This is a genomic window from Lacrimispora sp. BS-2 (assembly GCF_040207125.1).
Taxonomy (GTDB): Bacteria; Bacillota; Clostridia; order Lachnospirales; family Lachnospiraceae; genus Lacrimispora.
Window position 1 is genome coordinate 861,258 of the sequence record NZ_CP157940.1, and the last position, 57,671, is coordinate 918,928.

55 protein-coding genes (2 of these 55 cut by a window edge) are annotated in these 57,671 nt (G+C 46.3%); 49 read left to right on the forward strand and 6 right to left on the reverse strand.

Annotated elements, in window-relative coordinates:
- On the forward strand, window positions 1-221 hold the 3' portion of the coding sequence (locus ABFV83_RS04140) for a desulfoferrodoxin family protein (RefSeq protein WP_349947679.1). Its footprint begins 154 nt before the window's first position; only the last 221 of its 375 coding nucleotides appear in the window; its start codon lies off the left edge, out of view; the stop codon is at window positions 219-221.
- A gap of 129 nt (window positions 222-350) precedes the next feature.
- Window positions 351-1,508 carry a DUF4317 domain-containing protein gene (locus ABFV83_RS04145; RefSeq protein WP_349947680.1) on the forward strand — a complete coding sequence of 386 codons (1,158 nt, stop codon included), beginning with the start codon at window positions 351-353 and terminating at the stop codon, window positions 1,506-1,508.
- A 3-nt stretch (window positions 1,509-1,511) separates the two neighbouring features.
- On the opposite strand, the gene ABFV83_RS04150 is transcribed toward ABFV83_RS04145, so the two are convergent.
- The gene (locus tag ABFV83_RS04150) at window positions 1,512-2,672 is read right to left on the reverse strand and encodes an acyltransferase (protein WP_349947681.1); all 1,161 of its coding nucleotides are present in this window, start codon (window positions 2,670-2,672) and stop codon (window positions 1,512-1,514) included.
- A 174-nt stretch (window positions 2,673-2,846) separates the two neighbouring features.
- Here ABFV83_RS04150 and ABFV83_RS04155 point away from each other — a divergent pair, with 174 nt between their 5' ends.
- The 15 genes from ABFV83_RS04155 (at window position 2,847) to ABFV83_RS04225 (ending at window position 17,455) form a co-directional block, all read left to right on the forward strand.
- Window positions 2,847-4,631: a restriction endonuclease FokI C-terminal domain-containing protein gene (locus tag ABFV83_RS04155; RefSeq protein WP_349947682.1), complete on the forward strand. Its 1,785-nt coding sequence runs from the start codon at window positions 2,847-2,849 to the stop codon at window positions 4,629-4,631.
- 20 nt (window positions 4,632-4,651) lie between these two features.
- A complete protein-coding gene (locus ABFV83_RS04160) occupies window positions 4,652-5,320 on the forward strand; it encodes a Crp/Fnr family transcriptional regulator (protein ID WP_349947683.1) in 669 nt (222 codons plus the stop codon).
- A 111-nt stretch (window positions 5,321-5,431) separates the two neighbouring features.
- Entirely contained in the window at window positions 5,432-7,069 is a 1,638-nt protein-coding gene (locus ABFV83_RS04165) for a SulP family inorganic anion transporter (RefSeq protein WP_349947684.1), read from the forward strand.
- A 656-nt stretch (window positions 7,070-7,725) separates the two neighbouring features.
- Window positions 7,726-7,890, forward strand: a complete 165-nt coding sequence (locus ABFV83_RS04170) for a YezD family protein (protein WP_349947685.1) — start codon at window positions 7,726-7,728, stop codon at window positions 7,888-7,890.
- A gap of 88 nt (window positions 7,891-7,978) precedes the next feature.
- Window positions 7,979-8,851, forward strand: a complete 873-nt coding sequence (locus ABFV83_RS04175) for a radical SAM protein (protein WP_349947686.1) — start codon at window positions 7,979-7,981, stop codon at window positions 8,849-8,851.
- Window positions 8,852-8,874: 23 nt separating this feature from the next.
- Entirely contained in the window at window positions 8,875-9,234 is a 360-nt protein-coding gene (locus ABFV83_RS04180) for a NifB/NifX family molybdenum-iron cluster-binding protein (protein ID WP_349947687.1), read from the forward strand.
- Window positions 9,235-9,332: 98 nt separating this feature from the next.
- Complete coding sequence (gene nifH, locus ABFV83_RS04185; RefSeq protein ID WP_054738531.1) at window positions 9,333-10,181, forward strand: nitrogenase iron protein; 849 nt, start codon at window positions 9,333-9,335, stop codon at window positions 10,179-10,181.
- Between the two features lie 33 nt (window positions 10,182-10,214).
- Entirely contained in the window at window positions 10,215-11,204 is a 990-nt protein-coding gene (locus ABFV83_RS04190) for a cysteine synthase family protein (RefSeq protein WP_349947688.1), read from the forward strand.
- 20 nt (window positions 11,205-11,224) lie between these two features.
- Window positions 11,225-12,688 carry a nitrogenase component 1 gene (locus ABFV83_RS04195; protein ID WP_349947689.1) on the forward strand — a complete coding sequence of 488 codons (1,464 nt, stop codon included), beginning with the start codon at window positions 11,225-11,227 and terminating at the stop codon, window positions 12,686-12,688.
- Window positions 12,688-13,986 carry a nitrogenase component 1 gene (locus ABFV83_RS04200; RefSeq protein WP_349947690.1) on the forward strand — a complete coding sequence of 433 codons (1,299 nt, stop codon included), beginning with the start codon at window positions 12,688-12,690 and terminating at the stop codon, window positions 13,984-13,986. Before ABFV83_RS04195 ends, ABFV83_RS04200 begins: the two co-directional genes overlap by 1 nt.
- Before the next feature lie 25 nt (window positions 13,987-14,011).
- Window positions 14,012-14,422, forward strand: coding sequence for a NifB/NifX family molybdenum-iron cluster-binding protein (locus ABFV83_RS04205; RefSeq protein ID WP_349947691.1), 411 nt, complete (start codon window positions 14,012-14,014; stop codon window positions 14,420-14,422).
- A 23-nt stretch (window positions 14,423-14,445) separates the two neighbouring features.
- Window positions 14,446-15,273: a transporter substrate-binding domain-containing protein gene (locus ABFV83_RS04210; protein ID WP_349947692.1), complete on the forward strand. Its 828-nt coding sequence runs from the start codon at window positions 14,446-14,448 to the stop codon at window positions 15,271-15,273.
- Between the two features lie 4 nt (window positions 15,274-15,277).
- On the forward strand, window positions 15,278-15,976 hold the full coding sequence (locus tag ABFV83_RS04215; RefSeq protein ID WP_349947693.1) for an amino acid ABC transporter permease: 699 nt from the start codon (window positions 15,278-15,280) through the stop codon (window positions 15,974-15,976).
- A 20-nt stretch (window positions 15,977-15,996) separates the two neighbouring features.
- The gene (locus ABFV83_RS04220) at window positions 15,997-16,707 is read left to right on the forward strand and encodes an amino acid ABC transporter permease (RefSeq protein ID WP_349947694.1); all 711 of its coding nucleotides are present in this window, start codon (window positions 15,997-15,999) and stop codon (window positions 16,705-16,707) included.
- Window positions 16,700-17,455, forward strand: a complete 756-nt coding sequence (locus ABFV83_RS04225; RefSeq protein WP_349947695.1) for an amino acid ABC transporter ATP-binding protein — start codon at window positions 16,700-16,702, stop codon at window positions 17,453-17,455. The genes ABFV83_RS04220 and ABFV83_RS04225 overlap by 8 nt, the downstream gene beginning before the upstream one ends.
- Window positions 17,456-17,666: 211 nt before the next feature.
- Here ABFV83_RS04225 and pdaA read toward each other — a convergent pair whose 3' ends face one another.
- Window positions 17,667-18,443, reverse strand: a complete 777-nt coding sequence (gene pdaA, locus ABFV83_RS04230; protein WP_349948857.1) for a delta-lactam-biosynthetic de-N-acetylase — start codon at window positions 18,441-18,443, stop codon at window positions 17,667-17,669.
- 140 nt (window positions 18,444-18,583) lie between these two features.
- The gene (arcC, locus tag ABFV83_RS04235; RefSeq protein WP_349947696.1) at window positions 18,584-19,522 is read right to left on the reverse strand and encodes a carbamate kinase; all 939 of its coding nucleotides are present in this window, start codon (window positions 19,520-19,522) and stop codon (window positions 18,584-18,586) included.
- Between the two features lie 364 nt (window positions 19,523-19,886).
- On the opposite strand from arcC, the gene ABFV83_RS04240 reads away from it, so the two are divergent.
- Window positions 19,887-20,630 (forward strand): type II CAAX endopeptidase family protein, encoded by a 744-nt coding sequence (locus ABFV83_RS04240; RefSeq protein WP_349947697.1) that lies wholly within the window; start codon window positions 19,887-19,889, stop codon window positions 20,628-20,630.
- Window positions 20,627-21,646 carry a glycosyltransferase family 2 protein gene (locus ABFV83_RS04245; protein ID WP_349947698.1) on the forward strand — a complete coding sequence of 340 codons (1,020 nt, stop codon included), beginning with the start codon at window positions 20,627-20,629 and terminating at the stop codon, window positions 21,644-21,646. Before ABFV83_RS04240 ends, ABFV83_RS04245 begins: the two co-directional genes overlap by 4 nt.
- Before the next feature lie 64 nt (window positions 21,647-21,710).
- On the opposite strand, the gene ABFV83_RS04250 is transcribed toward ABFV83_RS04245, so the two are convergent.
- The gene (locus ABFV83_RS04250) at window positions 21,711-22,367 is read right to left on the reverse strand and encodes a phosphatase PAP2 family protein (RefSeq protein WP_349947699.1); all 657 of its coding nucleotides are present in this window, start codon (window positions 22,365-22,367) and stop codon (window positions 21,711-21,713) included.
- A 251-nt stretch (window positions 22,368-22,618) separates the two neighbouring features.
- On the opposite strand from ABFV83_RS04250, the gene ABFV83_RS04255 reads away from it, so the two are divergent.
- The 3 genes from ABFV83_RS04255 (at window position 22,619) to ABFV83_RS04265 (ending at window position 25,242) form a co-directional block, all read left to right on the forward strand.
- Window positions 22,619-23,098 (forward strand): small multi-drug export protein, encoded by a 480-nt coding sequence (locus ABFV83_RS04255; protein ID WP_349947700.1) that lies wholly within the window; start codon window positions 22,619-22,621, stop codon window positions 23,096-23,098.
- A 24-nt stretch (window positions 23,099-23,122) separates the two neighbouring features.
- Window positions 23,123-23,809: an NUDIX hydrolase gene (locus tag ABFV83_RS04260; RefSeq protein ID WP_349947701.1), complete on the forward strand. Its 687-nt coding sequence runs from the start codon at window positions 23,123-23,125 to the stop codon at window positions 23,807-23,809.
- 149 nt (window positions 23,810-23,958) lie between these two features.
- Window positions 23,959-25,242, forward strand: a complete 1,284-nt coding sequence (locus tag ABFV83_RS04265) for a serine hydrolase (protein WP_349947702.1) — start codon at window positions 23,959-23,961, stop codon at window positions 25,240-25,242.
- Window positions 25,243-25,288: 46 nt separating this feature from the next.
- Here ABFV83_RS04265 and ABFV83_RS04270 read toward each other — a convergent pair whose 3' ends face one another.
- A complete protein-coding gene (locus ABFV83_RS04270; protein ID WP_349947703.1) occupies window positions 25,289-25,564 on the reverse strand; it encodes a helix-turn-helix transcriptional regulator in 276 nt (91 codons plus the stop codon).
- A gap of 93 nt (window positions 25,565-25,657) precedes the next feature.
- On the opposite strand from ABFV83_RS04270, the gene ABFV83_RS04275 reads away from it, so the two are divergent.
- The 10 genes from ABFV83_RS04275 to ABFV83_RS04320 all read left to right on the forward strand — a co-directional run bounded on the left by ABFV83_RS04275 (window position 25,658) and on the right by ABFV83_RS04320 (window position 35,495).
- Window positions 25,658-25,876 (forward strand): hypothetical protein, encoded by a 219-nt coding sequence (locus ABFV83_RS04275; protein ID WP_349947704.1) that lies wholly within the window; start codon window positions 25,658-25,660, stop codon window positions 25,874-25,876.
- 78 nt (window positions 25,877-25,954) lie between these two features.
- Window positions 25,955-26,806 carry a metallophosphoesterase gene (locus tag ABFV83_RS04280; protein ID WP_349947705.1) on the forward strand — a complete coding sequence of 284 codons (852 nt, stop codon included), beginning with the start codon at window positions 25,955-25,957 and terminating at the stop codon, window positions 26,804-26,806.
- Between the two features lie 92 nt (window positions 26,807-26,898).
- A complete protein-coding gene (locus ABFV83_RS04285; protein ID WP_349947706.1) occupies window positions 26,899-27,816 on the forward strand; it encodes a segregation/condensation protein A in 918 nt (305 codons plus the stop codon).
- Window positions 27,809-28,456 carry an SMC-Scp complex subunit ScpB gene (gene scpB / locus ABFV83_RS04290; protein WP_349947707.1) on the forward strand — a complete coding sequence of 216 codons (648 nt, stop codon included), beginning with the start codon at window positions 27,809-27,811 and terminating at the stop codon, window positions 28,454-28,456. The genes ABFV83_RS04285 and scpB overlap by 8 nt, the downstream gene beginning before the upstream one ends.
- Window positions 28,457-28,467: 11 nt before the next feature.
- Window positions 28,468-28,905, forward strand: coding sequence for a dUTP diphosphatase (locus ABFV83_RS04295; RefSeq protein ID WP_349947708.1), 438 nt, complete (start codon window positions 28,468-28,470; stop codon window positions 28,903-28,905).
- A gap of 37 nt (window positions 28,906-28,942) precedes the next feature.
- Window positions 28,943-29,722, forward strand: a complete 780-nt coding sequence (locus ABFV83_RS04300) for a tetratricopeptide repeat protein (RefSeq protein WP_349947709.1) — start codon at window positions 28,943-28,945, stop codon at window positions 29,720-29,722.
- Window positions 29,723-29,735: 13 nt separating this feature from the next.
- The gene (hflX, locus tag ABFV83_RS04305) at window positions 29,736-31,007 is read left to right on the forward strand and encodes a GTPase HflX (RefSeq protein WP_349947710.1); all 1,272 of its coding nucleotides are present in this window, start codon (window positions 29,736-29,738) and stop codon (window positions 31,005-31,007) included.
- A 214-nt stretch (window positions 31,008-31,221) separates the two neighbouring features.
- Window positions 31,222-33,588: a ribonucleoside triphosphate reductase gene (locus ABFV83_RS04310; protein WP_349947711.1), complete on the forward strand. Its 2,367-nt coding sequence runs from the start codon at window positions 31,222-31,224 to the stop codon at window positions 33,586-33,588.
- 180 nt (window positions 33,589-33,768) lie between these two features.
- The gene (locus ABFV83_RS04315; protein WP_349947712.1) at window positions 33,769-35,136 is read left to right on the forward strand and encodes a sodium-dependent transporter; all 1,368 of its coding nucleotides are present in this window, start codon (window positions 33,769-33,771) and stop codon (window positions 35,134-35,136) included.
- Between the two features lie 206 nt (window positions 35,137-35,342).
- Window positions 35,343-35,495, forward strand: coding sequence for a hypothetical protein (locus ABFV83_RS04320; protein WP_349947713.1), 153 nt, complete (start codon window positions 35,343-35,345; stop codon window positions 35,493-35,495).
- 62 nt (window positions 35,496-35,557) lie between these two features.
- Here the strand turns inward: ABFV83_RS04320 and ABFV83_RS04325 are convergent, their stop codons facing one another.
- Window positions 35,558-35,998 carry an Rrf2 family transcriptional regulator gene (locus ABFV83_RS04325; protein WP_349947714.1) on the reverse strand — a complete coding sequence of 147 codons (441 nt, stop codon included), beginning with the start codon at window positions 35,996-35,998 and terminating at the stop codon, window positions 35,558-35,560.
- Window positions 35,999-36,458: 460 nt separating this feature from the next.
- On the opposite strand from ABFV83_RS04325, the gene ABFV83_RS04330 reads away from it, so the two are divergent.
- From ABFV83_RS04330 to ABFV83_RS04410, 17 genes are all read left to right on the forward strand, one after another.
- Entirely contained in the window at window positions 36,459-38,369 is a 1,911-nt protein-coding gene (locus ABFV83_RS04330) for an NAD(+) synthase (protein WP_349947715.1), read from the forward strand.
- A gap of 14 nt (window positions 38,370-38,383) precedes the next feature.
- The gene (locus tag ABFV83_RS04335; protein ID WP_349947716.1) at window positions 38,384-39,163 is read left to right on the forward strand and encodes an RNA methyltransferase; all 780 of its coding nucleotides are present in this window, start codon (window positions 38,384-38,386) and stop codon (window positions 39,161-39,163) included.
- Window positions 39,164-39,379: 216 nt separating this feature from the next.
- Window positions 39,380-39,820, forward strand: a complete 441-nt coding sequence (locus ABFV83_RS04340; protein ID WP_349947717.1) for an NfeD family protein — start codon at window positions 39,380-39,382, stop codon at window positions 39,818-39,820.
- A 1-nt stretch (window position 39,821) separates the two neighbouring features.
- A complete protein-coding gene (locus ABFV83_RS04345) occupies window positions 39,822-40,760 on the forward strand; it encodes an SPFH domain-containing protein (protein ID WP_349947718.1) in 939 nt (312 codons plus the stop codon).
- 197 nt (window positions 40,761-40,957) lie between these two features.
- Window positions 40,958-42,103, forward strand: coding sequence for a patatin-like phospholipase family protein (locus ABFV83_RS04350; RefSeq protein ID WP_349947719.1), 1,146 nt, complete (start codon window positions 40,958-40,960; stop codon window positions 42,101-42,103).
- A gap of 89 nt (window positions 42,104-42,192) precedes the next feature.
- On the forward strand, window positions 42,193-43,128 hold the full coding sequence (argF, locus tag ABFV83_RS04355) for an ornithine carbamoyltransferase (RefSeq protein WP_349947720.1): 936 nt from the start codon (window positions 42,193-42,195) through the stop codon (window positions 43,126-43,128).
- Window positions 43,129-43,131: 3 nt separating this feature from the next.
- A complete protein-coding gene (locus ABFV83_RS04360) occupies window positions 43,132-43,440 on the forward strand; it encodes a DUF6637 family protein (RefSeq protein WP_349947721.1) in 309 nt (102 codons plus the stop codon).
- 5 nt (window positions 43,441-43,445) lie between these two features.
- Window positions 43,446-44,423, forward strand: a complete 978-nt coding sequence (locus ABFV83_RS04365) for a biotin--[acetyl-CoA-carboxylase] ligase (protein ID WP_349947722.1) — start codon at window positions 43,446-43,448, stop codon at window positions 44,421-44,423.
- The gene (gene mutY, locus ABFV83_RS04370; protein WP_349947723.1) at window positions 44,423-45,520 is read left to right on the forward strand and encodes an A/G-specific adenine glycosylase; all 1,098 of its coding nucleotides are present in this window, start codon (window positions 44,423-44,425) and stop codon (window positions 45,518-45,520) included. The genes ABFV83_RS04365 and mutY overlap by 1 nt, the downstream gene beginning before the upstream one ends.
- A gap of 4 nt (window positions 45,521-45,524) precedes the next feature.
- Complete coding sequence (locus tag ABFV83_RS04375; RefSeq protein WP_349947724.1) at window positions 45,525-46,478, forward strand: YegS/Rv2252/BmrU family lipid kinase; 954 nt, start codon at window positions 45,525-45,527, stop codon at window positions 46,476-46,478.
- Between the two features lie 104 nt (window positions 46,479-46,582).
- Window positions 46,583-47,725: an RNA polymerase sigma factor RpoD gene (rpoD, locus tag ABFV83_RS04380; RefSeq protein WP_349947725.1), complete on the forward strand. Its 1,143-nt coding sequence runs from the start codon at window positions 46,583-46,585 to the stop codon at window positions 47,723-47,725.
- Window positions 47,726-47,900: 175 nt separating this feature from the next.
- Window positions 47,901-48,536: an epoxyqueuosine reductase QueH gene (locus ABFV83_RS04385; protein WP_349947726.1), complete on the forward strand. Its 636-nt coding sequence runs from the start codon at window positions 47,901-47,903 to the stop codon at window positions 48,534-48,536.
- A gap of 120 nt (window positions 48,537-48,656) precedes the next feature.
- On the forward strand, window positions 48,657-48,923 hold the full coding sequence (locus ABFV83_RS04390; protein ID WP_025233660.1) for an HPr family phosphocarrier protein: 267 nt from the start codon (window positions 48,657-48,659) through the stop codon (window positions 48,921-48,923).
- 445 nt (window positions 48,924-49,368) lie between these two features.
- A complete protein-coding gene (gene gltB, locus ABFV83_RS04395; RefSeq protein WP_349947727.1) occupies window positions 49,369-53,928 on the forward strand; it encodes a glutamate synthase large subunit in 4,560 nt (1,519 codons plus the stop codon).
- Between the two features lie 12 nt (window positions 53,929-53,940).
- On the forward strand, window positions 53,941-55,428 hold the full coding sequence (locus ABFV83_RS04400; protein WP_349947728.1) for a glutamate synthase subunit beta: 1,488 nt from the start codon (window positions 53,941-53,943) through the stop codon (window positions 55,426-55,428).
- A 444-nt stretch (window positions 55,429-55,872) separates the two neighbouring features.
- Entirely contained in the window at window positions 55,873-56,181 is a 309-nt protein-coding gene (locus tag ABFV83_RS04405) for a hypothetical protein (protein ID WP_349947729.1), read from the forward strand.
- Window positions 56,182-56,250: 69 nt separating this feature from the next.
- Window positions 56,251-57,671 carry the 5' portion of a hypothetical protein gene (locus tag ABFV83_RS04410; protein WP_349947730.1) on the forward strand. Its footprint extends 100 nt past the window's final position, so only the first 1,421 of its 1,521 coding nucleotides appear in the window; it begins with the start codon at window positions 56,251-56,253; its stop codon lies off the right edge, out of view.

A 57,671-nucleotide genomic window follows, 5' to 3' on the forward strand; every position in this document is an offset into this window, starting at 1 on the left:
ACGGACACCATGTAAAAGTTACTGTTGGTTCCGTGGAACACCCAATGCTTCCTGAACATTTCATCGGTTGGATCGCATTAGAGACCAAGCAGGGCAATCAGAGAAAGATATTGAATCCGGGAGATAAACCGGTGGCTGAATTCATGCTTTGCGACGGAGATAAGATAGTTGCTGCATACGAATACTGTAATCTTCACGGATTATGGAAAGCTGATAAATAAGAAAATTAAAAAGCTCACGGGCCTGGTGGTCTGTGAGCTTTTTTTAGTATTACCAATTCTTGACTTCTGGCCTGATTTGCACTAGTATTAAATTTGCAGTTTTACTTTAGAATAGGAGAAGACCGTAGAATGAACAAGAAAGAAGCCAATGAAATAAAGAAACTTTTCACTCCGGCCAACTGTGCCATCAGCCGTATCTGCGGCTGCTATGTGGACGCGGAAAAGAACAAGAGAACGGAGCTTAAGGAAGCATTTTTATCCCTCCCAGAGGAAGAAGCATTTAAATATTTCACCATCTTTAGAAGCGGCCTGTCAGGGACCATCGGCAAGAACATGGTCAATATGGAATTTCCCTTACATACGGAAGCAGAAGGCGGAACCCAGAATTTTCTGCTGAAGCTCCGGGACAGCCAATTAAAGGATGATGCCCTGATTGAGGAATTCTATGACAGGTTGATTGCCAGCTACGATTACGGCGAGAATTATTACATCATCCTCATTCATTGTGCCTATGATATTCCCGCAAGGAGCTCCGATGGCCTGGAAATGGAAGATGCCTCTGATTTTGTATATGAATTCATTCAGTGCTCCATTTGCCCGGTGAAGCTGTCAAAGGCAGGGCTTTGCTACAATTCCGAGGCCAACGTCATCGAAAACCGCAACAGGGACTGGATCGTGGAGGCTCCTGATACCGGCTTTTTATTTCCGGCCTTCACAGACCGGAATACGGATATCCACAGCCTTTTATACTATGCCAAAAACCCGGAGCAGATGCCGGAACGCCTGATTGATGAACTGCTTGGCTGCGTGATACCTATGTCCGCCAAGAGCCAGAAGGAGACGTTCCAGGCCATTGTAGAGGAAACCCTGGGAGATAACTGCGATTTTGAAACGGTTAAGAGCCTTCACGAAAATTTAAATGAGATTCTTGAAGAAACAAAGGATGAGCCGGCTCCCTTTACCCTGGACAAGTACCAGATGAAAAGACTGTTGGAGAACAATGGAGCCAGCCAGGAGAAGCTGGAGGAATTTGAGCAGCGTTATAGCGAAGACGAAGAAAAGTCTGTGCCTCCCTTTATCGCGTCCAATGTGATCAATACCAAAAGCTTTGAGATTAAAACAACGGACGTGAGTATAAAGGTAGCCCCTGATAAGACCCATCTGGTAGAAAACCGGATGATCGACGGCAGGCCATGTATTGTCATCGGTATCAGCGAGCATGTGGAGATCAACGGAATCACGGTAAGGCCCATAGCAGCAGAAAGGACAATGGAGCCGGAGGAGTAAAACTCACCGGCTCCTTAATGGATGGACCAGGCCTTTAAAAAGTGTCTGGACGCAAAGGACTATGGTCTGGTCAAAGAGAAAGGCTGCAGCGGAAGAAAGGACCAGAACCAGGATAAAGGAAAGCAGGGTGCTGCCTGCCATGCCAAAGGAAAGCCAGTTGATCCCTGACCGCTCTCTGACAAAATAAAGCACGGCCCAGTGAACCAGCAGGATGGAATAGCTGTGCCGGATCAGGAAGTTCATCACCATCCCTGGCCTTGGAAGCCGGTTTTCCAGGGAACGAAGCATAAGAAAAACTGAGGCTCCCAGAAGGATCATGGCAGGAGCGCCTTCTGCCAATAGAATGGCCTTGTAATCAGGCCGCAGGGCGGTACAGAGGATGGTGAACAGAAAGGATACCATGCCAAGTCCCAACCAGGCCTTCCTGTATTTCATGGAAATGGGCTTGGAAAAGTAATAGCCAAGCAAAAACACTCCTTCCCATGGACTGATCATAAGTTCAAAGTTTAAGGGCAGGCCAATAACAGGCAGGTAAACGGCCAGACAGCGGAAAAGGAGGATTAGGACCGCCAGTCCGTGAAGCATGGAGCCGGTCAGATGCCTTAAAAGAATGCTGAAAAACGGAGCCAGGATATAGAGGGACAAAATGACATAGATCACCCACAAATGAGGCGCCCAGTCAATGGGGCCTGCCGCCATATCCTTTAAGGCTTTCAAGATTCCGTTCATGAGGCCGGAATTAAAATACCGGCAGGAGAGCAGGATATAAATGCAGTAGTAACAAAAAAAAGGAAGGGCCACCTGAAGGAACCGCTTATAATAAAAGGCAGGCAGGCTCTCCTTTTGCTCTCTCAGGATCAAAGCACCGCTGTTCATGATAAACAGGGTATTGCAGACCAGGAGAATAGAGGAAAGGGACTGAACCCCCACCCAGGTTTTGCTCCCGGCCGTAAGCCCGGCTGTGGAGAAATCAAGGCAGTGGACTAAAATAACGAAAAGGGCGGCAATAAGACGGACATAATCAAGGTAGAGGATCCTGCTTTTTCCGGAATCATTTCCTAAAAACAGATGTTTTAAATAATCTCTGTCCTTAAGCTGCCGCCTGATATGAATGCCGCAGGAAATTGCAATAAAAGCAAGTATTGTCATCTGTAACTTTCCCATAATTTCTGTTCCTTTCCGGTCCTTTTCATCTTATAAAGATAACAAGCTTTCACCATTATATCACAGGAATCCGTTCATCACAAACCAAACCCTTTGGCCATTCTCAGGAAAATTACGTGGTCAATCCCTGGCGGCTATGGTATACTTAAGAAAACGCCCTGCGGGGATACTTTTATGCCCAAAGAACATGGGCTGGAAAAAGAAAAATGCAGAGAGGAAATGACAGTGGCAGATCGGACATTTGGCTGGGTACAGGAGGCCTATACCCTGGAAAATCTAAAAAATGTTGTATCCGCGTTTGTGCCGGATTCAGAGATCAACAGGATCCTGCGTATGGATAAGATACCCAGGCTCATATCGGAAAAAGACGGAAAAGACGAGTTTATACGGGAATTAAGCAGCAGGGAAATTTCCATCCCCTATACCCATTTAAAGGGAAAAGGGACGCCTGCAGGCTATACAAGGAGCAATGCCCCTTGTTCCGGGATCATTCAGGCCGTCCTGCCGGGACAGCGAAAGGAATACCAAAGCGACTGGCCGGCAGATTCCTTTTTGAGATGGGCAGTGAGCATTGGCTTTCTTCATTACAGCCGGAACGAGGATGTCTGTTCCCTGTCCCCCCTGGGACAGCAGTATGCCAATGCGCCTGCAGGCAGTGAGGAGGAGGCTTTCGCGTTAAGGACCGCCCTTCTTTCCTACCCGCCCGTGTGCAGAGTTCTGTCCCTGTTGGGAGAAGAAGGGCATCTGACAAAGTTTGAGATGGGAGCAAGGCTTGGCTTTATCGGAGAGGCAGGCTTTACCTCCATTCCCCAGTACATGATCCTCCAGGGGCTGGCGGAAGCAGAAACCAGAGAAGAGAGGACAAAGCTTCTCCAGGATACGGAAGGCACCAGCGATAAATATGTCCGGACTATTTGCAGCTGGCTTTTACAGATGGGCTGGATCAACAAGGCGGCAAAGGAGGTAACTGCTGCCATCGGAGGGAAGTCCTGTACCGGAACCATCCCCCAGTCTTACCAGTTGACATTAAAGGGAAGGACCGTATTAAAGCATGTGACAGGCGTTTCAAAATTCCCCAGAATTCCCAAGCGGGTGATGTGGGATATGCTGGCTACCAAGGTGGCTGACCGGGAATATCTGCGCAACCGCAGGACCCATATCATAAAATATCTGGAAGGAGCCTACCGCTCCCCATTGCAGGTAAAGGAATATTTAAAAGGCATGGGCATGGAAGAGGAGGAAGAGACGATTCTCGATGACATCCGAAGCCTTGAAAATATTGGGCTTCAAGTGAAAAAGACCGGAAACACCTATCGGATCATGGAGGAAATAACCGGTCTTGAGCTGCCTTATGAAAACCATGGACCGGTGCCGGTAAAATCAGAAGTGTCCCTGTGCAAGGATTATTTAAGATCCCATTTAATCCATGTGGACCATCGGTATCTCATCCTTTTGGATCTGGGATTTGACGGCAGTTCAGACAGGGATTATGAGATACAGACAGCCCAGCTTTTGACAGCTGAACTGGACTTTAAGGGAGCCAGGCTTGGGGATACCAGAAAGCCGGATGTGTGCGTATATTATGGAGAAGATGGGCTGATCATTGATAACAAGGCTTATGGAAAAGGGTATTCCCTTCCGATCAAACAGGCCGATGAGATGTACCGCTACATAGAGGAAAATAAGGAACGGAATGAGAAGCTTAATCCAAACAAGTGGTGGGAGATCTTTGATAAAGGTGTGATACGCTATCACTTTGCTTTTGTTTCCGGTGCGTTTACCGGCGGATTTAGGGAAAGGCTTGAGAATATCCGGATGCGTTCCGGGATCTGCGGAGCCGCAGTCAATTCCCTGAATCTTCTTTTGATGGCAGAAGAGCTGAAGTCAGGAAGGCTGGACTACAGTGAGTGCTTTAAGTTTTTTGACTGCAATGATGAGATTGGGTTTCAACGTTCTTAGGCACATGGAGGTTTGATGTTATGGTGTTGGGAGAGTATCTTCCTTTTTGGAATAAGCTGACAGAGAGACAGAGAATGCTCTTAAAAGAAAAAGCCAGGGAAGCCAGGTTTGAAAAAGGTATGCTGGTCCACGGCGGGGCTGACGGCTGCAGCGGGCTTTTGCTTGTGACCGAAGGACAGCTTAGGGTTTTTATGATATCGGATGAGGGACGGGAGCTGACGCTTTATCGTCTGCTTGAGCGGGATATCTGCCTTTTTTCCGGTCCTTGTATGGTTAAAAACATTCAATTTGATGTTACGGTGGAAGCGGAGCAGGATTCCGTGGTCTCAGTGATTCCGCCGGAGGTCTACAAGACGCTGATGGAGCAGTCGGCAGTTGTCTCAAACTTTACCAATGAGCTGATGGCTTCCCGTTTTACCGATGTCATGTGGCTCATGGACCAGGTCTTAAATAAGAAAATGGATGGCCGCCTGGCCGCTTTTCTTCTGGAAGAGGGGAGGCTTACGGGTTCCGGGGAGCTTTCCATTACCCACGAGCAGATCGCCCATCATCTGGGAACGGCAAGAGAAGTGGTGACCCGCCTCTTACGGCTGTTCCAGGCGGACCTCCTGGTTAAACTCACCAGGGGAAGTGTGGAGCTTCTTGATGAGAAGGGCTTAGAACTTCTGGCAGAGGACAGTCTGAGATAGGAATCCTTGTACTATTTGAAAAACATGGGAAATTCACTTGCATTCTTTTCTTTTCACAGTTATATTATAAAAAGTTTGTGAAAAATTTATAATGTAAAAGGATCGGGAAAAATGAAGGATATGATACCCCAGTTTTTTTTATCAATGAAGCACTATACAAGAGAGCAGTTTATAAAGGATATTATTTCCGGAATTATCGTGGCAATCATTGCCCTGCCTCTCTCTATCGCTCTTGCCCTGGCTTCCGGCGTAACCCCGGAGCAGGGACTTTATACGGCCATTGTCGCAGGCTTTGTGATCTCTTTTTTAGGCGGCAGTAAGGTGCAGATTGCAGGGCCTACGGCTGCATTTGCTTCTATTGTTGCTGGTATTGTCATAAAAAACGGGCTTGACGGTCTGGCCGCGGCAACCGTAATGGCCGGAATTATTCTGGTTATCATGGGATTTTTACGGTTGGGAAGTCTGATACGTTTTATTCCCTATACCATTACAACCGGGTTTACCGCCGGCATTGCGGTGACTATTTTTATCGGCCAGATAAAGGATTTCCTGGGGCTTACCTTTGAAAAGGCTCCGGTGGAGACCATGGAAAAGCTGGAGCAGGTGGTACACTCCATCGGAACCCTTAATCCCATGGCATTGGCAATAGGAATGATCGCCCTTTCCGTACTTATCATCTGGCCAAGATATTTTAAGAAGGTCCCCCCATCCTTAGTTGCAGTTGTTCTCACTGCGGTTCTGGTAAAGGTGCTGGATCTTCCGGTTCATACCATTGGTGATCTGTATACCATTTCCCCCAGTCTTCCGGCTCTGCATGTTCCCAGGCTGTCCCTTGACATGATGGGGAAGGTCATGCCTGATGCAGTGACCATTGCGGTGTTGGCTGCCATTGAATCATTGCTGTCCTGCGTTGTGGCAGACGGAATGATAGGAAGCAGGCATAATTCCAACATGGAACTGATTGCTCAGGGACTGGGTAATACCTTTTCTGCATTGTTTGGAGGAATCCCGGCTACAGGCGCCATTGCGCGGACGGCCGCCAACGTGAAAAACGGAGGAAGAACTCCTGTGGCGGGAATGGTTCATGCAGTTCTTCTGCTGTTGATCCTTGTATTTCTCATGCCATATGCAGCCCTTATCCCTATGCCGGCCATTGCAGCGATTCTGTTTATGGTTGCATATAATATGAGCGAGTGGAGAGAATTTGTTTCAATTGTAAAAACTTCCCCTAAAAGTGACTGGTCCGTGCTTTTGGTCGCTTTTATCCTGACCGTGGTATTTGATCTGGTGGTGGCTATCGGCGTTGGCCTGATATTTGCTTCTTTGCTGTTCATGAAGCGGATGGCGGATGTGGCCGAGGTAAACGGCTGGAAGTATCTGGAGGATAAAGAGGAGAATGAAGGAGACCGCATTGACTTAAAGCCTGTTCCAGGGCATGTGGCCGTATTTGAAATCAATGGTCCAATGTTTTTTGGAGCCGCAGATAAGATATCCAAGGTGGTACTGGAAGACGGAAAGAGAGTGCTGATACTCCGTATGCGGAGCGTTCCGGCCATGGATACAACTGCCTTAAAAAGCTTAAAGAAGCTTTACAGCAGTTTAAAAAGAAAGAACATCACACTGATGTTATCCCATGTGAACGAACAGCCTATGTCAATGATGGAACGGGCGGGATTTGTAGATGATATGGGACGGGAGAATATTGCAGGCTGCATTGATGAGGCTTTGATGCGTGCCTCCGCGCTATAAAAATACCGGCAAGCCGGAAAACAGGCCGTAAGGGTCAGAGAAAAGGAATGCTCTGATTTCTTACGGCCTGTTTATGTTCTGTCAGCCGCTTTATTCCCTTCTTAGGACCGGTCAATCCCCAACTCTTTTCCATGGGCGGGGGCCTGGGAAGGGGGAACAATGGAGATAAAAAGGGACAAGTCGTTAAAAAAATATCATAAAAATATGAAAAAGATGTTGACATCTCAAAAAGATAATATTATAATCAATACATATTAAACCTATAAAGATAATAGGGTATTGAAGAAAGGATGTCATTCATATGATAAACACAATGTTTTCTGCAGGGATTGACCATTTTGCAAGCTTTGAACAGATGGATAGCTGTTGTTGTAAAACTGTGTGCATGTATATGAATACAGCTTATTTTTGTATGTATTAGAATACCTGGATCCGTGACAGCTGGAGTTTTACAGGTACTGTAATAGTACCTGTTTTTTTTATAAGCGGAAATTAATGATAAAGTCCATGGTTATGCCATTGGATCAATCCATAAATGCAGGAGATTCAGGGAATACGAAAAGAATGAAAATACATATAAAAAGAACCACCTGAGAAAAAGAAACCGGGCCGGGGAAAGAGATAGGGTCCTGGCGGAGATTCATAAGTGAGAGAAGGTGATTCCCATATCCTATTCAAATGCTTCTGATCCTGAAAAAGAATACATTGAGCTGATCCATGAAATGGCCAGCCATGTAAAGTATGGTTCCATTACCATAACGATTCAGGATGGAAAAATCGTACAGATCGAAAAAATAGAAAAAATCAGATTAAAGAGCTGACTGGACAACCGGAGGTTCTGATAAGCAGGAATGCGTATCAGGGAAGGTTGTCTTTTTTTGTATCCTAATTTAAGAAAGAGAGAGTGAAATGGCAAATACATATCAAAATCTGCAAAAGTCACATCCATGCTTTGGAGGAAATAAAAACAACGTGGGCCGGATCCATCTTCCGGTAAGCCCTGGCTGCAATATTTCCTGTAAGTTCTGTGACAGGAGAATTAACGATGAGGAAGAAAGGCCGGGAGTGACCTCTAAGGTGCTCACCCCTTTGCAGGCACTTAAGGTTCTTGACAAGGCTCTTGTCCTTTGTCCGGAGATCACGGTGGCAGGCATTGCAGGTCCAGGCGATACCCTGGCTACGGATTACGCTCTGGAGACATTCCGCCTGGTAAAGAAACACCATCCGGAGCTGATCAAATGTATGAGCACCAACGGGCTCCTTCTCTATGAAAGGGCGGCTGAGATCATTGAAATCGGAGTAGAATCCGTGACCGTTACAGTAAATGCGGTGGACCCGGAAATCGAGGCAAAGCTGAACCGGTGGATTCTGTACCATGGAAAAATCTATGAGGGAGTCCAGGCGGCTGAGATCCTGATAGAAAACCAGTTAAAGGGAATCAAAAAGATAGCGGATGCAGGAATTACGGTGAAAGTGAATACCGTGCTGGTGCCAAACATAAACGGAGGGCATATTGAGGATATTGCAAAGGCCGTAAAAGAGGCAGGCGCAAGGATCTATAACATCATTCCCCTGATCCCACAGGCAGACCTTTCCCGTGAACCAGCCCCTGTCTGTCAGGAAATCGACGAGGCCAGGACCCGGGCAGGAAAATACATCGATGTTTTCCGCCACTGCCAGCACTGCCGTGCCGATGCGGTGGGCATGCTTGGGGGGAAGGATTACGGAGATCTCATATACCAGAGAAGGATCGCAGGAAGTGATACCTTTTCCCACGGATAAAGGAAAAGGGGATTGAAAACACCATGAAATATAAGATAGCAGTCGCATCAACAGACGGAAAGGTAGTAAACCAGCATTTTGGCAGAGCCGAAGTTTTTTACATCGTAGCAGCCGACAGCAGGGATATGACATTCACATACGAGGGAAGCCGTAAAACAGTTCCCGTATGCAAGGGACAGGAGCATGATGAAACACAGTTAAAAGCCCTGGCAGTCCTGTTTGAAGATTGTGATTATGTTCTGGTCAGCCGGATCGGAGCCGGTGCTAGGGCTGCCCTGGAACAAAACCACATTGAAGCCTTTGAACTGCCGGGATATATTGAGGATTCCATCAGGAGGCTTCTTACTTACACAGAGTTACGGAAGTTATTAAATGAAGTTTAGAAAGGATCCATGACCATGGGCCAACTGGTTTTTAACAGAGCCAATGGAAGACTTATACGATAATTTATGATGAGAATCAGAAAGAGAGGATTTTATCAATGGGACAGATCAGACAGATTGCTATTTACGGGAAGGGAGGAATCGGAAAATCCACCACAACCCAAAACCTGACGGCAGGGCTGGTAGAGCTTGGAAAAAAGGTCATGGTTGTGGGGTGCGATCCAAAAGCGGATTCCACCAGGCTGCTCTTAGGCGGTCTGGCGCAGAAAACGGTTCTTGATACGTTGCGGGAAGAGGGGGACAGTGTAGAGCTGGACCGCATCATGAAGGAAGGTTATAAGGGAACCAGGTGTGTGGAATCAGGAGGCCCGGAGCCGGGAGTAGGCTGTGCCGGCAGAGGCATCATCACTTCCATAGGACTTCTTGAAAATCTTGGCGCCTATACCGATGACCTTGATTATGTGTTTTATGACGTATTGGGAGATGTGGTCTGCGGAGGATTTGCCATGCCCATCCGGGAAGGAAAGGCCAAAGAAATCTACATTGTGGCAAGCGGGGAGATGATGGCCCTGTATGCGGCAAATAACATTGCAAAAGGCATCAAACGGTATGCAAAGACCGGAGGAGTACGGCTTGGGGGAATTATCTGCAACAGCCGGAACGTGGACCGGGAGCTGGATCTGCTCCGTGCCTTTTCAAAAGAGCTTGGGACCAAGCTTCTCTACTTCGTTCCAAGGGATAACATTGTGCAGCATGCGGAGATCAACCGCAAAACAGTCATTGAATACAAACCCGATTCCAGCCAGGCAGATGAATACCGGAATCTTGCGCAGGCTGTCATTGATAATCAGGATTTCACCATTCCCACGCCCATGGATCAGGAACGGCTGGAAGAAATTCTTTTTGAATTCGGGCTTATGAACATCAACGATGATTATAAGATCTAAGGCACAAAGGGTGCTGGAATAAGGAGGGAATGAATGAGTAATATTCATAAATCAATCACGGAACTCATAGGAAAAACGCCTCTTTTGGAGCTGGAAAATTACGCAAAAAAACATGCTCTGGAAGCGAAGATCATCGCAAAGCTTGAGTATTTTAATCCCAACCAGAGCGTAAAAGACAGGATCGCACTGGCCATGATCGATGATGCGGAAAAAAAGGGACTTTTAAAACCAGGGTATACCATTGTGGAAACCACCAGCGGAAATACGGGGATCGGCCTTGCGGCAATCGCGGCAGCCAGAGGATATTCTTTCCGGGTATATGTCCAGGATTATGTCAGCGAGGAACGGTTTAAGAACATCAGAGCTTTTGGCGGAGAAGCCATCAGATTATCTCAGGTGCCGGAGGTCCAGGCGGTGCTGGATGAAACAGGCGGGGATTTTGTGGCGGCTGTTAATACTCTGAAGGAGAAGGTGCTGTCAAAGGAAAAAAACATCTTTTTTGTCAATCAGATCGAAAATCCGGCAAATCCTTTTGTTCATGAAGCGACCACAGGGCCGGAGATCTGGGCGGATACGGATGGAGAGGTGGATATTCTGGTGGCCTGCGTCGGCACGGGAGGTACCGTATCAGGGGCGGGAAAGTACTTAAAAGGTAAAAATAAAAATATTAAGATCATTGCCATACAGCCGGGGCCAAATTCCCTGCCCAGTGAGACCGATCCACTGCCGCCGGATATCACAGGGATCCATCCCTTTGAAGGAGTGCCTGCAGAACGGGTTCCCCTTACCATGGATCGAAACATTTATGATGAAAAATATGAGGTGGAAACTTATCAGGCTTATGAAGCTGCAAAGGAAGTGGCAAGGACAGACGGGATATTAGTGGGAACTTCCTCCGGAGCCGCCATTTTTGCAGCCGCCCAGGTGGCAAAAAGAACTGAAAACAAAGGAAAGAATATTGTAGTTGTTTTAGCGGATACCGGTCTTAGGTACCTGTCCACAAAGCTTTTTGAAGAAGCTTAGTCAAAGTCTGGAGGTTAAACATGGCAATTAATTTATCAAATTCCAATCTGGCTACCAGGGAGACCCGGTTAGGTTCCATAACCGGATATGTAGGAGACTTACATGATCTTGCCAGTCAGAGTAAGTGCGGCAGCTTAAAGGGCTGCGGGCGCTGTTTTTCCCAGTCAAGCACCTGCCTTTCAGGCTGTGCTCTCAGCCAGCTGGGAGGGATCCGGGATGTGGCGGTCATCCATCACGGTCCTTCCGGGTGTTCGGCCACGGCCAGTTCACAGTACATTGTTACCAATCAGGTAGCCGCTAAAAGAGGAGTCGTAAACAAATCTGTATACATCGGCACGGACATGAATGAGAATGATACTATTTTCGGCTCCACAGAAGCCCTGGCAGATATTATTGTGGAGGTTAACCGGCGTTACCAGCCAAAGGCAATTTTTGTCAGCAGTTCCTGTGCCACGGGGATCATCGGAGAAGACATTGACAGCGTGGTGGATGATGTGAAGGATCAGATTCCGGTACCTGTCATAGCCGTTCACTGCGAAGGTTTTAAATCACGAATCTGGGCGACAGGGTTTGATATATCCGATCATGCGGTATTAAGCGGAATCGTAAAGCCTCCCCAGCGGAAAAGAAAAACCATTAATTTTAAAAACTTTTTCGAAAGCGCCAGAAATGAAATCATGGAAATGTTTAAGAATTTTGATTTAGAACCCATTTTTTTATATGCCAACGCAACGGTGGAAGAACTGGAGCATTTATCAGAATCCGTTGCGACAACGTGCATCTGCGGAGTTCTTGGAAATTATCTGGGCAATGGCTTAGAAGAGCACTATGGCGTTCCCTATATCCGGACCGTCAATCCCTTGGGGATCGTCGGATTTGAGACTTGGCTTCGGGAAATCGGAAGGGTGGCCGGTAAGCAGCTTGAGGTGGAGAATTACATAGAAGAACAAAGAAAGATCTATATTCCTCAGATTGAAGCGGTGAAGGAAGAATTAAAGGGATTAAAAGCGGTTCTCGGAATGGGGCCGGGCTACACCTTTGAGGTGACGAGAGTTTTGAACGAGCTGGGAATCGAAGTGGTTTGGGCGCTGGCATGGCATTATGACAAGAAATACGAAAACGGGGATGTACCTCCCGCCATGAGTTATCTTCTCGACAATGACATTAATTTTGAAACCAGTGTGGCGGACCAGCAGAACTTTGAGGTGATGAACATCTTAAACAAATACCGTCCTGATTTATACCTTTCCCGCCATCCCGGTTCTACAGTATGGGCCATTAAACAGGGGACGCCGGCGGTCTATGTGGCGGACGAATACATGATATTCGGATATAAGCATACGCTGGAGTTCGCTCATACGGTTTTAGATACCATACGGAACCGGAGCTTTGAACAAAATCTGGCAAAACGAGTAAAGCTGCCTTACACGGACTGGTGGTATAAGCAGGATGTGGGAAGCTTTTTAGAGGAGGCGATTGGCTGATGGCAAAGATATTAGACAAACAGAGGTATAAATGCGCCATGAGCGCCATGCAGACCGTTCAGGCGATTGAACGGGCCATTCCGGTCCTCCATTCCGGGCCGGGCTGCGCCCAGAAGCTTTCCAATTCCTCGGGCAGTTCCGGATATTTTTCTCCCAATATCTATCCCTGTACCAGCATCAACGAAAAGGATGTTGTATTCGGAGGCGTTAAAAAGCTGGAGTCAACCATCAGACACTCCCTGGATGTCATTGACGCCGATTTATATGTGGTTTTGACCGGCTGTATCCCGGAGATCGTGGGTGACAACACCGAGGAAGTGGTGGAGGGGTTCCGGGATGCCGAAAAACCGGTCATCTATGCCTCAACCGCAGGCTTTAAGGGAAACAACTACAAGGGCCATGAGCAGGTGGTGGATGCAATCATTGACCAGCTTTTGGAACGGTCAGATAACCGGATAAAAAATCTGGTCAATATATGGGCCGATGTGCCTTATCAGGATGAATTCTGGCTGGGAAATTTAAGAGAGCTTGAAAATCTGGTCAGGGAGCTTGGCCTTACGCCGAACACCATATTTGGCTATCAAAGAGGATTAAGTAATGTAAAGAGGATCCCGGAAGCGGAATTTAACCTGCTGGTGTCTCCGTGGGTCGGGCTTAATAACATGAAGAACATGGAGAAGAAGCTTGGAATCCCTTATCTTCACTATCCCACCCTCCCCATAGGGGCTTTTGAAACCAGTAAATTCCTTCGGGAAGTAGGCGGGTTCGCAGGAGTGCCGGAGGAGAAGATCGAAAGCCTTATTGCTGAGAAAGAGGCTTATTATTACTATTACATTGAACGCTATGCGGATCTGTTCCTGGAGACCAGAGTCATGTCAAAGCAGTTTACAGTTGTGTCTGATGCCCAATATGCCCTTGGCATTACAAAGTTCCTGGTCAATGACCTGGGTTTGTTTCCTGCAAAGCAGTTCATAACGGATGATACTCCAAGAGAGTTCCGGAATAAGGTCTGTTCCTATTTTAAGGAGCTGAATTTTGGCATAGAAGCAGAGGTGGACTTTGAGACCGATGGCTATAAGATCCACAATGAGATCAAAGCCCATGATTATCATGGATATCCCCTGATCCTTGGAGGTCATTGGGAAAAAGAGGTTGCAAAACAGACTGATGCCCATTTCCTTAATGTATCCTGGCCGGTCAATGAAAGGCTGGTCATGAACAGCTACTATACAGGATATGACGGTGGCCTGAAGCTGATCGAAGACATCTATTCCGTTGCCAGAACAAGATTCAATTGACAGGCAGGTTCATGGAGGGAGTGTTATGCCATATAAAATTGCAGTTGCATCTTCTGACGGTGTGAATATTGACATGAATTTTGGGGCAGCCCATGAATTTTACATCTATAAAGTGGGAGAAGAAGGGGAGTACGCTCTTTTGGAAATAAGAGAAGCTGTAAATACAGCCGGAAAGCCTTCCTCCTGCCAGGGCGGGTGCAAAGGAAGGAACTGCGAAGGCTTACAGGAAAACCATCCAGGGGTGGATTTCATAGCAGACTGCCGTTGTGTCATCTGCAAAAGGATCGGCTTTCACATTCAGAAACAGTTGGAGAAAAAGGCGGTCAGTTCCTTTGATGTGGAAGGGAAAATTGAGGGCACATTGGAGAAAATCACCGGGTATTTTTACCGGGTGGATCACCATCAGACACTTCGGGGGATGGCGAATAAAATATGAAAAGAAAAGGAAGGGAAAAAATAATGAATCAATGGATAAAAAAGCTGGCTTTGAATGCCGTTCTGACAGCATTTGGGGCGGCAATGCTGACAGGATGCGGAAAAAAAGCGGCAGCAGCAGACAGCGGTGTCACAAAAGTGGTGGTAGGAACCGGCAATGCCTATGCGCCTTATTGCTATCTGGATGAGAAAGGGGAGCTTGCCGGGTATGAATATGAGGTCTTAAAGGCAGTAGATGAGGTGCTTCCCCAGTATGAATTTGAATATCAGACCTCTGATTTTGCCAATGTGCTGATTTCCCTTGATGCGGGCAAGATTGATCTTGCAGCTCATCAATACGAATATAACAAGGAAAGAGATGAAAAGTATCTGTTTGGAAAAGAACCGTATACCACCTATGTGACTTATCTTGCCGTAGCAGGTGACCGGACGGATATCCAGTCCCTTCATGATCTTAAGGGAAGGAAGGTAAAAAGCTCCACCGGTTCAAATTCCGTGTACATCCTGGAAAATTATAATAAAGACCATCCGGATAATCCCATAAAGATTGATTATGTGAATAATTCAACCGATGAAGAAACTATTACAGGACTTGTAAACGGAGTCTGGGATGCCACCATCCTGACTAAACGGGATGCGGAAAAGCTGAATAAAAATTATGAAGGCGGCAGGGAAGCCATAAAGGTGACGGGAGAGCCAATCCAGTCCTCTTCTACGTATTTTTTATTTGCAAAAGCCAATACCAGTCTGCAGGAGGCAGTGGATGGAGCGGTAAAACAATTAAGGGAAAGCGGAAGGCTTGCACAGATATCAAAGGATGTAATCGGCGGGGATTATACGGAAAGCGAGTAATGGTATGAATAAACTGTTTGGCTGGGAGCGGTTCTTTGAAAATATCCCTAAAATTCTTCCGTATTTATCAGTGACCCTTTGGATTGTGGTTTATGCCACGGTTTTCGGAGTGATTCTTGCCGCTTTCATTGTTCTGGCAGAGCTAAAAAAAATACCGGTCTTAAATCCGTTTCTAAAGGTTTATGTCTCATTCATGAGAGGAACCCCCATGCTGGTGCAGCTGATGATTATTTATTACGGGATACCGGCCCTTATTGATCCTGTTTTTGGCACCAACTTAAACCGGGGATGGAGTGCAGTGACTTTTGCTTATATCACCTTTATCTTAAATCAGGGAGCATTTCTTTCTGCCATATTTTACGGTGCAGTCACATCCATCCCCTATGGTCAGACAGAGGCAGGGTTAAGTGTGGGTCTTACGGAGTTTCAGACCTTTCGAAGGATCCTTCTGCCCCAGATGGTAAGGATCGCCCTGCCTCCCTTTGGCTCTGATCTGGTGGGCCTGTTCCAAAATTCCTCTCTTGTGTTTTTAATCGGTGTTACCGATATCATGGGAAGGGCCAAATCCATTGGTGCGGCCACAAAGCACGTACTGGAAGCCTATGTGTTTGTGGTGATGATCTATATTGTTATAAGTTTAACGGTCCGGCTTCTTTTTTATTACCTGAATATAAAACTGGAGTATGGAAGAGAAAGGACATGACCTGGAAAAGAGGGAAAAGGATGAATTTCAATGCAGCTCATTTTTATGAAAGCTTTCTATACGGAATCAGGTATTTTCCCAATACCCTGAGGCTTGTGTTCATTCCATTAGCCATAGGCCTGGCTCTTGGAACGGTAATCGCGCTTGCCAGGGTCTATCAAGTGCCTGTTATTAATAAGCTTCTTGGGATATTTGTTACGGTGTATCAGGGAGTTCCCATTGTGGTGGCTTTGATGATATATAACCTGATTTTCATGCTCAAATTCAATGATCTGGCAAAGCTTTTACATATTAAAAAAAGTGCCGCCGAAGTGGATCATATCTGGGTAGGCATTTTTGCCCTCAGCCTTACTGCGATCTGCTCTATATCAGAGGCGATCCGGGGAGCGCTGTTATCCATTGACAAGGGGCAGGATGAAGCCGGGTATTCCATAGGGCTTACAAAAGTCCAGACCATTAAGAGGATCATCATCCCCCAGATGATACCGGCGGCGATCCCCACCCTGATCAATCATGTGGTCGGTCTGATCAAGGCATCATCCGTTGTCATGGCCATCGGAATCGTGGAAATTGTGGCAGGAGCCACCATTCCAAGCTCCCGGACCTATTCGTTTTTTGAAGGGTATGTGGCGGCCGCAGTCATATACTGGGCATTTACCATTGTGATCGAATGCCTGGCAAAGGTTTTAAGACGCCATACAGGTAAGTTCAGGAGGAATCCATATGATTGAAGTAAAGCATGTTAAAAAGACCTTTGGAAAGCAGCAGGTCCTAAAGGATGTGTCTGTGGAGGTAGAAGATGGCCAGGTGGTGGTCCTCCTGGGGCCCAGCGGATCGGGAAAAACCACATTGCTGCGGTGTATTAATTTCCTGGAAAATGCGGACAGCGGCCAGCTTGCCATCGGGGATACCCGTGTGGACCTAAAAAAGGCGACCAAAAAGCAAATTCTGGAGATAAGAAGGAAAACAGCTTTTGTTTTTCAGAATTATAATCTTTTCGCCAATAAAACGGCATTGGAAAATGTGATGGAAGGTCTTGTTACGGCAAGGCGCATTCCAAGGGAGGAAGCGAGAAAGCGGGGAGAAGAAGCCCTTGACTGGGTGGGATTACGGGATAAGTATCATTGTTATCCTTCTCAGCTTTCCGGCGGACAGCAGCAGCGGGTCGGCATTGCCAGAGCCTTTGTCCTAAATCCGGAAGTGATCTTATTCGATGAACCAACCTCTGCCCTGGATCCGGAGCTGGTGGGGGAAACTCTTGACATCATTAAGAAAGTGGCAGGAAAAGGGATCACCATGATCGTGGTGACCCATGAAATGTCCTTTGCCCAGGATGTGGCAGATAAAGTGGTCTTTATGGACGGAGGAATTGTGGTGGAGGAGGGAAGACCGGAAGAGATATTTTCAAATCCAAAGGAAGAGAGGACCAGACAATTTTTATCCAGGATCATTTCCCTGGAGCCAAACTATTTTATTTAGGGGATTGAGAGGACTTTTACGGCTCGGCCAAAAGGTATGCAAAAGCGGCTTTATCCCTTGATGACAGTATCATCAGGCAGTTGGAGGATAATTTCCTGGAATAGCAGCTATCCTTATAAGCATATGGAAAATAAAAGGAATTGCAGTAAATAAAAAGATGAGCTTTGAAGGTGGCTTTTAAGACCACCATTCAAGGCTCATTTTTTGTATGCTATTCAGCTGCCAGCTGATCCAGGGATTTGAACTGATAGCCCATTTCTTCCCACTTGGTCAGCAATTCATCAAGGATCTGGGCGTTGGTGCTTGAGGTGCTGTGCAGCAGCACAACGGCGCCGGGATGAATCCTGCCTAAAAGCTTTTTAAAGGCTTCTTCCTTTGAGGGCTGCTTATCCTGATACCAGTCAACGTAGGCAAGGCTCCAGAAAAAGGTTTTGTAGCCCATATCACTTGCCATTTTTAAATTGGCTTCACTGTATTTTCCCTGAGGCGGGCGGTAGTATTGTCTCATGGGCTGTCCGGTGGTCTGTTCAAAAAGGACCTCTAAATCCTTAAGCTCTTTTTCAAATGCTTCTTTTGAAGACATCTTGGACATATCCGGATGATGATAGGTATGATTGCCTACGGTATGGCCTTCATCAACCATCCGCTTTACCAGCTCCGGAGCAGTTTCTATGTAATTACCTACCACAAAAAAGGTAGCCGGGGCATTGTGCTTCTTTAATGCATCAAGGATTGCTGGCGTATTTCCGTTTTCGTATCCGGCATCAAAGGTCAGATAAAGAACTTTATCCGGGGTTTTTTCCGCATAATAGGCATTAAATTTTTTTAAATAGTCCATGGTAGCATTGGCAACCGGGGGCTGCCCTTCCTGCTGGAAGCTCAGCCCCCAGTTTCCATCCGCCGCAGTCTCTACTGCTTTGTGGTGATCCACCAGCATGGCTCCAAGGTGGCCGGCCAGAAAGGCGCAGAGGAAAAGCAGGAATACCATAACTGCCTTCTTTCCTGTTTCAGATGGGATAGAAAGCTTTCTGATTTTTTCTGCAATCTTAAATTTTTGCAAAAATTTCATATATAAAGCTCCGTTATATTACATTTGTTTCAATATATGAAGCTTCTGTCTGTCCATATTCAAAAAGATTGCATTACCGTACCTGCTTTTCCTTCCAGGCTTGCTTTCGCTTTTTCAAGAGAGGTAATGATTGCCTTCCGGTCTTTTCCGTGCCGGAGAAAATCCAGGGAGGCTTCAATCTTTGGAAGCATGGAGCCTGATTCAAATTGTCCTTCCTGAATGTAGCCCTCTGCTTCCTCCAGGCTCATCTGGCTGATGGATCGTTCATCAGGCATTCCGAAATTCAGGGTGACATTGTCAACGTTTGTAAGGATCATGAGCACATCGGCATCGATTTCCTTTGCCAGAAGCCCGGCAGCCCGGTCTTTTTCAATGACTGCACTGGCACCCTTTAAGCGGTATCCCTGTTCCATAACCGGAATGCCGCCGCCTCCGCAGGCGATGACGATCTGGTCTGCATCCAGAACGGCCTTAATGATGTCAATTTCCACAATGGATACAGGCTTTGGAGAAGCCACGACCCGGCGAAAGCCCTTGCCAGGCACTTCTTCCACATAGTTTCCTTTTTCCTCTTCCTCTTTTGCATCTTCCGCCGACATAAAGCGTCCCACAGGCTTCATGGGGGTGTAGAAAGCCTCGTCATAAGGGTTTACCAGCATCTGGGTCAAAATGGTGGCTGCAGATTTGCAGATCCCCCGCTTCACCAGCTCAGCCCGGATGCCGTTTTGCAGATCATAGCCAATGTAGCCCTGGCTCATGGCAGAGCATACGGACATGGGCGCAGAAGTATAGCCGTCGTGAAGTTTTCCAAATTCATTCATAGCTGTGTGGATCATGCCCACTTGGGGGGCATTGCTGTGGGTGACCGCCACCTGCCAGCCGGCTTCAATAAAATCCGCGATGACCCTGGCTGTTTCTGCAACCGCTTTTTTCTGTTCCGGAAGATTTGTTCCTAAAGCATGATGTCCCAAAGCCAGGACAATACGTTTTTTTGCCATATCAGTTACCTCTCAGTTCCGTATAGTTTGATCAAAAAGTATAAAGATATTATATTATCAGACAATAAAAAAATCAACAGAATTCAAAAGATTGGAACCTTTAAAGAGAATAAAGCGTTTCTTTAGAAATAATTTAAAAAAATTATGGTAGATATCCTGAAAACAGATGGTATAATATACACAAAAGCAATGAGCAGTGCGAAATAAGGCAGGGAAAAAATTTCGTTGTGCTCGCACATAAGAAATTTTTTCCCTGCCTTATTTCATAGGGCGAATGCCCGTGAGCTGGTAAAACCTGCGGTTTTACCAGCTGCACTGCGGATCTACGGCATAATAATCCCAAAGATGAAAGGACACCATGTATATGATATCAATCATCCTGCATCTGATCCTGCCCATGTTTTTCTACACAGCCATGACGACCGCCTTATTTCTATACTTAAACTTAGCCCCCTTGGAAGCCACCGCCTTATCCGCCCTTTTAGTCTCGCCCGCACTTTATTATATCTATTCCACAGACCAGAGGCGCCGCGGAAATCCTTCCTTCTCAGGACTCAAGCTTCACGGCTGCCTGGCCTATATAATAATATTTGCAGTGGCTTTATGTGTATTTGGAAACTATATAGTAGAAGTATCAGGACTGGCTGAAAAGTCCACATCCTACAAGGAGGCAGAAAACAATCTCTATTCAGCAGCCTTTCCAATTCAGCTTCTGGCTTCCGGTCTTTTAATCCCTCTTGCAGAGGAGATCATTTTCCGTGGACTGGGTTTTGCCTCACTGAGGGACAAGCTTCCTTTTTGGCTGTCTGCGGTCCTGTCTGCGGCATTATTTGGGTTTTACCATGGAAATCTTCCTCAGGGAGTTTATGCCTTTCTCATTGGACTGGCCGTTGCCTGGCTGTACGAGGTTTCGGGGACATTACTGGCCCCCTGCCTATTCCACATATCAGCCAATTTACTGTCGCTCTGTGTAATGAATACGGGGCGTTTGAATTATTTATTTCGTACAGACCGAAAGCCGTTTCTGGCGGCCATATCAGCAGTGGTGTCTGTTATTTGTGCGATCCGGATTTATCAGAAAAACAATTTTAAGGAGGATATTTTGTGAAGCTTTTATCTGTAGCAATTCCATGTTACAACTCTGAGGCCTATATGAGGCACTGTATTGATTCCCTGCTGCCGGGAGGTGACGAGGTCGAGATTCTCATCGTGGATGACGGGTCCGCCAAGGATCATACGGCAGAAATCGCAGACGAATATGAAAGAAATTACCCGGAAATCTGCCGGGCGATCCATCAGGAGAACGGCGGTCATGGCGCGGCAGTCAATGCCGGATTAAAAAATGCCACCGGAATTTATTTTAAAGTAGTGGACAGCGATGACTGGGTGGACGAGGCGGCTTTACTGGAAATTCTGGACACTTTGCGGCGATTTGTCTATGGAGAAAATACTCTTGATATGCTGGTCAGCAATTTTGTCTATGAAAAGCAGGGGGCAAATCGGAAAAAAGTCATGAATTACCGCACAGCTCTTCCAAAGAATGAGATATTCAGCTGGGAGGACGTCAAGGTGTTCCTGCTGGGGCATTATATTCTCATGCATTCGGTGATTTACCGGACAGAGCTTCTAAGGCAATGCGGGCTGGAACTTCCCAGGCACACATTTTACGTGGATAATATATTTGTGTACCAGCCTCTGCCTCACGTTAAGACCATGTATTATTTAGATGTGAATTTTTACCGGTATTTTATCGGAAGAGATGACCAGTCGGTAAACGAATCCATCATGATCGGCCGCATTGACCAGCAGATCAAGGTGACAAAGCTGATGCTGGGATATTACGATGTGATGAAGATCAAGCAGCGTAAGCTGCGTCATTACATGGTTCGGTATCTGGAGATCATGATGACCATATCCTCCATCCTTGCCATCAAGTCTGAAAATGATGAAAATATGGAAAAGAAAAAGGAACTGTGGCAGTACTTGCGCAAGCAGAATTTACCGCTGTTTTTAAGGCTTAGATTTGGCTTTATGGGGCAGGGGGTTAATCTCCCAGGAAAGAACGGAAGGAAATTTCCTATTGCGATCTATAAAATGACCCAGAAATTTTTCGGTTTTAACTAGAACAATGCCTTACAGTAAAAAAATATCCCCTGGCCATTAAAAAAATGGCTCAGGGGATTTGTTGTTAGCCGATGGCTTTTTCCGAAACCTTTTCTCTGGTCCGCACATAGGAGTCAGAGTATACAAAGTGATACATGACATAAGCCATAACCAGGGAACCAAGACCGTCAAAGGCGGAATGCTGTTTTAAGAAAACAGTTGCAAGGCTGATGGAAATCATCAGCACCAGGGAACCGGTTCTCACAAACCGGTATTTCCGTAAGCGTTCGCTGTGAAGGACTGCAATGTGAACGCAAACAGAGTTATAAACATGGATGCTTGGGAATACATTGGTACAAGTATCCGCGGAATAAAGAATTGCCACAATAGCCGAGCAGATATTTTTTCCCGGATCAATCACAGGGCGGAAATCCGTACCGTTGGGAAATACGGTGCAGATCACCAGACTAATGGTCATCCCTGTAAACAGCATGGTGCACAGCCTGTAATAATCTTTTACGTTGGTAATAAAAAAATACAAAATAGCGGCTGCTATATATGCAAACCATAAAAGATATGGAATAATGAAATATTCATTAAAAGGAATCAGGTCGTCTAAAGCAACATGCATGATATAGTAATGGTTTGTCACCGTCTTTTCCAGGTAAAGAAACCATGGAATGTAGATAAAGGCGTAACTGAGAATCCAGACATGCCTGTACCTGTGAAACAGATTTTTCATATAATTCTTCCTTCTCCGTTCTGGCGGTTGGTATCATGATTATCAACTTTGGAGGATTATATCACACTCGTTTTGTCAGTACAATAGTATTTCATAAATGTTAATATTTATTTCAGAGAAGATTAAGCTTAGGACTTGTTTTAACCGCCGGTTCCCCCTATGGTAAATATAATCTTTTTATAAAATGGTTGATAGACGGACAATCTTTGTGTATAGTATAAAGGCAGACTTTTACACGAAAGGAATGGAATATGTTACAACAATATATGACCGTTTTCTTTATCTCCATGGTTCCGCTGATCGAGCTTCGCGGAGCAATTCCATATTCTGCGGTGATGGGGCTTCCGCTTTTCCAGTCTTATATCGTTGCGATTCTTGGAAATATGCTTCCAGTACCTATCATTTACCTGTTTGCGAGAAAGGTTCTCGAATGGGGAGCGGATAAGCCGGTGATCGGCGGCTTTTTTTCATGGTGCCTGGAAAAGGGAAAACGAGGCGGAGAAAAACTGCAGGCGAAAGCTGGACAGGGGTTGTTTATTGCGCTTTTGTTATTTGTGGGAGTTCCCCTTCCGGGAACCGGTGCCTGGACCGGCACCTTGGCAGCCAGCCTGCTTGATATTGATTTTAAATCCAGTATTTTAGCCGTGATGGGAGGCGTCTTAGTGGCAGGGGTTATTATGGGACTTGCCAGTGCAGGAGTATTAGGGGCGCTTCAGTCCGTGATTTTCTAAGATTCTGGTAGGAAGAAGGGCAGAATGGAACAAAGGAATCAAGAGGGATTAACAGAAAAAGAGTTTCTTTTGCAGTACCGCCCGGGGAATTATGAACGCCCGTCGGTGACCGTGGATATGCTGATTTTTACGGTGGATGAGGAGGAGATGGAAACAGAAATCCTGCTCATTAAGCGAAAAGATCATCCCTGCATCGGACAGTGGGCAATTCCGGGAGGTTTTGTAAATGTAGATGAATCCCTGGAGGCCGCAGCAGCCAGAGAGCTTGAAGAAGAGACTGGCTTACAAGGTATTTGCCTGGAACAGCTTTATACATGGGGGAACGTGAAGCGTGATCCCAGAACAAGAGTCATCTCAGTATCCTATATGGCCGCAGTGCCGAAGGACCAGCTGACACCAAAGGCCGGAGATGACGCCGCAGAGGCCCGTTGGTTCCAGGTAAAGAAAAAGAAGCTTTCTGAACTGGAGAATGGAGCCACCTATGCACTTACCGTTGAAAATGAAGAAGAACATATTTTTATGAGTTATCGGGTTACAGAAACCTATGAGCGTCAGGGAATGATGTGGAAAAAGGAGACGGAGACCGATCTTTTACCGGCCATTGACGTGCTGGATCAGGAAAAGCTGGCATTTGACCATGCTGAGATCTTAAACGTGGCAATGGACAGGTTGGAAGAATTAGAAAAGGAATACAGAGAGCAGATTTTTTAGCAGATTACACCGCCTGAGCAGGGCGGTGTTTTATTTATTTAATTTGTTAAAGTTTGTAAGAAAATTTTAATCGGAAAATTCTGGATTTTATGCTATACTGTTGTAAGAAATCATACTAGCATGCAGAAATATACAGGAGATGACAGGATATGGCAAAAAAATCGTGCAGGCTGTGGAGCCTGGTAATCAGTATCAGCATTCTTGCGTCAATACCATCATACGGGGAAATGCCCATAATACAGCCTTTTCCGGGAACTTCGGGTCAGACAGGGACCGTAAGCGGACCCGCAGGCAGTACGGCCGGTGAGATCGGGCCGGGAATCAACAACGGAGCCGGCGCAGGAAGTGCTCAGACGGGAGATACCCCAAATGCCGGGGGAACGTTGCCTGCGGACATAAAACAGCCGGAAATTCAGTCAGAAGGCGCGGTTCTTATGGACGCGTCTACAGGAACCCTGCTTTATTCAAAAAATGGGGAAACAAGATATTATCCTGCCAGCATTACAAAACTTATGACAGCCCTTCTTGTTGTAGAAAAAAGTAATTTGTCAGAGACCGTGACCTTTTCAAAAGCTGCCACTACAAACCTGGAATCAGGCGCAGTAACGCTGGGGCTTACAGAAGGAGACAAGCTGACAGTGGAGCAGAGCCTCTATGGTCTTATGCTAAAATCAGCCAATGAAGTGGCCAATGGTCTGGCAGAGCACGTTTCAGGAAGTGTCGGCGCTTTTTCTGCTCTGATGAATGCCAGGGCAAAGGAACTTGGCTGCACTGGAACCAATTTTGTCAATCCCAATGGACTTAACAGCTCCAGCCATTATACCACACCTCACGATATGGCCCTTATTGCCAGGGCGGCATACCAGAATGAAACCGTACGAAAGGTGTCCTCCACCTTAAGTTACCAGATACCGGCCACAAAGAAGGCTTCGGCCAGAACGGTGACCATGGGCCATAAAATGATTAATCCGGGAGATTCCAGATATTATCCGGGAGTGATCGGAGGAAAGACCGGCTATACTTCCCTGGCCGGCAATACACTGGTCACCTGCGTGGAAAAGAACGGAGTCCGGCTGATTGCGGTCATCATGAAGAGTAAATCCACTCATTATGAGGATACAAAATCCCTTTTGGATTATGGTTTTGCTTTAAAGGCAGCGGGAGGGCTGACAGCACAGACTTCTTCCCAGGGCTGGGTCCAGGAAGGTTCTAAATGGTATTATAGAAAACAGGATGGAAAAAAGGCCGGCAATGAGTGGCTGAAAATAGACGGGGTTTACTACTGGTTTGGCACAGACTCTGTCATGGCGGCAAGCCGCTGGGTGGAGAGCAACGGAAAATGGTATTATCTGGGGGCCAATGGAGCCATGCTTAAGGATACCATTACGCCCGACGGATACCGTCTTGATTCTTCAGGCGCCTGGATCCGGTAGAAAGATGGGGTTTTTGGCATAGAAAAAGAGCCTATAGGCTCTTTTTCTATGCCAAATCCTCTGGTGGAGCAGTGTTCTGTTCTGCTTTCGGCTCGCTTTCTTTTTGCAGGGTTACTTCGCTTATATCGGCCCGGTACTCCATGATTTCTTCCACGTCACAGTCCAGAATTCTGCAGAGCATGTCTATGGTATGAGTGGAAACGAAGTTATTTTTCTTAAGCCGTCCGATTTGCCCCGCACTGACCTTGCAGTATTTGATCAAATGATACTGGCTGATGTTTTTCTTTTTCATGGTTTCCCACAGTCTGTCATAAACGATCATGATTTATCACCTCTGGCTTAATTAAACCTTGATTATCCGGTATTGCATATTATCCATAAGTGGTTTATATTATGGGAAAGGAGGAATATACCAATGAAAAAAAAGATATTTAGCGCAATTTTTTATTTTATTTGCTTTTTTGCTCTCTGTAAATCCATCTACCGTCTTGCGTTTACAGTACCGCCGACTCCGGGAACGCCAGGTTACCAGGAATATTTATACGGTACCATAGTCATGAGCATTGGCATCGGACTCATGGTAATCATACCCAATCTCATCATTGAATATCTGGTGGGTAACTGGACCTCTTAGACTTGACTCAGGCAGGTCCTTCATTGTATGATGAACACAAAGCAAGAAAAAGATTGATGGAAGAAGAGGAAGATTCAGATGGGGGTTACTGCCGTAGCTTTTTGCGCCGCACTGGGCGCAGGCTTGTATTTGCGTTCTGAATATGAAAAAGAACAGCTTTCCGTGGAGAGAACTGTTTTGAAAAGTGCTAAGATCAGAACGGACCGTACTATAGTATTCCTTTCTGATCTTCACGAACACCGGTTTGGCGATGGCAATGAAAGGCTTCTGGCCGCAGTGGCTGAGGCGGCACCTGACCTTGTGCTTGTGGGCGGCGATATGATCACCAGCAAGGGCAGAGCGGATACTGCTGTTTCATTAGAGCTTATGGAAAAACTGGCAGAAAGGTACCCCGTCATTTGCGGCAATGGCAATCATGAGAACCGGCTGCTTTGGGAACGCAAGGTATATGGTGAAGCATACGAGGCTTATGTGGGCAGTTTAAAAAAGCTTGGAATCAAAATTCTGGATAACCGGACAGAATTATATGGGCAGGATATAGCTGTTACCGGGATTGATCTGGAGGCGGGGGTTTACCGGAAGTTCCGTCCGGATGATTTAACTGAGAAGGAGATAGAACAAAAGGTGGGGGAGGCATCTAAGGAGCGGTTTCAGATTCTGCTTTGCCATTCTCCTCTTTATTTTCCTTCATGCAGAAGCTGGGGGGCAGATTTGACCCTATCCGGCCATTTTCATGGAGGGACCATAAGGCTCCCGTATCTTGGAGGGGTCATGACGCCTCAATACCAGTTTTTCCTGCCGTACTGTGCCGGTGAGTTCCGGTCAGATGGAAAAGATATGATCGTGAGCAGGGGGCTTGGGACCCATTCCGTAAACATCCGCTTAAACAACAAGCCTCAGGTGGTAGTTGTGGATTTAAAAAGGAAATAGGAAATAGTTTTTGGGCCAGCCGTATATTTACAGATGAAGAAGGATTTGATATACTGATCAAAGGCATGTTTTAATCTGCCTTGGAGGATTTTATGGGAATCTCTTATAAACTGGATAATTTCGAGGGGCCGCTGGATTTGCTGCTTCATCTGATCGACAAGAACAAGGTGAATATTTACGACATTCCCATCGCGGCGATTACAGAGCAGTATCTGGACTATGTAAATCACATGGAAACAGAGGATTTAAACATTGTCAGCGAATTTCTGGTCATGGCAGCGACCCTCATTGATATAAAGGCGCGCATGCTGCTTCCCAGGGAAACCAACGAGGAAGGCGAGGAGGAAGATCCCAGGGCCGAACTTGTGGCACGTCTTTTGGAATACAAATATTATAAATATATGTCTTTGGAGCTTAAGGACCGGGAAGTTGGGGCGGAACGACTGCTGTACAAATTCCCTTCCATTCCTCCGGAAGTGGCAAAGTACGAGCCTCCGGTGGATTTGGACAAGCTGCTTGACGGGCTTACCCTGGCAAAGCTCCAGGAGATTTTCCGGGCGGTCACGAAACGGAAGTCTGATCGTGTGGATCCTATCCGAAGCCGGTTTGGCAACATCAGGAGAGAATCCATAAGCCTGGAGGATAAGATAAAATCGGTCATGGATTATGCAAGAGAGCACCGGAAATTTTCTTTCCGCGGGCTGCTTGAGAGGCAGCCGGACCGGACCCTTGTTGTTGTTACATTTTTAGCGCTTCTGGAGCTCATGAAGATCGGCAAGATCACGCTGACCCAGGAGCATTTGTTTGATGATATGCTCATTGAAACCCTGGAGCCGGAAGGGGCGGAAGGGGAACTGGATTTGTCGGAACTTCAGGAGGAAACCCCTTCCGAGGATACCCCTGCCAGGGATACCTTTATGCCAGGAAAGCAGGGCGGGAAAGAGGAAACCCCTTCCAGGGATACCTTTATGCCCAGAAAGCAGGGCAGGAAAGAGGAAAGTGATGGATAAGGAAGTTCTTTTGGCAGACGGGCAAAAGAAGAGCACAAAAGAAGAAAAGGTATGGGAAGCCGTGATTGAGGCGGTTCTCTTTACCATGGGGAATTCCGTTGAACTTAAGGCTCTGGCAGCTGCCATCGGCCAGGATGAGGCCACGGCAAAGGAGGCGGTTCTCCGTTTGATGAAGCGCTATGATACGGGGAAAAGAGGGGTGCAGATTCTTGAACTGGAAAACAGCTACCAGATGTGCACCCGGCCTGAGTACTACGAGAACTTGATCCGTGTGGCATCTGCGCCTAAAAAACAGGTTCTTACGGATGTGGTTTTAGAGACCCTGTCCATCATAGCCTACAAGCAGCCTGTAACAAAGCTTGAAATAGAGAAGATCCGGGGCGTCAAATCGGATCATGCGGTCAATAAACTGGTGGAATACAACCTGGTATATGAAGTGGGGCGCTTAGATGCCCCTGGACGTCCGGCATTATTTGCCACCACAGAGGAATTTTTAAGAAGATTTGGTATCGGATCCACCCAGAATCTTCCGGTTGCTGACCCTGTTGTGGCGGCTGAGATACGGATGGAAGTGGAAGAGGAGCTTTCTGAAAGCGGCGATCTGATTCCGGCGGAAGATAAAAAAGATGATAACATTTAGGAGGAAAAAAGGTGACACAAGCCATAAGAATAAAATATTTTACTGATAAAATCGAACGTTTACGCTACATAGACGGGAAATCCGACTGGATTGACCTGCGGGCGGCACAGGAAGTGGAGATAAAGGCAGGCGAGTTCAAGCTGATCCCTCTGGGGATTGCCATGGAACTTCCGGCCGGATTTGAAGCCCATGTGGTTCCAAGAAGCAGCACGTTTAAAAATTACGGTGTGATCCAGACTAACAGCATGGGAATCATTGATGAAACATACTGCGGTGATAATGACCAGTGGTTCTTCCCGGCCTATGCGCTCCGGGATACGGTTATTCATGTAAATGACCGCATCTGCCAGTTCCGTATTATGGAGCATCAGCCTGCCTTATGTTTTGAAGAAGTGGAACTTTTAGGGCATGAGGACCGTGGCGGCCATGGAAGCACGGGAAAACAATAAATTCTTGAATTGAACTTCCTTAAAAGGAGATAATAGCATGAGAAGAAAGACAGGTTACGGGACTGTAATCCTTGGACTTGCACTGGCAGTTGTCATAGCAGCAGGCGGCTGCGGGAAAAAGGAAAACAAATATTCTTACCGGGCCGCGGGAATCGAAGCTCTTGACCAGGGCAACTATGACAGTGCCGTGGAAGCCTTTGACCAGGCCATCAATTCCTCCAAAGGACTGGTAGGAAAGTTTGATGTGGATGTGTTAAAGTACAGGGCAGAAGCCGAATACCTGGCAGGGGATTATTCTTCCGCTGCAGACACCTATGGCATACTCATAAAGGTAGACCGTGAGCGGCCGGAATATTTAAATCTGCGTTCCGTTTCCAGAGCAGGGGCCGGAGATTTAAACGGTGCCATAGAAGACTATAAGCGAAGTGCTGAACTGGATGCCGAAAAGAAAGCGCCGGGCAGGCTGAAAGCCTTGCTGGCCGCAGGGGCGGCCATGGAAAAGGCAGGAACGGCATCTGATGCCATGAGCCTCTATGAGGAAGCCCTTAAGGGCGGGGAAGAAAGCGCCCAGCTTTATAACCGGATAGGCTTATGCAAGATGTCCGGAGAGGACTGGGATGGAGCGGCTGAATACTTTAATAAGGGCCTTTCAGCAGCCGACAGTTCAGAGGTTCCGGAACTTTTATTTAACCAGGCTGTTGCCAAGGAGCGTAAAGGTGAATTTAAAGCAGCCCTGGATCTGATGCAGCAGTATGTCTCAGCCCACGGCCCTGATGAGGAAGCGGAGCGGGAGATCACATTTTTAAAAACAAGATAGGTTGGAACGATTGATGGCAGAACTGATTGAGTTAAAGGAAGTAGAAGAACGGGTGATCCTGGTGGCAGTCAGTACCGGGGATGAGAATGACGGGCAGGCGTCTCTTGATGAGCTGGAAGAACTGGTGAAAACGGCAGGAGCCGTTACCGTGGATAAGGTGATCCAGAACCGGGAGAGGATTCATCCGGGGACTTATCTGGGCAAGGGAAAGATTGGGGAAATAAAGGACCGCATCTGGGAGCTTGATGCAACCGGAATTGTCTGCGACGATGAATTGTCTCCGGCCCAGCTTCGTAATTTGGAAGAGGCCCTGGATACCAAGATCATGGACCGGACCATGGTGATTCTGGATATTTTTGCTTCCAGAGCCACGACCAGAGAAGGAAAAATCCAGGTGGAACTGGCTCAGCTAAAGTACCGGTCAGCCCGTCTGGTTGGCCTTAGAAGTTCCTTATCCCGTCTGGGAGGAGGAATCGGCACCCGGGGACCTGGAGAGAAAAAACTGGAAATGGACCGCCGTCTGATTCATGACAGGATCGGAATGCTAAAGGCTGATTTAGAGGATGTGAAGCGTCACAGAGAAGTTGTCAGGCAGCAGAGGGATAAAAATCATGTACCGACTGCCGCCATCGTTGGCTATACCAATGCCGGGAAATCCACCCTGTTAAACAGGCTTACAGATGCCGGGATACTGGCTGAGGATAAGCTGTTTGCCACCCTGGATCCCACGACCAGGAATTTAAGCCTGCCAGGCGGTCAGCAGCTCCTTTTAACAGACACCGTAGGATTTATCAGAAAGCTTCCCCATCATTTGATCGAAGCATTTAAAAGTACCCTGGAGGAAGCCAAATACAGCGATATTATCCTTCATGTGGTGGATTGTTCCAATCCTCAGATGGATATGCAGATGTATGTTGTATACGAGACCTTGAGGGAGCTTGGTGTTTGTGATAAGATCATGGTTACCGTGTTCAATAAGATCGACGCGGCAGAGGGCGGCACGATCCTTAAGGATGTTTCTTCAGACCATCAGGTGAGGATATCCGCTAAAACAGGAGAAGGACTGGATGAACTTTTAAATCTTTTAGAAACCATTCTCAGAAACCAGAAGGTGTATTTAGAAAAGGTTTATTCCTATAAGGAAGCCGGGAAAATCCAGCTGATCCGCAAATACGGCCAGTTGTTAAAGGAAGAGTATCAGGAAGACGGAATTCTGGTGAATGCCTATGTGCCATCGGAACTGTTTGCCTCTCTGGCAAACAATGCCGATGTTGTTGATGATTAAAAAAACACAATATGTGGATTGGTGTTAAAAAACCAAACTACATATTGTGTTTTTTCTTTTCTTCTGGTATAATATACCTGTGAGAAGCCGGCTCTGGCTTCTTGCAAAAGGTGCCGCTTTTGGCACCGTCTATTTAGTTATAGAAAAGTTATAAGGGGTTTTGCAGAGGAACGCCCTGCTTACCGGGCAGGAAAGTGGAAAGGAGTTTAGTTATATGATCCAGGTGGTAAAGAGAGATGGGGAAAGTGCTGAATTCAGTCTGAATAAAATCACGGAAGCGATTAAAAAAGCATTTAAGGCCACTCAAAAGGAGTTTAATAATGAAATACTGGAATTGCTGTCTCTTCGGGTAACTGCTGATTTTCAGGGGAAGATGTCAGGAGGAGAAGTTACGGTAGAACAGATTCAGGACAGTGTGGAACACGTTCTTGAGCAGGCGGGATATACCGATGTGGCAAAGGCTTATATTTTATACAGGAAACAGAGAGAAAAAATACGGAATATGAAGGATACCATTCTGGATTACAAGGCTGTGGTAAACAGCTACGTAAAGGTAGAGGACTGGCGTGTCAAGGAAAATTCCACTGTCACCTATTCCGTTGGAGGGCTGATCTTAAGTAACTCCGGTGCGGTTACGGCTAATTACTGGCTGTCTGAAATTTATGACCAGGAGATTGCAAATGCCCACAGAAATGCGGATGTCCATATTCACGATTTATCCATGCTCACCGGTTACTGTGCCGGCTGGTCCTTAAAGCAGCTCCTTTTAGAGGGGCTTGGCGGAATACCGGGAAAGATCACTTCTTCCCCTGCAAAGCATTTATCCGTACTTTGCAACCAGATGGTCAATTTCCTGGGGATCATGCAGAATGAATGGGCAGGAGCCCAGGCCTTTTCCTCTTTTGATACTTATCTGGCTCCTTTTGTAAAGGCTGATCACTTATCCTACCGGGAAGTGAAAAAATGCGTTGAATCCTTTATTTATGGTGTGAATACGCCAAGCCGCTGGGGAACTCAGGCTCCTTTCTCCAATATTACCCTGGACTGGACCGTTCCTGCCGATATGGCGGAGCTTAATGCCATTGTCGGAGGAAAAGAGGCGGACTTTAAGTATAAGGACTGCAAGGCTGAGATGGACATGATCAATAAGGCCTTTATTGAAACCATGATAGAGGGAGACGCCAATGGGCGGGGCTTCCAGTATCCCATTCCTACTTACTCCATTACCAGGGATTTTGACTGGTCCAATACGGAGAACAACCGGCTGCTGTTTGAAATGACCTCCAAATACGGAACCCCTTACTTCTCAAACTACATTAACAGCGATATGGAACCAAGCGATGTAAGGAGTATGTGCTGCCGTCTGCGCCTGGATTTAAGGGAGCTTAGGAGAAAGACCGGAGGCTTCTTCGGTTCCGGCGAAAGTACCGGTTCCGTGGGCGTTGTGACCATCAACATGCCAAGGATCGCTTATCTTTCCCAGAATGAGGCCGATTTTTACAAGCGTCTGGATCATATGATGGATATTTCGGCCCGGTCATTAAAAACCAAGCGTGAAGTCATAACAAAGCTTTTGAATCAGGGGCTTTATCCTTATACAAAACGTTATCTGGGCAGCTTTGGAAATCATTTTTCCACCATCGGTCTCATCGGAATGAACGAAGTCGGCTTAAACTCCAAATGGCTGGGGCAGGATCTGACAAGTGAAAAAACAAGACAGTTCACAAAGGATGTGTTAAATCACATGCGGGAAAGGCTGTCAGATTACCAGGAGATGTACGGAGACCTCTACAACCTGGAGGCAACTCCTGCCGAGTCCACCACATACCGGCTGGCAAAGCATGACAAGAAGCATTATCCGGATATCATAACAGCCGGAAATCCGGGGGATACTCCTTATTATACAAACAGCTCCCACCTTCCTGTGGATTATACGGCAGATATCTTTGATGCCCTTGAGATTCAGGATGAGCTGCAGACCCTCTATACATCAGGAACCGTATTCCATGCATTTCTGGGTGAAAAGCTTCCTGACTGGGAAGCAGCAGCAAAGCTGGTGCACACCATTGCAGAGAATTTCAAGCTGCCTTATTATACATTGTCGCCAACCTATTCCATTTGTTCGGAGCACGGATATCTTTCCGGCGAACATAAGGTATGCCCGGTCTGCGGAAAAAAAGCTGAGGTATACAGCCGGATCACCGGCTACTACCGTCCGGTGCAGAACTGGAATGAGGGAAAAACTCAGGAATATAAGAACCGGACAGCCTACGATCCTTTCCATTCTGTACTGAAAAAGGGAGCTTTAAGGGAAAATGGGGATAAGGCAGCAATGAAAAAAGCGGAGATCCCGGCCGGGACCTATCTCTTTACAACCAAAACCTGCCCTAATTGCCGGATTGCAAAACAGTTTTTACAAAATATGGATTATGAGGTGGTAGATGCCGAGGAGAATGCAGAGCTTGCCACAAAGTTTGGAATCATGCAGGCACCTACTTTGGTGGTCATAAAGAACGGCCAGGTAAAAAAGATCACAAATGCCTCTGAAATCAGGAAATTTGCGGAAGGCAGGACCAGGTGAAATGACTTCAATCCTTTGTCGGTCCGTCATTAAGATATGGTAGTCAGTGAAAAGATTCTATGCTATAATGGCATGGAATCTTTTTCCGTTTCAAAAAAGAGGGGGTGGCGGAATATGAAAATGACCGGCCCTGTTTGGAATGATTGAAGATAACATGTGACTGAAGAGGAGCTTAAAAAGATGGGAAGAGAAAAGTTTTCATCCCGCCTGGGATTTATACTGATTTCAGCAGGATGTGCCATTGGCCTGGGAAACGTCTGGCGTTTTCCTTATATTGTGGGCCAGTATGGAGGAGCAGCTTTTGTTTTGATTTACGCGGTGTTCCTGCTTATTTTGGGGCTGCCTATTGTGGTAATGGAGTTTGCCGTAGGGCGTGCCAGCCAGAAGAGCGTTGCTTTGTCCTATGATGTACTGGAGCCTGAAGGAAGCAAATGGCATTATGCCAAATACCTGGGAATGGCGGGAAATTACATTCTGATGATGTTTTACACCACGGTTTCCGGCTGGATGGTCTTATATTTTTTAAAGATGGCAAAGGGAGATTTTGTGGGCCTTGATGCGGAAGGGGTAGCCGCAGAGTTTGGGAACATGCTGGCAAATCCTGTTCTCATGGGAATTTTTATGATCATCATGGTTGTAGGCTGCTTTTCTATTTGTGCCAGAGGGCTTCAGGGAGGCGTAGAAAAGATCACAAAATTAATGATGGTATGTCTTTTGGGCTTAATGGCCATACTTGCTGTTCATTCCGTGTTCATGGAAAACAGCAGGGCAGGACTGGAATTTTATTTAAAGCCTGATTTCGGTAAGATCAGGGAGGCAGGGATTGGTGAAGTCATATTTGCTGCCATGGGACAGGCCTTTTTCACCTTAAGCATTGGGATCGGAGCTCTTGCCATCTTTGGAAGCTACATAGGCAAGGAACGCAGGCTGGCCGGAGAAGCCATCAGTGTGGCGGTTCTGGACACCTTTGTGGCCTTTATGGCGGGACTTATTATTTTTCCTGCCTGCTTTGCATTTCAGATTGAACCGGGCCAGGGACCTAAGCTGGTTTTTGTGACTCTGCCCAATGTATTTAACAACATGGCAGGCGGAAGGCTGTTGGGAAGCCTGTTCTTCCTTTTTATGTCATTTGCTGCTATTTCCACGGTAATTGCGGTTTTCCAGAATATTGTTTCTTTTGCCACAGATCTGACCGGATGTACCATAAAAAAGGCAGTGTGGCTGAATGCAGCCGCCATTATCATATTATCCCTGCCTTGTGTACTGGGATTTAATGTGTGGAGCGGTTTTATGCCCTTTGGCGAAGGAAGCAATGTTCTGGACCTGGAAGACTTTATTATCAGTAACAACCTGCTTCCTCTGGGAAGTCTGGTCTATCTTGCTTTCTGCACCAGCAGATACGGCTGGGGATTTGAGAATTTCATGAAGGAAGCCAATGAAGGAAAGGGAATCCGTTTTCCGCGATGGGCAAAGGCTTATGTAACATTGGTTCTGCCGGTCATTGTTCTGGTGATCTTTATCCAGGGCTATGTTGCTAAATTCTTTTAAAGGCTGATGAGATAGCTGCTTTGAAGCAGAATTATGTATCGTTACGAAAAGAGGCCCGCAGGTTCAGACCTGCGGGCCTCTATACTGTTGTTTTGTCTTTCTTATCCGTTTTTCCTCTGTCTTGCAACCGTACCTGGCTGCAGGAAGCTGCTTTTCCTCAAGAGGTCATTTCCGCTTATCCTTTGCACGACATTAGCAAGGCTGGTATGGAAATTACCCTTTGCCATCATGAAAAATGGGCTGGAAGCGGAAAAGATTCCAATATCAGCCATTTTGCTCCCCTTCTGGCAGATGTTTTCCTGGAAAACGATTCTGCTTTCCGGGATATATTCCATGGGGTTTTAAACGGAAAGGCATGATCAGTTTTAAAAAGTTCGTGTTTCCCCTTGATTTGGGAGCACACGAACTTTTTACACCTTGTTTAGATTTCGTAATAGCCTGCCTGGCCATCCAGCCTTTTTTGTTCTTCCACCAGATCTGCCAAGGTAATGCTGTCTACCACATCAGAGATTGCATGATCCAGTTTTTTCCATACCATGAGAGTGGCACAAATCTGGGAACGGCTGCAGGGATTGATTTCATCCTCCAGACATGTTACGGGAACCAGACTTCCCTCTGCAAGGCGCAGAATCATGCCAACGGTATATTCCGAAGGATCCTTTGTCAGATAATATCCGCCCTGGGCGCCTCTTCTGCTTTTCACATATCCGGCCCTGCTTAAGATGGTAACAATCTGCTCTAAGTATTTATCGGATATTTCCTGGCGTTCCGCCACCTGATTGATCTTTGTGCATTCCCCCGGATGAAGCGCAAATTCAAGCATCATACGAAGGGCATAACGTCCCTTGGTAGAAAATTTCATGGTTAAAAATCTCCTTCCTAATTATTCTTATCTGTTTAGTAGGATATAAAAATATTGTACACGAAACGACTTGAAAAGTAAACCTTAAATTATCCGGCTTCCCAATTTATGGAAATGGATGTATACTAATACTCATTGGGGAATTGGAAATAGAAGCAAAGTACAAACCTGATCTTTGAACATGTTCTTTCTGCGTATGATCTGCATTAATCTGCCGGTGCCATTTTTCCCCAGTTTTGGAACGGTCTTGTAGTGTTATCCTATAATATTATAAGTTATCAGAAATCGCCTTTCAGATTTCTGATAAAAGGCAGTGTTCTTTGCTGCCATCTATCCGACTATCGGAAGAGCTGTTTGCTTCCGATAATATGGATAACAACCATGGCGGGGGACTGCATTTACAGCTTAAAGGCCAAGTGAATACCAGAGGGTACCAATGAATCGATAGGAGATAAAAGAGATGAAACATGGATATATCCGGGTTGCCGCGGCAACCCCTGATGTAAAGGTAGCAGACCCGGAATTTAACAGAGAACGGATTTGTGAGCTGATTAAAAAAGGAATTGAAAGGCATGCAAAGCTCATGGTGTTTCCGGAACTCTGCCTTACGGCCTATACCTGCGGCGATTTATTCGGGCAGGACGCCCTGTTAAAAAAGGCTGGGAAAGAGCTTAAGGAGATTTTAAAGGCAACAGAAGGCCACGATCTTTTGTGCTTTATAGGCACACCCTGGGAATGGGGCGGAAAGCTTTACAATACGGCTGTTGCCGTTCAAAACGGAAGGATTCTTGGAATCGTTCCCAAGACGAATCTGCCCAATTATTCAGAGTTTTATGAGCTGCGTTATTTCCAGCCGGGAAACGAAGTACCGGTGATGGTAAAATGGGAGGATGAGCTGATTCCCATGGGCACCAATATTCTTTTTGCATGTGAGGACATTCCCCAGCTTGTGGTGGCAGCAGAGATCTGTGAAGATGCATGGGTTCCAAATCCCCCATCCATCCGCCATGCCATGGCCGGTGCAACGGTGATTGTAAACTGTTCCGCCAGCGACGAGACAACGGGAAAGGATATTTACCGGAGAAGCCTTATCGCAGGACATTCCGCCAGCCTGGTATGCGGCTTCATCTATGCCAACGCAGGAGAGGGAGAATCCACTCAGGATCTGGTGTTCGGCGGTCAGAACCTGATTGCGGAAGACGGATCTCTCCTTGCAGAATCCAAACGTTTTGGAAATGGGATCATATACGGGGATATGGACTTAGACAGACTGATTCATGAAAGACGCCGCATGACCACGTTTCCCCAGGCAGACCAAAAGGATTATACCCTGGTTTCCTTTAAAATGAAGCAGGAGGAACTGGACTTAAAGAGATTTATAGATCCAAGACCCTTTGTCCCGGACAATGAGGAGGAGAGGAACAGAAGGTGTGAGGAGATTCTCTCCATACAGGCCATGGGCTTAAAAAAGAGGCTTGCCCACACCGGCTGTAAGCATGGGGTCATAGGGATTTCCGGAGGACTGGATTCGACCCTGGCGCTTCTTGTGACAGTCCGCGCCTTTGACATGCTGGGAATCCCCAGAAATCAGATCCATGCGGTGACCATGCCCTGCTTCGGAACAACGGACCGTACGTATCAGAACGCCTGCACGCTGACCAATACACTTGGAGCAGAGCTTACAGAGGTAAACATCAGGGAAGCCGTAAGCCTTCATTTCCGGGATATCGGACAGAGGGAAGATGTCCATGATATAACCTATGAGAATTCCCAGGCAAGGGAGAGAACCCAGGTTCTGATGGATATGGCAAATAAACTAAACGGAATGGTCATTGGAACAGGGGACATGTCTGAACTGGCTCTTGGCTGGGCGACCTATAACGGCGACCATATGTCCATGTATGGGGTCAACTCTTCGGTGCCCAAGACCCTGGTACGCCATCTGGTACGCTACTATGCGGACACCTGCGGGGAAGAGGCTTTAAGCGGTGTGCTTCTGGATGTTCTGGACACGCCTGTAAGCCCGGAGCTCCTTCCGCCCCAGAACGGGGAAATTGCCCAGAAAACAGAAGACCTGGTAGGCCCTTATGAACTTCATGATTTCTTCCTGTACCAGATCTTAAGGTTTGGCTGCCGGCCGGAGAAGGTCTACCGCATGGCGGTCTATGCATTTTCAGGGCAATATGAGAAGGAAGTTATTTTAAAATGGCTAAAGGTATTTTACCGCAGATTTTTCAGCCAGCAGTTTAAGCGCTCCTGCATGCCTGACGGACCCAAGGTGGGCTCTGTGGCAGTATCCCCAAGAGGAGATCTGCGCATGCCAAGCGATGCTGTAAGCCGCCTGTGGCTGGAAGAACTAGAAAATTTATAAAAGAGAGGTACATTATGATAACCAGCAGCGCCAATGCAAGGGTGAAACAGGTGATGAACCTATCAAAGAAGGCAAAAGCCAGAAACGTAAGCGGCCTCTTTGTAGCGGAAGGCCTTCGTATGTTTAAGGAAATTCCGGCGGACAGGATTGACAGCGTCTTTGTATCAGAGGGCTTTTTAAAGGCTGAAGCCCATAAAAAGCTTTTGTCGGGAAAGAAATACGAGGTTGTTTCGGATGATGTGTTTAAGGTCATGTCAGATACCCAGACCCCTCAGGGGGTCTTAGCCCTTGTAAAGCAGTATGCCTACAGGGAAGCGGACTTGTTAGCTGCGCCCGGTCCTTCTTTTCTGATGGTTCTGGAAAACATCCAGGACCCGGGGAATTTAGGAACCATTCTCAGGGCCGGGGAAGGAGCAGGCATCACCGGTGTGCTTATGAGCGATACTACGGCGGATATTTATAATCCAAAAGTAATCCGTTCCACAATGGGGTCCGTTTTTCGTGTTCCGTTTGTGTATACAGAAGACTTGACCGCTTCTTTAAAGGCATTGAAAGCCGGCGGGATCAGGCTTTACGCAGCACATTTAGATGGCAGGAATAATTATGAAAAAGAGGATTATACTGTTGATACAGGGTTTTTAGTGGGAAATGAAGCGAACGGCCTGACGGACGAAACTGCAGCGCTGGCAGATGCTTATGTAAAGATCCCCATGAAAGGTAAGGTGGAATCCTTAAACGCGGCGGTTGCGGCTTCTGTATTGATGTTTGAGGCGGCAAGGCAGCGGCGGATGTAGCCGTCAGAAAATTGTAAGGCTTTTTACAGGCAGAAATATTGAGAAATACTGGAATATATAGTATGATAGTTATAGTTCGTCATGCATATACATGTGCCTTTCAAAAATATGCTCTATGTGCCGGATTATGAATGAAGTGGCCGAACTATATCGTATGTCAACAGATAGATTTGCCGGGCAGCTTTGCCTACAATGGCAGGGAAGGGGAATGATAAGATGGCAGCAGTCTATTGGCTTATTGCATTTGTAGTGCTTCTTGGAATTGAAGCGGTGACCATGGCTTTAACGACCGTATGGTTTGCGGGAGGAGCATTGGTTGCATTTGTGCTGGCGTTGTTTGGAATAAATATCCAGGTGCAGCTGGCGCTGTTTGTAATTGTGTCCTTTATTCTTTTATTTTTTACAAGGCCTTTTGCTTTAAAATATGTAAACCGGAAAACGGTAAAGACCAATTTGGAAAGTCTGATTGGTAAAAGTGCCAGGGTTACGGTCACAATCAACAACACTGAGGGAAAAGGTGCGGCGGTCCTAAACGGTCAGGAATGGACTGCAAGGGCACTGGAGGAAAACAGAATATACCCGGTAGGCACTATAGTGGAAGTAAAGGAAATAAGAGGCGTAAAATTAATTGTGAGTATGAATCAGGAGGAATCATAGTATGGGAGTTGTTGGATTTACAGCAGTTATTATTATATTGATTGTTATTCTGGCGTTATTGTCATCCTGTATCAGGATCGTTCCACAGGCGCAGGCTCTGGTCGTAGAGCGTTTGGGAGCTTTCCTTGAGACATGGTCTGTAGGCGTTCATATTAAGATGCCTATTCTTGACCGTGTGGCCAAGAGGGTCAATTTAAAAGAGCAGGTAGCGGATTTTCCACCTCAGCCGGTTATTACCAAGGATAACGTTACCATGAGGATTGATACGGTGGTATTTTTCCAGATCACAGACCCGAAGCTTTATGCTTACGGCGTTGAGAATCCTATCATGGCCATTGAGAATCTGACGGCTACGACTCTTCGTAACATCATTGGTGACCTGGAGCTGGATCAGACTCTTACCTCAAGAGAAACGATCAATGCAAAGATGAGGGAAACCCTTGATATTGCCACTGATCCATGGGGGATCAAGGTAAACCGTGTGGAGCTTAAGAATATTATGCCTCCGGCAGCGATTCAGGATGCCATGGAGAAGCAGATGAAGGCAGAGCGGGAACGCCGTGAGGCCATCTTAAGGGCAGAAGGAGAGAAGAAATCCACTGTTCTTGTAGCGGAAGGAAAGAAGGAATCTGCTATTCTTGATGCGGAAGCTGAGAAGCAGGCTGCAATCCTTCGTGCAGAGGCAGAAAAGGAAAAACGGATCCGTGAGGCGGAAGGCCAGGCGGAAGCCATCTTAAAGATCCAGCAGGCAAATGCCGATGGAATTCGTATGGTCAAGGACGCAGGTGCAGATCAGGCGGTCTTAGTTCTTAAGAGCCTGGAGGCATTTAAGGCTGCTGCTGACGGCAAGGCGACCAAAATCATTATCCCTTCTGATATTCAAGGCCTGGCCGGGCTGGTTTCTTCCATTACGGAGATCCCGAAGAGTTTGAAGGAATGATTGAGACCTGAATTCAGGAAATCAGTAGTTTGGTAAGCCGGAGGTTCAGCCGGACTTCCATTTAAACATACCGCAGCAGGGGGCAGATGCCCTCTTGCTGCGTTTTTGGCATAATTTCTCTGATTCTGCCCATGCTTTTTGGGCATAAAGGTATATACCCCCAGGGTATTTCCTTAGATAGTCTTTAAGGAGGGCTTATGGAACTGAAACTGGATTTAAGCAGGGAGTATGGACTGGTGCTTGAAGGCGGAGGGGCCAAGGGAGCTTATCAGATCGGTGCGTGGAAGGCTCTGCGGGAAGCCGGAGTAAAGATCAAGGGAGTGGCAGGTGTTTCTGTGGGCTCCTTAAACGGCGCTCTCATTTGCATGGATGATCTGGAACGGGCGGAAGAGATATGGAAGAACATTGAATACTCCCATGTCATGTCGGTAAACGATGACAACATAAAGGCCTTAAAGGAAAAGGATTTTAGATCCTTAAATTTCCAGGAGCTCATAAGCAGCGGACTGCAGATCGTAAAGGATGGGGGATTTGATATCACTCCTCTGAAAAGTCTCATTGAAGAAGTGGTGGGAGATGAGGAAAAGCTCAGAAATTCAGGCAAGGAGCTTTTTACCGTGACTTATTCGGTTTCAGACAGGAAGGAAGTGGCCGAAGATATCATAAACGGTGATGCAGGATCCATCAAGGATATGCTGTTAGCCAGCGCCTACTTCCTGGCTTTTAAAAATGAAAAGCTGGGCGGAAAAAGGTATATGGATGGCGGAGGAGTCAACAATGTCCCCATCAATGTCCTTCTTGATCACGGGTATGAAGATATCATTGTGATCCGCATCTATGGCCTGGGGTTTGACAAGGAACGGGTCACTGAGATCCCGGAGGGAATCCGTGTGTACCACATTGCGCCCAGGCAGGACCTTGGGGGAATCCTGGCGTTTGATAAAAGACACACCAGAAAAAATATGACTTTGGGATATTTTGATGCAAAAAGGTTCTTATATGGCCTTTGCGGGCGTATTTATTATATTGATGCACCAAATACGGAACCTTATTATTTTGATAAGATGATGTCTGAAGTGGAATTATTTAAAATGTATATGCAGGATACCCTTAATGAAGAGGGAATAGCAGCACTGACGGGATACCGTGCATTTACTGAAAAATTATTCCCCAAGCTGGCTGAGGAATTTAAGCTGAAAGAGGACTGGGATTACAAGGATATGTACCTGGGTCTGCTGGAAGACCTGGCGAAACGCTTGAAGATCAAACGCTTTCGGATCTACACAGTGGATCAGCTGATAGAGGAGATCAGAAAGAAGCTCCATATTCCCTTAATGCATTAATATACAAAAATAAAAAAAGTATTGCATAACTATGCGCTATACACTATAATGATGTATAAAAATACAAACAGAAAAGCGGAGGATGCAATATGAACTTAAAAGGAAGAAATTTTATCACATTAAAGGATTATTCACCGGAAGAGATTGGATACCTGCTGGACTTAGCCGCTGACTTAAAAGCTAAGAAAAAACAGGGGATCACGGGCAGCTCCTTAAAGGGAAAAAACATTGCCCTTATTTTTGAAAAACCGTCAACCCGCACCAGATGCTCTTTTGTGGTAGCTGCGGTCGATGAAGGCGCACATCCGGAATATTTAGGAAAAGATGATATTCAGCTGGGACACAAGGAAAGCGTGGAAGATACGGCAAGAGTTTTGGGAAGGGTGTTTGACGGGATCGAATTCCGCGGATTTAAGCATAAGACCGTGGAAGATCTGGCAAAATATGCAGGTGTTCCCGTGTGGAACGGGCTGACCGATGACTATCATCCAACCCAGATCCTGGCTGACCTTCTCACCATGAAAGAACATTTCGGATATCTGAAGGGCCTTCGTTTCGTATATGCGGGAGACGGGCGCAATAACATGGCTAACAGCCTGATGATCGGAATGAGCAAGATGGGCGTTCATTTTACCATCCTGGCCCCAAAGAATCTTTGGCCGAAGGAGGAACTGGTGGAATTATGCCAGGGCTATGCCAAGGAAAGCGGAAGTACCATCACTCTCACAGAGGACACAGCTGCGGTTAAAGCTGCGGATACCATTTATACTGATGTGTGGTGTTCTATGGGAGAAGAGGACAAGGCTGCCCAGCGTATTGCACTTTTAAAGCCTTATCAGGTGAATAAGGAACTGATGGAGAAAACAGGGAAAGACACTACCATATTCATGCACTGCCTGCCGGCTGTCAAAGGAAATGAAGTGACAGAAGAGGTTTTTGAATCGGCTGCATCTGTGGTATTTGACGAAGCAGAAAATAGAATGCATACCATTAAGGCGGTAATGGTGGCAACATTAGGAGAGTAGAACATGTATATACAAGAACGAGGAAAAAGCTTGAGAAACGCTTCCATGATTGTGGATGTCCTCCATATTATAGTGGGAATTCTGATCGTAACATTGGCTGTCATATCGTTTTTAAACCCGGAAGATCATATGTTTTTGTTTCCGGTAATATTTTTTCTGGCCGGCGCCCTTAACCTGGTCAACGGGATTTATAAGATCAGACTTAGCGGCCGGGAGAAAAAGAAAAAAGCGGCAGGTATGGCTGTCCTTATGTTCGGAGTCCTTCTTATCGCTCTTACTGTGATCAGTGCGGTGAGCATCTGGTGGGGGTGATATCATTGAAAATAGAGATTCTTAAGCTGCTAAAGGAAAGTGATGGTTACTTATCCGGTCAGGAGCTGTGCGTCCGTTTTGGGGTTTCCAGGACGGCCATCTGGAAAGTCATCCGTCAGCTTGAAGAAGAAGGATATCAAATTGAGGCGGTTCGAAATAAAGGGTATCATTTCATCGGTTCTTGTGATATAATGACGAAAACGGAGATAAAAAGCTGCATCAAGGGGAATTTTGGCCGGGAGGTGGAATACCACCAGGTCATTGATTCTACCAATATAAGAGCCAGGCGTCTGGCAGAGGAAGGGGCCACCTCCGGGACCCTGGTTGTGTCCGACTGCCAGAGCGCAGGGCGGGGCAGAAGAGGGCGCGCCTGGGTGTCCCCTTCCGGGAAGAACATATTTATGAGCCTGATCTTAAGGCCGGATATTCTTCCTGCTTCCGCTTCCATGATAACGCTGGTGGCCGCCCTGGCGGTCTATGACGGGATAAAGAACGTAACAGGCCTTGCTGCCGGCATTAAGTGGCCCAATGATATTGTGGCAAACGGGAAAAAGCTGTGCGGCATTTTGACGGAAATGAGTGCCGAGCTGGAAGGAATCCATTATGTTGTTGTAGGGATCGGAATCAACGTCAATATGGAGGAATTTCCGGAAGAAGTAAGGGAAAGGGCAACCTCCCTGCTTCTGGAAACAGGAGAAAAAGTGAGAAGAAGCAGGCTGGTTGCCGCTATTATGGAGGCTTTTGAACAATATTATGAAGAATTTATCAGCCAGGGTGATTTATCCGGGCTGATAAGTGTCTATAATAAGCATATGGTCAATGCAGGAAAGGAAGTAAGAGTTCTGGACAGATCTGGTGATTATATTGGCAAGGCCCTGGGAATCAACGAAAAGGGCGAGCTTCTTGTGGAAGTAAAACCGGGAGAGGTAAGACATGTGATTTCCGGAGAGGTATCTGTCCGGGGAATCTATGGATATGTGTAATGAAGAACCATTCGCTTTATGACAAATTACAGGTTTTAGAGCCTCAGGAAAAAGAACTGGACACAAGGGAGCGTTTAAAGTCTATGGAACGCCCGCTTTTGTCCTGGTACAGGGAGCATGCCAGGGCCCTTCCATGGAGAGATAAGCCGGAGCCATACCGGGTATGGATATCGGAAATTATGCTCCAGCAGACCAGAGTGGAGGCAGTAAAGCCGTATTTTGAGCGCTTTATGGAGGCTTTACCGGGAATCCATGATCTGGCGGCAGTGCCGGAAGACCGGTTGCTCAAACTCTGGGAAGGCCTTGGTTATTACAGCAGGGCAAAAAATCTAAAGAAAACAGCAGAGCTTCTTGTAGAACAATACGACGGAGAGCTTCCGGCATCCTACGAGGAGCTTAAAAAGCTTCCGGGGATCGGGTCTTATACCGCAGGTGCTATTGCGTCTATAGCTTTTGGCATTCCGGTCCCGGCAGTTGACGGCAATGTTTTACGGGTGGTTTCCAGGGTAACAGGCAGCAGGGAAGATATTTTAAAGCAGTCAGTCAAACGCCGTATGGAAGAGGAATTAAAGGCAGTAATGCCAGAACAGGCCTCCAGCTCTTATAATCAGGGACTCATTGAAATCGGAGCGATTGTCTGTGTACCAAACGGTTCGCCCTTATGCGGCCAGTGTCCCCTGGCTTCAATCTGCGTTGCCAGGATCAAGGACCTTACCGGTGAGATTCCGGTAAAAACACCTAAAAAGGCCCGCAGGATGGAAGATAAGACGGTAATGCTTCTATGGCAGGATGGACGGGTTGCCATTCGTAAGCGGGAGGACACAGGGTTACTGGCTTCTCTTTACGAGTTCCCCAATGTGGAGGGACACTTGGAAGGGAAAGCTCTGCTTGACCAGTTGGGAGTGAAGGAGGCTGCAATTACTCCACTTCCCCCTGCAAAGCATGTGTTCAGCCATGTGGAATGGCATATGATAGGATTTCGAATTGAACTTGGGGAACGGCCCGACGGAGATTTTTTATGGGTCACTGCAGAAGACTTAAAAAAAACTTATTCTTTGCCAGGTGCATTTAAGGCGTATACAAAGTTGATCAGGTGATATAATGAAAAAGATTCTTTTTATATTTAATCCGCGTTCCGGGAAGGCTCAGATCAGGAATAAGCTGATGGATATCCTGAATATTTTTACAAAAGCCGGTTATGAATTATTGGTTCATGTGACCCAGCGGAGCGGTGACGCAATGGAAGCTGCAGCAGCATACGGAGGCAGTGTTGACCTGGTTGTATGCAGCGGGGGAGACGGGACCTTGAATGAGACCATAAGCGGTCTCATGAAATTGGATGATTTTCCGGATCTGGGGTACATCCCTGCTGGTTCCACCAATGACTTCGCTACCAGCTTAAAGATTTCTAAAAATATGTTAAAAGCGGCTGAAGCGGCGGTTTTTGGGGAACCCTTTCCCATTGATATCGGCTGTTTCTGTGAGGACAGGCATTTTGTGTATATTGCGGCGTTTGGGGCATTTACTGAAGTGTCTTATTTGACTCCCCAGGATAAGAAGAATGTTCTGGGGCATCAGGCGTATATGCTGGAAGGTGTGAAGAGCCTGGCTTCCATAAAGTCCTATAAGATGCGGATCGAGTGTGAGGAACGCTCCGGGAGCATGTCTTTATGCCCGGAAAGCGTGGGCAGGAAAGAGGAAACGACTCTGGAAGGGGAGTTTATTTTCGGCATGATAACCAATACCATGAGCGTTGGAGGCTTTAAAGGGCTTGTGACACAGGATGTAGCTCTTGACGACGGCGAGTTTGAAGTGCTGTTAATACGAACGCCCAAAACTGCTTTGGATTTGACCAATATCATTAATTACATGTTTCTGAAGGAAGAACCAAATGAATACGTCCACAAATTTCGGACAAGGTCTTTGAGAATTCTATCGGAAGAGCCTATTGACTGGGTGTTAGATGGGGAATTCGGCGGGACCAGGAGGGAAGTTAATATCATTAATTTAAGGAAGAGAATCCGAATTATGAGGAAATCGACGAAAAAGCAATAAAACTGCTTTTTTAGCAGAAATATGTTGAAATATGGATTCCGGTAGTATATAATGAAAAGTTGTGTGGGCTTTATGTATACCTCTTGGCGAAAGGACGTTATTAAGTGGAAAAGGATAATTTTTTAGATAAGCTTGGAAAACTTGTCGAACTTGCAAAAACGAAGCATAATGCGTTGGACGTAACAGAGATTAATAACTTCTTTATAGGGGAAGAACTGACAACAGAGCAGATGGATCAGATTTATACGTACCTGGAGAATCGCGGCGTAGACGTGATCCCGGTCATTGACGACTCCGTTTTAACTGATGATGTGCTCATGTCAGACAACCTGCTTATAGATGATGATCTTGACGACAGTTTTATAAAAGATATGGATGAGGAAGATATTGATCTTGACGCCATTGACTTACTGGATGGCATCGGAACGGAAGATCCTGTCCGCATGTACTTAAAGGAAATTGGCACGGTACCACTTTTGAATGCAGAGGAAGAACTGCGCCTTGCTAAGAGAAAAGCAGATGGCGATGATGATGCCAAAGAGCGTTTAATCGAGGCAAATCTGCGTCTTGTAGTCAGCATTGCAAAGCGTTATACAGGGCGGGGAATGAGCTTCCTTGATTTGGTTCAGGAAGGAAATTTAGGCCTTATTAAAGGTGTGGAAAAATTTGATTATACCAAAGGTTATAAATTAAGTACATATGCTACCTGGTGGATTCGGCAGTCTGTAACCAGAGCCCTTGCAGACCAGGCCAGAACCATCCGCGTACCTGTGCATATGGTAGAAACGATTAATAAAATGTCCAAGATGCAGAGAAAGCTGACTCTTGAGCTTGGATATGAGCCGTCTGTGGCAGAGCTGGCAGAAGCCCTTGACATGTCAGAGGACAAGGTTATGGAGATCATGCAGATCGCCAGAGAGCCAGCATCCCTTGAAACACCCATTGGTGAGGAAGATGACTCCAACCTGGGAGATTTCGTGGCTGACAATAATGTTGTGACTCCGGAAGGTAACGTAGAATCCGTTATGCTGAGAGAGCACATTGATGCCCTTTTGGGAGATTTAAAGGAGAGGGAGCGCCAGGTGATCGTACTCAGATTTGGATTAGAGGATGGCCATCCCCGTACTTTGGAAGAAGTTGGAAAAGAATTTAATGTTACCAGGGAGCGCATCAGGCAGATAGAAGCAAAGGCCCTTAGAAAGCTTAGAAATCCTGTTCGAAGCAAACGGATCAGAGATTTCCTATAAGAAACAGGAGGCGTGGCAGGTTACTGCAGACGCCTTTTTGTGGTTTGGACGCAGCGGCCTGCGTTCATGCCCGGTGAAGCGTGGCAGGGCCTCCCCCGCACTATCGGGGACGCTGTGAGCGAGCAGGGCCGCGGATTACAAATGTCTACTTTTCAACAGCAGGGAAGGAGCTACCATGAACCAGAGGAATTATCAGAAGGAATTGGATCAGGTTATTGCAGGATTGGAGGAACAGGGAAAAGTCCCCAGGCTGCTTTTACACAGTTGCTGTGCGCCGTGCAGCAGCTATGTGCTGGAATATTTATCCCGCTATTTTGAAATAACCGTGTATTTCTATAATCCTAATATCTATCCACCGGAGGAGTATGTAATGCGGGTGAAAGAGCAGAAAAGGCTTATTGATTCCATGAATTTTAGTCATCCTGTGACTTTGGAAACAGGTGCTTATGAACCGGAAGAATTTTACCGGATTGTAAGAGGTCTTGAAAAGGAGCCGGAAGGCGGTGCCCGGTGCTTTAAATGCTATGAACTGCGCCTCCAGGAGGCGGCAAAGGTCGCGCAGGCAGGACGTTTTGATTATTTCACCACCACCCTGTCCATAAGCCCTTTAAAGAACGCGGAAAAGCTCAATGAAATTGGTGAGAAGCTGGCCAAGGAATACCGTGTCGCTTATCTACCCTCTGATTTCAAGAAAAAGAACGGATATAAGCGGTCTGTGGAGCTTTCTGGAGAATACGGTTTATACAGGCAGGACTACTGCGGCTGTATCTATTCCCAGAATGAAAGGCAGAAACTTTCTGAAATTTCTTAGACAGGAAATTGCTTTGTAAAATATGTAAAAGACATACTGGTTTGTCTTGACACAAATTGGATATTGTAATAGAATTAACTGCAAGGAGTATAAAAAATTGAGGATAAAGGAGAATATCTTATGTTATCAAAAACACTGACCGTAGTAAATCCATCCGGACTTCATTTAAGACCAGCAGGGGTTCTGTCTCAGACAGCTATGAAATTTAAATCTGATGTAATCATCGAATATGGAGAGAAGAGAATCGTTGCTAAGAGCGTGTTAAACGTTATGGCAGCCGGAATTAAGTGCGGAACAGAGATTAAATTGATCTGTGAAGGCGAAGATGAGGCAGCAGCAATGAAGACCATGACCGAAGCAATTGAAAGCGGCCTTGGAGAAATGTAATCCAGTTTTATTTTATGAAAAAATATTGTATAAGCCCTGGGAAGACTCCCGGGGCTTTTTCTATGGAAAAAAGGGTGTAATACGGGGAGAACAGCCAGGAAGCTTTGAAAATGAAAGGAAGACTTAACTATTGAAAGTGATAGCTTCAAAAAATTAGAAGTTTGTACCAGGATCCTTGAAAAGGCACATAATTGTGCGATATAAGGTGAAAAAATATTAATATGAAACGTAATTGCAAGATTATAATTTTGAAAATATTGAAATGTCGAATTATCTGAAAATAACAGAATAAAATACGTTTACAAGAATAAAAAAATGTAGTATTATCAACTAAAAATTTGTTGTTACACTTTCAGACCCAAAATCAGAGGAAAAGTCAGGAACGCCCTTCGGGCAAGCCACTATGTCCAGAAAGCATGGGCTAGTAAGAGGAAAGGAAGAGATTATGGATAAAGGTTTACAATTCCCTAATAAAAAGACGCTGCCAGGCCTATATGATCCCCGATTTGAGCATGATAACTGCGGCATTGGAGCAGTTGCCAACATAAAGGGCATTAAGACTCACAAGACGGTGGATCAGGCTCTGCATATCGTAGAGAATCTGGAACACCGTGCAGGTAAGGATGCGGAAGGAAAGACAGGAGACGGAGTTGGAATCATGCTTCAGATTTCCCATAAGTTTTTCAAAAAGGTGACAAAGCCTTTAGGCATTGACCTTGGAGATGAAAGGGAATACGGAGTGGGAATGTTTTTCTTTCCCCAGGATGAACTTGCCAGAAACCAGGCCAAAAAGATGTTTGAGATCATTGTAAAGAAAGAGGGGCTTGAATTTTCAGGCTGGAGGGATGTTCCCATTCATCCGGAGCTGATCGGTGCCAAGGCTGTGGACTGTATGCCCTGCATTGCCCAGGGTTTTGTAAAGAAACCGGCTGATACTGCCAAGGGGCTGGAATTTGACCGGAAGCTTTATGTATCAAGGCGGATTTTCGAACAGAGCAATGACAATACCTATGTGGTTTCCCTAAGCAGCAGAACCATTGTTTATAAGGGCATGTTCCTTGTGAAAGAACTGAGAAAGTTTTTTACGGATCTTCAGGATAAGGATTATGAATCCGCCATTGCAGTGGTTCATTCCCGGTTCAGTACCAACACAAACCCCAGCTGGATGAGGGCTCATCCCAATCGCCTTATCGTACATAACGGCGAGATCAATACCATTCGCGGGAATGTGGATAAGATGATGGCAAGAGAAGAAAATATGGAGTCCGAGTATTTCCGGTATGACATGCATAAGGTCCTTCCTATTATTAATCAGGAAGGTTCTGACTCCGCCATGCTTGATAATGCACTGGAATTTATGATGATGAGCGGAATGGATCTTCCACTGTCTGTTATGGTGACAATTCCTGCACCGTGGGAGCATGACAAATCCATGCCTCAGGAAATTAAGGACTTTTACCGTTACTATGCGACCATGATGGAACCCTGGGATGGCCCGGCTTCTATCGTGTTCAGTGACGGCGACCTGGTTGGAGCCGTCCTGGACCGCAATGGCCTTCGTCCATCCAGATACTACATTACCGATGATGACCAGATGATCCTGGCTTCTGAGGTGGGTGCCATTGATATTGAACAGAGCCATGTGGTGAGAAAAGAACGTCTTCGTCCAGGAAAGATGCTCCTCATTGATACAGTTAAAGGCTGTCTGGTCAGCGATGAAGAACTGAAAGAATATTATGCGGCCCGCCAGCCTTATGGGGAATGGTTAGATTCCAATCTGATTGAACTGAGAGAGCTTTCCATTCCCAATAAAGGGGTTCCTGCCATGAGCAGAGAGGAAAGGGCAAAGCTTCAAAAGACATATGGTTATACCTATGAGGAATATAAGACCATGATTCTTCCCATGGCTTTAAACGGTTCGGAAGCAGTTTCCGCCATGGGGGCAGACAGTCCTCTGGCAGTACTGAGCAAAAAACACCAGCCTCTTTTCAACTATTTTAAACAGCTTTTTGCCCAGGTCACCAACCCGCCCATTGACTCCATTCGTGAAGAAATCGTTACCTCTACCACGGTTTATGTGGGCGAGGAAGGGAACATCCTGGAAGAGACAGCAGAAAACTGTAAGATATTAAAAGTCAATAATCCCATCCTTACCTGTACGGACCTGTTGAAAATTAAAAACATGAAAAAGCCTGGCTTTAAGGTTGAAGTGATTCCCATTACCTACTATAAAAATACTTCCCTGGAAAAAGCAATTGACAGGCTGTTTCTGGAAGCAGACCGGGCCCATAGGGATGGGGCGAATATCATCATCCTGTCTGACAGGGATATTGACGAAAACCATTTGCCCATCCCATCCTTGCTTGCCGTATCTGCCCTTCAGCAGCATCTGGTCAAGACAAAGAAGAGGACTTCCGTAGCGCTTATACTGGAAAGCGGAGAGCCAAGAGAGGTACACCACTTTGCGACCCTGCTGGGATATGGAGCTTGTGCCATCAACCCCTACCTAGCCCAGGAATCCATCCGTTCTCTTATTGAAAACGGCATGTTGGACAAGGATTATTACGCAGCGGTGGAGGATTATAATGCAGCAGTTCTTCACGGCATTGTAAAGATCGCTTCCAAAATGGGAATTTCCACCATACAATCCTACCAGGGAGCCCAGATTTTTGAGGCAATCGGCATTTCAAAGAACGTGATTGATAAATACTTCACGGATACAGTGAGCAGAGTGGGTGGAATTACCCTGGATGACATTGCAAATGATGTGGATGTCCTTCACTCAGCCGCTTTTGATCCCCTTGGTCTTGACGTGGATCTGACCCTGGACAGCGTAGGAAGCCATAAAGAGAGGGCAGGGCAGGAGGAACATTTATACAATCCTCTTACCATTCACCTTCTGCAGGAAGCGGCAAGAACAGGAAGCTATGAGGTTTTCAAAGAATATACCCATACCTTGACGGAAGAAGGGCAGACAGTTAATTTACGAAGCCTTTTGGATTTTGATTATTCCAAATCAAAGGAAATTCCTGTTGAAGAAGTGGAAAGTGAAGAATCCATTGTGAAACGGTTCAAAACGGGAGCCATGTCCTACGGCTCCATTTCCCAGGAGGCTCATGAAACCCTGGCGATTGCCATGAACCGGATTCGGGGCAAATCCAACAGCGGCGAGGGCGGTGAAAGCCTGGAGCGTCTGACCGTAGGGGCAGACGGTGTAAACCGCTGTTCAGCCATCAAGCAGGTAGCTTCCGGGCGTTTTGGAGTGACCTCAAGGTATCTGGTCAGCGCCAGGGAAATCCAGATTAAAATGGCCCAGGGTGCTAAGCCGGGAGAAGGAGGCCAGCTTCCAGGGAATAAGGTATATCCATGGGTTGCAAAAACCAGGCATTCAACCACCGGAGTAGGTCTTATTTCCCCGCCACCTCACCATGATATTTATTCCATTGAGGACCTGGCCCAGTTGATTTATGATTTGAAAAATTCCAATACCGATGCCAGAATTTCTGTTAAACTGGTTTCTGAGGCAGGCGTTGGCACGGTAGCAGCAGGTGTTGCAAAGGCCGGCGCCCAGGTAATCCTCATTTCATCCTTTGACGGTGGGACCGGTGCGGCTCCCAGAAATTCCATTTATAATGCAGGTCTTCCCTGGGAGCTTGGTGTGGCAGAGGCCCATCAGACCCTGATCATGAATGGGCTGAGAGATAAGGTGATTCTGGAGACAGACGGTAAGCTGATGACGGGACGGGATGTTGCAATTGCCTGTGCCCTGGGAGCGGAAGAATTTGGCTTTGCCACAGCTCCGCTTGTGACCATGGGCTGCGTCATGATGAGGGTCTGTAATCTGGATACATGTCCGGTGGGAATTGCTACCCAGAATCCGGAGCTGCGGAAGCGCTTTAAAGGAAAGCCGGAGTATGTGATTAACTTCATGTATTTTATTGCCAAAGAATTACGGGAATATATGGCAAAGCTTGGTATTCGCAGTGTGGATGAGCTGGTGGGCAGGACTGATCTGTTAAAGAAAAAGGATAATATTCCTTCTGAAAGAGCCGGAAAGGTTGATTTTTCCGCTATACTTGGAAATTCATATACAGGTCAGAAGCTTGCTGGCTATGGTCAAAAGCAGGTTTACGATTTTGAGCTGGAAAAGACCATGGATGAAAAGATCCTCCTTAAAAAATTAAAGGAAGCTCTCCGGGCGGGCCAGAAAAAGAGCCTTCATATCGATGTCTCCAATACGGACCGGGCACTGGGTACCATATTTGGTTCGGAAATAACCAGGCTGTATCCGAATGGATTGGCTGAGGATACCTTTACCATTAATTGTACGGGCAGCGGCGGCCAGAGCTTTGGAGCATTTATTCCCAGGGGCCTTACCCTGGAACTGGTGGGCGACAGCAACGATTATTTCGGAAAGGGACTTTCCGGCGGCAAGCTGGTGGTTTATCCCCCTCAGGGCGTGAAGTTTAAGGCTGAAGATAACATTGTGATCGGAAACGTGGCCTTATACGGCGCTACCAGCGGAAAGGCATTTATCTGCGGGATTGCAGGCGAACGGTTCTGTGTCCGGAACTCTGGTGCAACTGCTGTTGTGGAAGGCGTAGGAGACCATGGCTGCGAATATATGACAGGCGGACGCGTGGTGGTACTGGGGCCTACCGGCAAAAATTTTGCGGCAGGAATGAGCGGCGGCATCGCTTATGTGCTGGATGAAAAAAGAGATTTATATAAGAGGCTTAATAAGGAAATGGTTTCTTTTGAAGAGGTTTCCAATAAATACGATGTTCTTGAATTAAAAGATATGATCAAGGAGCATGTGGCTTATACCAATTCCGCAAAAGGAAAAGAGATCCTTGATAACTTTGGAGAGTATCTTCCTAAGTTTAAGAAAATCATGCCTCATGATTACAGACGCATGCTGAATACCATCGTTCAGATGGAGGAAAAAGGGTTAAGCAGCGAACAGGCACAGATTGAAGCATTTTATGCCAACACAAAGAAGTAAGGAGGAGCAGAAATGGGAAAACCAACAGGATTTTTGGAATATAGCAGAAAAACAGGAAAAACGGCAGATCCCAAGGCTCGTATCAAGAATTATAACGAGTTTCACCTGCCTCTTTCCGAAAAAGAACAAAAGTGTCAGGGTGCGCGCTGCATGGATTGCGGCGTCCCCTTCTGCCAGTCCGGCGTGATCTTAAAGGGCATGGTTTCCGGCTGCCCCTTAAATAACCTGATCCCGGAATGGAATGAGCTTGTATACACGGGCACATGGCAGCAGGCCTATAACAGGCTAAAAAAAACTAACAGCTTTCCGGAATTCACCGCCAGGGTGTGCCCGGCTCCCTGTGAAGCCGCATGCACCTGCGGATTAAACGGAGATCCGGTGAGCATTAAAGAAAATGAACGTGCAATCATTGAACGCGCTTATGAAAGCGGCATAGCAGGCCCCGTACCGCCGAAGATCCGCACCGGTAAAAAGGTAGCGGTCATCGGTTCCGGCCCTGCAGGTTTGTCTGCAGCGGACCAGTTGAACAAGCGGGGGCACAGCGTCACCGTATTGGAAAGAGAAGACCGTATAGGCGGCCTTCTCATGTATGGAATTCCAAATATGAAGCTGGAAAAGCATGTCATAGACCGGAAAGTGGAGATTATGAAGCAGGAAGGAGTGACGTTCCTGACAGGTGCTGACATAGGAAAAAACCAGAAGGCCAAAGATCTGTTAAAGGAATATGACCGCATCATTCTGGCCTGCGGTGCCTCTAATCCAAGAGATTTAAAGGTCCCGGGAAGAGATGCCGAGGGAATTTATTTTGCAGTGGATTTCTTAAAATCCACTACAAAAAGTCTGCTGAATTCAAACTTACAGGATAATAACCATATTTCCACAAAAGGCAGGCATGTCATCGTTATTGGCGGCGGCGACACAGGAAACGACTGCGTGGGAACGGCCATACGCCAAGGCTGCGCTTCTGTCACCCAGCTTGAGATGATGCCAAGGCTCCCTGAAAAGAGAACTGCTGACAATAGCTGGCCTGAATGGCCGAAGGTATTGAAAACCGATTACGGCCAGGAAGAGTCCATTGCTGTATTTGGCAAGGATCCCAGGGTATATCAGACTACGGTAAAGGAGTTCGTCAAGGATAAGTCCGGCAAGGTAGTGAAAGCAGTGCTCATGGGGCTGGAGCCTAAAAAGGATGAAAAGACCGGCCGCATGAACATGGAACCAGTGGCCGGCAGTGAAAAAGAAGTTCCAGCCGATATTGTTTTAATCGCGGCAGGGTTTCTGGGGGCCCAGACTTATGTTGCTGACGCTTTTGGCGTGAAATTAAACGGCAGAAGCAATGTGGAGACTGAAAACGGGAAATATAAGACAAACGTGGATAAGGTGTTTGCAGCCGGAGATATGCGCCGGGGACAATCCCTGGTAGTTTGGGCGATCAGAGAAGGCCGGGAAGTGGCAAAGGAAGTAGACATCAGTTTAATGGGGTATTCCAATCTGGCATAGCTGGAGGGGATAGACCAATAGAGTATAATGAGGCTTTTGCATAATAGCTGAGGGATCAGCTATAGGCAAAGGCCTCTTTTTTGGTTAATACGTAATTGCTCCTTTCGAATAATTACGTATTAAGAATGTCTGTCCAACGGCAGGCATGAAAACATGGCGGTTGATATTTTGGGTGGCATTGGCTGCCATGAAAGGCGCTAAACTTATACTGGAAAATTCGGATTAATAAATCAGGTTTCATTTCACTGCGACCGTTCTTGAAAAAGCTGCCTTCGTAAAATTACATATAAACCGTTAATAATTACATGGTGGGGAAATGGGTCGAAAAATGTAGTATATTGTAAGGAAATAAGGAGGAGGCAAGCGACCTTTTTGACTTTTGAATGAAGAACTTGATTCTCCAACTGTGCAGCTGCAAGACTTTTAGGCATGCAAGTAAATGGAATGGATACAGCCTCGGGTTGGGAGGCGCATGTAATAAATGCAGAAATGATAAGGCTGTTAAAGAAGGATTGCAAAGAAACAGCGGAGAGGATAGAAACCAAATCATTCTATAGATGGCAGGAAGAAACCAAGCTGTTTTTGAGCGTAGCAGCAGAAGGGGTGACTAATTTTGCATATGGAACGCTACTGTATTATAGTGCGGTTGCTGGAGCGGGGAATAACCAGAGTAGGGAGAATAAACCTGCGGCTAAGGAGGTGGATAGTGGTGGATCTGGTACTAAGGTCTATGGACAAGTAGATATGATTTGAAACAAGCAATATTTCCAAATGGATTTTTAAGAATGAATATAAAATATTTAGGAAAGGCCGAGTGAAGAAATGAAAAAAACACAAAAATGTAAACGTATTTTGGCAATAATAGCAGCCTTTATGATGCTGTCATGTATTTCCGCCTGCTCCTCCCAGGAAACATCTAAACCCCAGACAGAACATCAGGAAGTATCTGGAATACAGTCAGAATTACCTGAGACGCCAGAAACTCCAAAGGCAGGTCAGGCAGCGGAGCCGGTCGGTTTTGATTCCCCGCAGAACGCAGTTAAAGCTTACCTGGAGGGGCTTAAGTCCAGTGATTTTAAACGCATGGCAGATACCTTTGCGGAAGAAATGTATTTAGATGACATCCTGCGCCAATACACAGTCCTCTGCCAGTTGGAGCTGAACCCGGATAGTTCCATACAATTAAAAGAAGAAGGGGACGCAAAACAGTTTATGAAGAAGCTGACGGGGCAGATAAAGGCAGTGGATTTAGAAAGCATGAAATTGCTGGGATTTATGCCTTCAGAAATGTACCCGGATATATATAATTCGGAGACAAATAAAAAAAATATGGTCAAGCGGGCGGAAAAATTTGGCGGTGACAATATAGAAAGCTGTGCAGCCCTTATTGGACTGGGAAAAAATAAGTACGTTCTTTTCTTTGAGGTAATAGAAATCGATAACCAATGGTATAATCTGGAACTGGGTGGGCTTTTAGCCAATATGGCAGATGTAGATAGGGAGGCAGCAGGAACTGCGCTGCTGGACAAAGAACGCGGGCAGGTATTTAAGAAATTGATAACCGATTCTTCAAAGGACCTGTTCCAGTCCGGAACAGAAGTACCTGTTGCAGAGGAATCTACGGAAATCATTTTTGAATCAGAAGGATTTGATTCCCCTCAATTAGCTGCAAAAGCCTATCTGGAAGGCTTTAAGGCTCATGAATTAGACAAGATGCTAAGTGCGTTCTCCATAGAAAGCTATGTGGATCATTATGATTTACAGGCAAGCTTAGAAAATGTCCATGCATATGTCTTTATGCATCAGGAATTCAATCTTCCTGCTGTAAATGATTTTTCAAGAGGCTTTAATATCCAAAGCAGAAAAGAAGAAATTATACGGGATACGGTAAAGCAATATGCTGCTGTTTGTATTACAAATGAAGGGTATTTCAAAAATTCCACTTTATTGGAAGATGAAGATATTTCTGATGAAAATATTTCTTCAAAACTAAAAGAACTGTTGAATCAATTGGATTTGAGTTCCATGAAAATCCTGGGGTATATTCCCCCTGAGGAACTCTCAGAGACATATGGTTCCGATGGCAGACTGGATATCACAGCCCAGCAGATAAAGATTTGCGGTGCAGACAACGTGGAAAGCGGCGTTGCCATCTTTGAATTAGAGGGGAATAAGTATTGTTTCTGTTTTGATGCAGTACAATACAAGGACAAATGGTATATCAGGCGGCTTGGCGGCAGCAT

What these genes read in the sequence shown, in the direction of transcription:
- ABFV83_RS04145 (WP_349947680.1), top strand. Translation starts at nt 351, where the DNA reads ATGAACAAGAAAGAAGCCAATGAAATAAAGAAACTTTTCACTCCGGCC.
- ABFV83_RS04150 (WP_349947681.1), bottom strand. Translation starts at nt 2,672, where the DNA reads ATGGGAAAGTTACAGATGACAATACTTGCTTTTATTGCAATTTCCTGC.
- ABFV83_RS04155 (WP_349947682.1), top strand. Translation starts at nt 2,847, where the DNA reads ATGCCCAAAGAACATGGGCTGGAAAAAGAAAAATGCAGAGAGGAAATG.
- ABFV83_RS04160 (WP_349947683.1), top strand. Translation starts at nt 4,652, where the DNA reads ATGGTGTTGGGAGAGTATCTTCCTTTTTGGAATAAGCTGACAGAGAGA.
- ABFV83_RS04165 (WP_349947684.1), top strand. Translation starts at nt 5,432, where the DNA reads ATGAAGGATATGATACCCCAGTTTTTTTTATCAATGAAGCACTATACA.
- ABFV83_RS04175 (WP_349947686.1), top strand. Translation starts at nt 7,979, where the DNA reads ATGGCAAATACATATCAAAATCTGCAAAAGTCACATCCATGCTTTGGA.
- ABFV83_RS04180 (WP_349947687.1), top strand. Translation starts at nt 8,875, where the DNA reads ATGAAATATAAGATAGCAGTCGCATCAACAGACGGAAAGGTAGTAAAC.
- nifH (WP_054738531.1), top strand. Translation starts at nt 9,333, where the DNA reads ATGGGACAGATCAGACAGATTGCTATTTACGGGAAGGGAGGAATCGGA.
- ABFV83_RS04190 (WP_349947688.1), top strand. Translation starts at nt 10,215, where the DNA reads ATGAGTAATATTCATAAATCAATCACGGAACTCATAGGAAAAACGCCT.
- ABFV83_RS04195 (WP_349947689.1), top strand. Translation starts at nt 11,225, where the DNA reads ATGGCAATTAATTTATCAAATTCCAATCTGGCTACCAGGGAGACCCGG.
- ABFV83_RS04200 (WP_349947690.1), top strand. Translation starts at nt 12,688, where the DNA reads ATGGCAAAGATATTAGACAAACAGAGGTATAAATGCGCCATGAGCGCC.
- ABFV83_RS04205 (WP_349947691.1), top strand. Translation starts at nt 14,012, where the DNA reads ATGCCATATAAAATTGCAGTTGCATCTTCTGACGGTGTGAATATTGAC.
- ABFV83_RS04210 (WP_349947692.1), top strand. Translation starts at nt 14,446, where the DNA reads ATGAATCAATGGATAAAAAAGCTGGCTTTGAATGCCGTTCTGACAGCA.
- ABFV83_RS04215 (WP_349947693.1), top strand. Translation starts at nt 15,278, where the DNA reads ATGAATAAACTGTTTGGCTGGGAGCGGTTCTTTGAAAATATCCCTAAA.
- ABFV83_RS04220 (WP_349947694.1), top strand. Translation starts at nt 15,997, where the DNA reads ATGAATTTCAATGCAGCTCATTTTTATGAAAGCTTTCTATACGGAATC.
- ABFV83_RS04225 (WP_349947695.1), top strand. Translation starts at nt 16,700, where the DNA reads ATGATTGAAGTAAAGCATGTTAAAAAGACCTTTGGAAAGCAGCAGGTC.
- pdaA (WP_349948857.1), bottom strand. Translation starts at nt 18,443, where the DNA reads ATGGTATTCCTGCTTTTCCTCTGCGCCTTTCTGGCCGGCCACCTTGGA.
- arcC (WP_349947696.1), bottom strand. Translation starts at nt 19,522, where the DNA reads ATGGCAAAAAAACGTATTGTCCTGGCTTTGGGACATCATGCTTTAGGA.
- ABFV83_RS04240 (WP_349947697.1), top strand. Translation starts at nt 19,887, where the DNA reads ATGATATCAATCATCCTGCATCTGATCCTGCCCATGTTTTTCTACACA.
- ABFV83_RS04250 (WP_349947699.1), bottom strand. Translation starts at nt 22,367, where the DNA reads ATGAAAAATCTGTTTCACAGGTACAGGCATGTCTGGATTCTCAGTTAC.
- ABFV83_RS04255 (WP_349947700.1), top strand. Translation starts at nt 22,619, where the DNA reads ATGTTACAACAATATATGACCGTTTTCTTTATCTCCATGGTTCCGCTG.
- ABFV83_RS04260 (WP_349947701.1), top strand. Translation starts at nt 23,123, where the DNA reads ATGGAACAAAGGAATCAAGAGGGATTAACAGAAAAAGAGTTTCTTTTG.
- ABFV83_RS04265 (WP_349947702.1), top strand. Translation starts at nt 23,959, where the DNA reads ATGGCAAAAAAATCGTGCAGGCTGTGGAGCCTGGTAATCAGTATCAGC.
- ABFV83_RS04270 (WP_349947703.1), bottom strand. Translation starts at nt 25,564, where the DNA reads ATGATCGTTTATGACAGACTGTGGGAAACCATGAAAAAGAAAAACATC.
- ABFV83_RS04275 (WP_349947704.1), top strand. Translation starts at nt 25,658, where the DNA reads ATGAAAAAAAAGATATTTAGCGCAATTTTTTATTTTATTTGCTTTTTT.
- ABFV83_RS04280 (WP_349947705.1), top strand. Translation starts at nt 25,955, where the DNA reads ATGGGGGTTACTGCCGTAGCTTTTTGCGCCGCACTGGGCGCAGGCTTG.
- ABFV83_RS04285 (WP_349947706.1), top strand. Translation starts at nt 26,899, where the DNA reads ATGGGAATCTCTTATAAACTGGATAATTTCGAGGGGCCGCTGGATTTG.
- scpB (WP_349947707.1), top strand. Translation starts at nt 27,809, where the DNA reads ATGGATAAGGAAGTTCTTTTGGCAGACGGGCAAAAGAAGAGCACAAAA.
- ABFV83_RS04300 (WP_349947709.1), top strand. Translation starts at nt 28,943, where the DNA reads ATGAGAAGAAAGACAGGTTACGGGACTGTAATCCTTGGACTTGCACTG.
- hflX (WP_349947710.1), top strand. Translation starts at nt 29,736, where the DNA reads ATGGCAGAACTGATTGAGTTAAAGGAAGTAGAAGAACGGGTGATCCTG.
- ABFV83_RS04310 (WP_349947711.1), top strand. Translation starts at nt 31,222, where the DNA reads ATGATCCAGGTGGTAAAGAGAGATGGGGAAAGTGCTGAATTCAGTCTG.
- ABFV83_RS04315 (WP_349947712.1), top strand. Translation starts at nt 33,769, where the DNA reads ATGGGAAGAGAAAAGTTTTCATCCCGCCTGGGATTTATACTGATTTCA.
- ABFV83_RS04320 (WP_349947713.1), top strand. Translation starts at nt 35,343, where the DNA reads ATGGAAATTACCCTTTGCCATCATGAAAAATGGGCTGGAAGCGGAAAA.
- ABFV83_RS04325 (WP_349947714.1), bottom strand. Translation starts at nt 35,998, where the DNA reads ATGAAATTTTCTACCAAGGGACGTTATGCCCTTCGTATGATGCTTGAA.
- ABFV83_RS04330 (WP_349947715.1), top strand. Translation starts at nt 36,459, where the DNA reads ATGAAACATGGATATATCCGGGTTGCCGCGGCAACCCCTGATGTAAAG.
- ABFV83_RS04335 (WP_349947716.1), top strand. Translation starts at nt 38,384, where the DNA reads ATGATAACCAGCAGCGCCAATGCAAGGGTGAAACAGGTGATGAACCTA.
- ABFV83_RS04340 (WP_349947717.1), top strand. Translation starts at nt 39,380, where the DNA reads ATGGCAGCAGTCTATTGGCTTATTGCATTTGTAGTGCTTCTTGGAATT.
- ABFV83_RS04345 (WP_349947718.1), top strand. Translation starts at nt 39,822, where the DNA reads ATGGGAGTTGTTGGATTTACAGCAGTTATTATTATATTGATTGTTATT.
- ABFV83_RS04350 (WP_349947719.1), top strand. Translation starts at nt 40,958, where the DNA reads ATGGAACTGAAACTGGATTTAAGCAGGGAGTATGGACTGGTGCTTGAA.
- argF (WP_349947720.1), top strand. Translation starts at nt 42,193, where the DNA reads ATGAACTTAAAAGGAAGAAATTTTATCACATTAAAGGATTATTCACCG.
- ABFV83_RS04360 (WP_349947721.1), top strand. Translation starts at nt 43,132, where the DNA reads ATGTATATACAAGAACGAGGAAAAAGCTTGAGAAACGCTTCCATGATT.
- mutY (WP_349947723.1), top strand. Translation starts at nt 44,423, where the DNA reads ATGAAGAACCATTCGCTTTATGACAAATTACAGGTTTTAGAGCCTCAG.
- ABFV83_RS04375 (WP_349947724.1), top strand. Translation starts at nt 45,525, where the DNA reads ATGAAAAAGATTCTTTTTATATTTAATCCGCGTTCCGGGAAGGCTCAG.
- ABFV83_RS04385 (WP_349947726.1), top strand. Translation starts at nt 47,901, where the DNA reads ATGAACCAGAGGAATTATCAGAAGGAATTGGATCAGGTTATTGCAGGA.
- ABFV83_RS04390 (WP_025233660.1), top strand. Translation starts at nt 48,657, where the DNA reads ATGTTATCAAAAACACTGACCGTAGTAAATCCATCCGGACTTCATTTA.
- gltB (WP_349947727.1), top strand. Translation starts at nt 49,369, where the DNA reads ATGGATAAAGGTTTACAATTCCCTAATAAAAAGACGCTGCCAGGCCTA.
- ABFV83_RS04400 (WP_349947728.1), top strand. Translation starts at nt 53,941, where the DNA reads ATGGGAAAACCAACAGGATTTTTGGAATATAGCAGAAAAACAGGAAAA.
- ABFV83_RS04405 (WP_349947729.1), top strand. Translation starts at nt 55,873, where the DNA reads ATGGATACAGCCTCGGGTTGGGAGGCGCATGTAATAAATGCAGAAATG.